Origin of the sequence: Xanthomonas sp. SI, assembly GCF_014236855.1 — a bacterium.
In the GTDB taxonomy this organism is placed as follows: domain Bacteria; phylum Pseudomonadota; class Gammaproteobacteria; order Xanthomonadales; family Xanthomonadaceae; genus Xanthomonas_A.
In genome coordinates this window covers 4288916-4346213 of record NZ_CP051261.1, presented here as the reverse complement: position 1 = coordinate 4346213, position 57298 = coordinate 4288916, and the positions used below count along the sequence as shown (strand labels likewise).

The following is a 57298-nucleotide window of genomic DNA, read 5'->3' as shown; positions in this document are numbered from 1 at the left end:
CTTCTACAAGGCGCCAAAGTTGTCGCTGAAAGTGCGCTATGAGAACGGCGATACCGCCGGCTTCCGGCTCGTTGCGGGCATGACCCAGACCGGCTTCCTGCTTTCGCCCACGGTGGCCGATGCCAGAGATTTCGTCGTGATCGGTTCACTTTATCGTCCCGAGCTGCTTGGCAAGCGCAAGGTGGTCGCATTCAACGTGATCGGTGACAGCGGCACGCGGTTTCTCTGGGATCTCGATTATCGCGTCAGCTTCGCGCGCCTGGATATCCCGTTGTCGGTCGAAGCGGATACGGTGTTGGCCGGATCGAGCACGCCAAGTTCGCCGCCGTCGTCGTATGCGACAGGCGGTGATTGCAACATCGACGACGTTGACCGTCGCAAAGTCACGGCCTCGGCCATGGATCTGTCCGGCAGCATAGTGGTCATCAGAGGGTGGGCCGCGCTGGACAGCGCTAAAGGCAGGCCGAACAAGGGGGTGGCCCTGCTTGTCACCGGACGCGATCTGGTGACGCATGTCGTGCCGGCGAGCCACGTATCCCGCCCTGATGTAGCTGATTATTTCAAGCAACCCGTACTCGAATATGCAGGCTATGAGGCTTATGTGGACGTTCGGCAGCTTCCCGCTGATGCCCAGATCCGCGTTGTCCAAGACAATGGCAGCCGGCAACTGCTCTGTAGTCCTGCGATGCTCACAATCCATCGGACAGATGATGTGCCGGCGCCATCCAGGTAACGTCGTCGTCAGCTGCCGCTCCGTCCCTGGCTAGCCTGGACAGTGACGAACAGGGCACAGTGTTGCCAGCGCGAGTTGACGCTCCTTCCGGTTGAGGGGTATTGGCCCCTCAGTGTGATGCGAACGCCTGGGAGCTGCCAGGCTGCGAGGCTGCTGGCACGTCGGTCCGCGCGCCGTCTCATTGTCGCGCCAGCAGCTTGCTGCCAGGATGGTCCAGAGCCGCCTACGTCTGCTGGGTTGCGGGCGGATTCCTGGACAGCGTCAGGCCTCGGTTGCTGAGCTCGCAGTCGAATAGTGTCGCGAGAGGACGGTGGTTCAGCGCGTCGCACTGAAACCTGGCCAGGTCCCAGCCGGGAGTCCTTTCCATCCAAAACTGCGGTTCAGCAGCGCATGGGGTAGGCCGTCGCCAGCGCATCTTCCAGCAAGCTAAGGGTAGGCATCGCGCTTCTGGACGATCGACATCGCGCTACAGCTTGCAGGGACGCTGTGCCCGAGCGCAACGATGTTCACTATGCGGCTGTAGGGCTACAAGTTGGTATATCCATGATCACTTCGGCCAGACACGCTGCATCGGCGGACTCTGACAGCTTGGTCAAGCCGAACGCAAGCAGGGGCCGGCTGAGTCGAATCATGTCCGGAATGAAAAGCGCTTGTGACCAAGGTAGCTTGTGACGACGGGAACAGCCACGCCGATGGCATGCGCGATTGTTTCGTTGTGGAAATCGACCCCCAAGCTTGGCAACAGCCAGCGCGCAAACAGCAGGCTGATCAGGATCGTCTGTACGACGGCAGCGAGGTTGATCGCTGTGAACCACAATACTTGATGGTGCAAACGATTGCCTGCCTCGTTGAACACGAACAGTTTGTTGAGGGTGAAGCCGGTGACCAAACCAAGGCAAAACGCGGCAATGATCGCGGGGACATAGTGCAGCCATTGGCTGAAGACGATACGCGAGCCGAAGTTGACCGCCGCGGCAAGGCCGCCGGCTGCCAAGAATCGCAAGAATTGCCGGGAAAGAGCGGGAGTCCTCATCGGCAGCCGGCTCTCTGCGGAACCATTCGGGCTATGCCTCGGCTGCTCATCGTTTCGCCTCAGTTGGCGTGGTTTCGACGGTAACGCCCCATCCCGGAGGATTGACCGGGACCGTATGAGGACCAGGCAGCTCAAGCTGTTTGGCATGGCTCCGCCACGCGTAATCTATGAACGCAGTTCGCCGCAGGTTTTGTAGATTGGTGATAGCAAACAAGCAGATCAGCGCGGCGGTCATCACAGTGGCATTCGATCGGCTGCGCCTGCCGGTTGCAGAGAGTGCCAGCCACACCGCCCACCACCAGATCACTTTGGCCAGATAGAAGTAGCGGTCCGCTGCCGCGAGTGTGTAAAGAGGGGAGAAATCCTTCATCCTGGCGACGGGCGCGAAGGCTTCGATCGCGGCAAACGCCATGAATCCCATTACGATCAGGCGGGCGCGCCCGTCAATCTTTTTGGAGAGCACCAGCGTGCCGATGATCAGCGCATACAGAAGAAGCCAGGCAGTTCCCGTCAGGAAGTCGCTGCCAAAGGTATGGATTGGCACGAGCTCGGTGAAGGTGCTCTTGAGTGTCGGAAGCAGGCCATGCTGGATTCCATTCTCCGCTGGGGGGTTGGTGATCAGCACGGCCGCCTGAACCACTGCGCCCAGTGACAGCGCCGAAAATATGTACCAATCGCGGCTGGCGACAAAGTCGCTCAGGGCGCCATCGAACGGATCCACGGCAAACCGCTTGGCTGCCCAGCTAGCAGCGAGCATTCCTGCGACGACGATCAGCAGCAAGATGGAAAAGGGGCCGGTCAGCGCAATGGCCAGAATGCCAATGGCGCGCAGCAAATAGGCGCGGGTCGTGCCGCTTCGCTCCGCCGGTGTAAGGCAGTAGGCTGCCAGTGCGAACTGCAGGAACCACTGCGCGTTGGTGATCGTGCCGAATATCTCGCCACTGGTCGGCACAGCAAGGAGGGACAGTGCAACGATCCAAGTGGGAATGTAGGTCTGCAGCCGCTTGCAGGTAAGCGCAAGCGCTGCTGCGCTCAAGATGACGGCGCAGGCGTTGTAGATCAGCGGCGCCTTCGCAGAAGGCAGCCAGGACGCGATCCATGCCACTAGTCTGGGGATGGTGTGCAGATAACCGGCATACGGGGTGAACAGCTGGGGTAGCGCGCTTCCGAACTGGTCCTTGAAAAAAACGGTGGCATCTTCCGCCCAGAACTGCGGGTTGCTGAGTGCGTCGTTGCTCTTATAGGCGATAGCGAAAAGGACGACGAGAAAGAACCCAATCCGGTCCTTGAGCGTCTGGAATTGCCGATCTCTCGGCGGATTGGAGTGCAGGATCATGTGCGGTGGTATCCGTTGTGCTTTTTCAACGATGCGTTTCTACGCGAACGACAAGCGCTTGTGGCCGAAGTAACTGGTGATGACTGGAAAGGCGACGCCAATTGCGTGCGCGATTGTTTCGCTGTGGAAGTCGATGCCTATGGCTGGCAGGAGCAAAAGCGCGAACAGCAGGCTGATCGCGATCGTCTGCGCGACGGCAGCGAGGTTGATTGCAGCAAACCACAGTACCTGTTGGTGGAAGCGGTTGCTGGTTTCGCCGAAGACGAACATCTTATTGAGCGTGAAAGCGGTGATCATGCCCAGGCAGTAGGCGACGACGATGGCAGGCACATAGTGCAGCCAGTGGCTGAGAACGATACGCGAGCCGACATTGATCGCCGCGGCAAGTCCACCGGCGATCAGGAACAGCACGAATTGGCGGGACGGAACGGAAGTCCTCATTCGTTGCTCGTGCCAGACGACGCAACGCGGGCCAAGGTCTGACCCACGGCAATGCTTTCGTTGATCGAACGGTCTTCCGGATAGTAATAGGCCGTGTCGGCCATGAAAAAGCCGTCGAGCGGCGATTTCATCGGCGGCAACATGTCCTGGAAGCCCGGGGGGCAGATGGTCTGTGCGTACTCATAGCGGTGGCAATGGGTCGCACGGATCCATTCGGGCTTGAACTCCGGGTTGATCATCGGCAGGTAGCTGATGACCTCATCGATGAGTTGCTGGTTGCTCCACTGCCACTTCGGATGCGTCTTGGGCATGTAGTAAGGTGCGTACACGATGTGTTCGCCCGGCCCCTTGCCCGGATTGAGGTTGCTGTATTCGATCAGGCCCGGGATCGCGATCCGATCGTCACTGATGTTCATCCAGAAATTCTCGCTCAGCGGCTGTGACAGTTTCAGGATCACGCACGCAACGGGAATGTTGTCGATGGCATCGACCTTGTCGGCATAGTCTTTTGGCAGACCAGGCACCAGTTTGGGGACGTACTGGATTGGTGCAGTGGAAATAACGCGATCGTAGGCATGCTTTCCGTCGCGGGTGCGGATACCGGTGACCTTGCCGGCATCGGAAGTGATTTCCTCGATAGGCTGCCCGAGCAGGATGTTGCCTCCCAGTCGACGGACTTCTTCGGCCATGCGGTCGAGCAGCACCGCCGAGCCACCTTCCAGGTAGCCCATGCTCTCGTTGAACAGATTGCGCCGGGACAGCGCCACGCGCTTGATGCGCGTGCCGATCCAGGATGCGGACAGGTCGTTCTGGTACTCGAAGAACTTCAGCGCGAATGCTTTTTCCCACATCACCTTGTAGGCCTTCGGGCCGATCCAGCGGGTAATCCAGTCGCGGGCATTCTGCTTGTCCAGCGCGGTCCAGTCCTTGATGCCCTTGGTGTGCATCACGTGCAGGGCATAGCGGACCTTGTCGATCAGGCCCAGGTGCGGGAAGCCGAGCAGCGCGAACGGCGTGCCCCACTTGTGCAGCTTGCCTTCGTAGTAATAGCCCATCTTGGTGTCTGTCCAATGCAGGCGATCAGACAGCTTCATCTCATCCAGGAGCTTGAACAGCGGGTAGTCGGTCTTGCAGATGAAGTGGTAGTAGCGCTCGATGCGCAGGCCATCGAAATCGAAGTCGGCCGACATGCCGCCGATCCGGTCGTCGCGCTCGTAGACGTCGACCGCGTGGCCCTGCTTGAGTAGCTCCAGCGCTGCCATTAGGCCCATCGGCCCGCTGCCGGTGATGGCGAATTTGCTCATTCCAATGTTGTTCCGTCTGTTTTGTCTGGTCAGCGCTTCAGCACGATATGGCTGTAGCGTGGGTCGGTATAGCTTTCGCGGATGGCGTCCTCGAACGGTGTCTGCCGCACGCCGAACACCGCTTCGGTGTCGATTCCCTTGAAATCGTCGCCGGCGCTGAGTGCTTTCAGTTGGTCGGCAGTAAAGGGAGGCTTGCTGCTGAACAACGAATACGTGCGCAGCAGGAACGCGAAGAAGCCGATCGGGATGTGCACGATAAGCGTATGCAGCTTCTTGACCCGCTTGATGGTGCGGATGATGTCCACATAGTCCACGCGAGTGTCGCCCACGATGTCGTACACCGTGCCATCCGGCTCCGTTTCGATGCACTTGGCGATGCAGCGGCAGAAATCGCGCTCGTACAGCGGCTGGCGCATGAACTTGCCGTCGCCGGGAATCGGGAAGACGGGGGTGCGCGCCATGAAACGCGACAACCAACCGAGATGCTTGGGATCGAACCAGCCGAACATCAGCGTGGGGCGCAGCACGCAATGGGGAATTCCATTGGCGCGCACCTGCGCCTCCTGCAGCTTCTTGGTCTCGGTGTAGTCATCGGTGGCAACCGAATTCACCACCGACGAGCTGATGTGCACCATGTAGGGAACCTGATGGTCCCTGCAGGCCTGCAGCACGCGCTCGGTCGCCTGCAGGTTGTTGCGGTCGAACAAAGTGCGGAACTTGCCGGTGATCTGTGCATGCAACTGCACTACCAACTGAGCGCCCGCAAACGCTTCGGTCCAAGCGCCAGGTTCGGCGAGGTCGGCCAATACCGTCTTCACGTCCGGGTGCAGTTTGCGCAGGATCTCGAGGTTGTGCTCGTGTTTGTCGATGGCGACCAGCTGCGTGTATCCCTGCTGTTTCATCTCGACGATGAGGTTTTGCCCCACCAGGCCTGCGGCACCGGTCAAGACGATCTTGTCACTTTTCTGTGCCATGGACGGACTCGAAAACAGTGGATGAAGGGTCAGGCGCGCTTGTACGCGACGACCAGCGCCTGCTTGCCAAGAATGTGCCAGGCCAGCGGGATGCGCAGATACAGCGACACCAGCCAAGGGGCCTGCGGCAGCCGGCTCTTGGTGGTATACGGCAGGAATTTCGGAATCACGACCTTCGGATCCAGCCCCGCCATCAATACGCCCTCGACCAGGCTGCGATCGCTCAGCGCCGTATGGTGGTCGAAGTAATCCCAGTACTCGTCGTACAGGAAGCGGATGTTGGGTTGCAGGATGATCACCCTGCCGCCCGGCTTGAGCATGCGTGCGCTTTCCCGCAGTGTCTGCAGGACCAGGTCCTTGGTCGGCAGATGCTCAAGGAAGTTGCTCATGAACACTGCATCGACGCTGGCGCTGGGGATGGAGCTGACCGCGACGCACGACTCGTTGATGATGCGGATGCCGTCGGCGGCGAACTTGCGCACGTCGGGGTTGAGGTCGACGGCGATCTTGTGGGCAGCTTGAATATTGTTGATGAACTCGCAGTAGCCAGCGCCAATGTCCACCACGGTTTCATTCGGCCCGACGAACCGGCTGAAATACTGTCTGCACAACACTTGCCAGATCCGGTTCTTGTTGGCGAGTTCTTCCTTGGGGAAACGATGTTGGTAGAGCACATCCAGATCTTGGTCGATATCAGGCATCTCAGCACTTCCTTGGTGGATGGGTCGGTTTATAGAGAAATGCGACGAAAAACGAACTCCGGGATGTTCTTGATCACCATCATTATTGCCCACCAGAACCCAGGCAGATATGCAACGGCACGCCGGCGATCGACGGCGCGCACGATGCCCTTTGCGATCTGGTCGGGCTTGGCCCACAGCGCGCCCTTCTTGAAGGCGGCGGTCATCGGCGTGTCGACGAAGCCCGGCTTGACCGTGAGCACGTTGATCCCGGCCGGACGCAGGCGCTGGCCGAGGCCGCTGAGGTAGGCGCTGACCGCGGCCTTGGCGCTGCCGTACAGGTAGTTGCTGGCGCGGCCGCGGTCGCCAGCGACCGACGAGATCACCGCCAGCGTCGCGCCAGACGTCAGGCGCGGCGCCAGCGCCGCGCACAGCGCGATCGCGGAGGTGCCGTTGGTGGCGAACTCGCGCAGCGACAGGTCGACCGAGGCGTCGCACGCGGCCTGGTCCGGCAGGGTGCCATGCGCGATCAGGACCACGTCCACGCCGCCGAGGGCCGACCATGCCGCGTCGAACGCTGCGCCGTGGTGCGCGCCGTCGTTGACGTCGAGCACGCCAGTGCTGCTCTTGGCGCCGCGCACCGACAGGTCTGCCGCGATCGCCTCCAGGCGCGCGGCTTGGCGGCCGAGCAGGTGGATCGCCGCGCCGCGTGCGGCGTAGCGTCGGGCAGTGGCTTTGGCGATGGCCGAGGTGGCACCGATGATGAGGACGCGTTGCATGTCTACTCCGTGACCCGGCGCCAGAAGCCGGAAGAAAAACGTGGATCGAGGTAATGGCTGAATTCCCGCCAGCGGCCGTAGGCGCGCTGGAACGACGCCGCGCTCATGCGCGCGTCCTTGGCAGGGTACAGAGCGCCGCCGGCCGCGTCGACGATGCGGTCCAGCCGTTCCAGCAGCCGAAACACCTCCGGGCCGCTATTGGGGAAATCCAGCGCCAGGGTGGTGCCCGGGCGCGGAAATGACAGCATGCCGAGCGAGCGCGCGGCGCCGAACTCCTTCAGTACCGCCAGGAACGAGCCGCTGCCGCTGCGCGCGATCTCCGCCAGCAACGCATCGATGCCGTCGCGCGAGGCCGCCGGCGGCAGCACGCACTGGTACTGCAGGAAACCGGCCGGGCCGTACATGCGATTCCAGTTGCGGATGCCGTCCAGCGGATAGAAGAACGGCAGCAAGTGGCTGACCGAGCGCTTGCGCGGCGCAGGCTGGCGCCAGAAGTACAGCGCGTTGAACGGCCGCAGCGACAGCTGGTTGACCAGCGAGAACGGCGGCGTCAGCGGCATCGGCAGGCCTGCGCCCGGGGGCTTGGGCCGTTCTTCCGGCAGGCCCGGGCAATGGTCGGCGCGGGTGAAGTGGCCGCGGCCGCGCGCGCGGCCGCTGGCCAGGCAGTCGATCCAGGCGACGCTGTATTCGTGGCTGTCGGCGGAGGCCGCGGACAAGGCGAAGAACTCGTCGAGCGAACCGAACCGGATGTTCTCCGTTTCCAGGGCGGCGCTCGCGACCCGGCGCAACTGGAGTTGCGCCCAGGTGATCAGGCCGGTCAATCCGAGGCCGCCGACGGTGGCCGCAAACCAGCCTTCGGCATCGTCGTCGGGCGTGCACACGCGGCGCGTGCCGTCGCTGCGCAGCAGCTCGAAGGCGTGCACATGGTGGCCGAAGCTGCCGGTGCGGTGGTGATTCTTGCCGTGTACGTCGTTGGCGATTGCGCCGGCCACGGTCACGTAGCGGGTGCCCGGGGTGACCGGCAGGAACCAGCCTTGCGGCAAGGCCAGGTCGATGATCTCGGCCAGGGTGACCCCGGCTTCGCAGCGCAGCAGGCCGGTCGCTGGATCGAATGCGATGAACCGGTCCAGGCCACGCGTGCACAGCAAGCTGCCGTCCGGGTCCAGGCAGCTGTCGCCATAGCTGCGGCCGTTGCCGCGCGGCAGCGCGTGGCCGTCGAATGCCGGCAGGTCCGCTGCCCGGTCGGTGACCGGCAGCAACGCCTGCCTCGCCTTCGGATAGCGTCCCCAGGATTGCCCCGCGTCCGCCATCAGATGGCGCTCAGCGCGAACAGTCCGCACAGCACCACCACCACCTGGCTGACCCGGTCGGTGGCGGCGAACACGATCGGGTCGTCGTGCATGTCGCCGCGGTGCGCGATCACCCAGACCCGGCTCACCCAGTACAGCAACACCGGGCACACCAGCCACAGCACTTTCGGGTGGCTATACAGTTCCACGCTCTCCGGGCTGTTGATGTACAGCGCCATCACCATCACCGCGATGTAGCCGGCGGCGGCGCCCATCGACTGCAGCAGCGACAGGTCCTCCACCGAGTAGGCGCGTCCGCTGGCTTTGGTCTTGCCGCTGTTGAGCATCGCGTGCAACTCGGTATAGCGCTTGAGCAGGGCCAGCGACAGGAACATGAACATCGAGAACGCCAGCAGCCAGAACGACAGTTCGACGCCGATCGCCATCGCGCCGCCGATGATGCGCACCGTGTACAGCGCCGCCAGCAGCACCACATCGATCATCACGATCCGCTTCAGCCGCAGCGAGTACGCCAGCGTCATCACGTAGTAGGCCAGCAGCACCAGGGTGAATTCCAGGTTGCAGGCCAGCGACAGCGCGAGTCCGGCCACGGTCAGCGCCGGAGCGGCGAACAGGCCGTGCAGCAGGGGAAGGCGGCCGGCGGCGAAGGGACGCTTGCGCTTGCGCGGGTGCTGCCGGTCCGGAGTGAGGTCGAGTAAATCGTTCAGCACGTACACGCCGGAGGCGCACAAGCCGAATGCGATCAGTGCGATCGCCGCCTGCAGCACCGACTCCGGATCCAGGAAGCGATGCGCGGTCAGCAGCGGGACGAACACCAGCAGGTTCTTCAGCCACTGGTGCAGCCGCAGCGCCTTCAGCCAGGCACGGGCGCGCGGCGGCGCGGGCCAATGCGCATGCACCGTGGTGCGTTGCGCGGCGGCCTTGCTGAGCGCGGTGCCATTGTTGACGACCCAGGCGCCGCCGGCTTTCTCCCATACGTGCAGGTCCACGCTGCCGTTGCCGGCATAGTCGAAATTGCCGGCACCGAACGTTTCGACCAGGACATCGGCCTTGTTGCGCCCGGAGAGATTGCGTTTGCCGTCGCTGGCGATCACCTGCTCGAACAGGCCCAGATACTCCGCGATCGGCGTCACCAGCAAGGCATCGGATGCGGTGCACAGCACGCGCGGACGCTGCGTGGTGGTGCGCAGCAGTTCCAGGACTTTCTCGTTGTAGGGCAGGGTCTCGGCCGGCAAGGTGACGCGCGTGGCCAGTTCGCGCTTCAGCGCCGCCTTGCCGCGCAGCAACCACAGCGGCAGCAGGAACAGGTACAGCGGATTGCGTGCCAGCAGCGCCAGCACCGACTCGTAGAGGATGTCCGAGTTCAGCAGGGTGCCATCCAGATCCACGCACAGGGCTCGCCCCGAAACTGCCGGATGGTGGGGCGGGGAACTGGTAGGGGCGGACATTCGACGGCCTGGCGGTCCATTGCGGGGCCGCGATTATACCTAGCGGATCAGATGGCCCTGCCGCGGGGCCGGAACTCGGCTCTGATCATCGCCAGCGCGCCGACCAGAATGGCGTACCACAGCGTGACCAGGCGCGCCGCCACCGCCACGGCGATCGCGTCGGCGGTGGCGATGCCGAGGCGGTCGAGCATCAGCACGATCGCCAGTTCGGTGGTGCCGACGCCACCGGGCACGAAGGACAGCGCGCCGACCAGCATCGCCAGCGGGTAGATGCCGAACGCCACGATGGGGTCCAACTGCAGGCCCATCCCCAGGCACAGGCCCACGAACACCGAGGAGGTCAGGCCCCAGGCCATCAACCCGGCGACCATGCTTTGGCCGAACTGGCGCGCACCGAGGCAGCCGCGCAGCTCCAGCGCCGCGGCCAGCGCGAACTGGGCCAGGCGCTGCAGCCAGCGCCCGGGCATCCAGCGCACCAGGCCGGTCAGCCGGTCCAGCAGCGGCGGCCAGGCGGCCGCGCCGAACAACAGGCCGACGAAGGCCAGGACCACCGCCGCCAGCACGCCCAGCGTAGGGAATACGGGAGCGGCCAGCAGCGACAGCGCCAGAATGATCAGCAGGTCGGACGCGCGCTCGAACACGAACACGGCGATGGTGCGCCGCGCGGGCACGCCCATGCGGGCGAAATAGCGGATACGCAGCAATTCGCCGGCCTTGCCCGGCGTCGCGGTCAAGGCGAAGCCGGCCAGGTAGCCGGCCAGCCCGGCGACGAACGGGACCGGATGGCCGTAGCGCTGCAGCAGCCAGCGCCAGCGCCAGTACCGGAACAGGTAGCTGGCGCTGACCGGCAAGGTCGCCAGCGCCATCAGGTGGCCGACCTCGCTCAATCGCGAGAACGTCCCGTTGCCGCGGTCCACCCAGAACAGCGTGGCCACGTAGCCCGCGCACAACAGCAGCACGAACCCGGCCAGGTGATCGATGCGCCGCCGCCGCGGCATCGGCATGCCGTCGGCGCCGGAGGGCGGCAGCGAGGTCATCGGAACCGCATCGGCGTCAACCCAGCGCCGTTTCCAGTTCCGGGAGCAAGGTGAACAAGTCACCCACCAGCCCGATGTCGGCGATCTCGAAGATCGGCGATTCCGGATCCTTGTTGATCGCGACGATGGTGCCGGCGTCCTTGATCCCGGTCAGGTGCTGGATCGCGCCGGAGATGCCGACCGCCACGTACAGGTCCGGGGCGATGATCTTGCCGGTCTGGCCGACCTGCAGTTCGTTGGGCACGTAGCCGGCATCCACCGCCGCGCGCGAGGCGCCCACCGCGGCGCCGAGCTTGTCGGCCAGCTTGTAGATGATCTGGAAATTCTCCGCCGAACCCACGCCGCGGCCGCCGGAGACCACGCGCTTGGCGCTCTGCAGGTCGGGGCGGTCGGAGCTGCCGGCGGCCAGGCCGACGAAGCGGGTGTGGGTCGGCAGCGTGGCGCTCACGCTGGCCGCTTCGATCGCCGCGCTGCCGCTATCGCCTTCACGGGAGCGGGCCGCTTCCGGCCACGAGGCGCTGCGCACGGTGGCGACCACGGTCTGGTCGGCGGGCGCCTGCACGCTGATGATCGCGTTGCCGGCGTAGATCGGGCGCTTGAAGGCGTATTCGCCATCGACCGCCATCAGGTCGGAGATCTGGTTGACCCCGAGCAGCGCGGCGACCACCGGCATCAGGTCCTTGCCGAAGGTGGTGGAGGGGCCGAACACGTGGCTGTAACCCTGCGCCAGCTGCGCGATCTGCGGCCCCAGCACCTGCGCGATGGCGTGTTCGTTGGCCGGATCGGCGACGGTGAGCACGCGGCTCACGCCGGCGATCTGCGCGGCCTGCGCGGCGACCGCGGCCGGGTCGGCGGCCAGCACCACGATGTCGATGGTTTCCGGCGACAGCGCCTGCGCCGCGCTGACGGTCTTGGCGGTGGCCGCGTTGAGCTGGCCGTTCAGGTGTTCGGCGACGACGAGGATCTTGGCCATTACAACAACCCCTTCTGCTTGAGTGCGGCCACCAGTTCGGCGGCGTCCTTGACCATCACGCCGCGGCTGCGCTTGGGCGGCGGCGCGTAGTGGGTAGTGGCGAGGCTGTCGTTGGACTCCACGCCCAGGTCGGCGAAGGCCAGGGTCTGCAGCGGCTTGCTCTTGGCCTTCATGATGTCCGGCAGCTTGATGAAGCGCGGTTCGTTCAGGCGCAGGTCGGTGGTGACCACCGCCGGCAGGTCCACTTCCAGCGTTTCCAGGCCGGCGTCGACCTCGCGGGTCACCGTGGCTTTGCCGTCGGCGACCACCAGCTTGCCGGCGAAGGTCGCCTGTGGGCGGCCCCACAGCGTGGCCAGCATCTGTCCGGTCTGGTTGGCGTCGTCGTCGATCGCCTGCTTGCCCAGGATCACCAGGTCGGGCTGCTCCTGCTCGACCAGCTTGAGCAGGGTACGGGCCGCGGTCAGCGGCTGGATCGCGGCATCGGTGACCACGTGGATGGCGCGGTTGGCGCCCATCGCCAGGCCGTTGCGCAGGTGCGCGGCGGCATCGGCCGGGGCCAGAGTGACCACCACGACTTCGCTGGCGATGCCGGCGTCGCGCAGGCGCAGCGCCTCTTCCAGGGCGATTTCGTCGAACGGATTGGGGGAAAGCTTGACGCCCTCGGTCACGACGCCGGAGCCGTCCGGCTTGACCTGGATGCGGACGTTGTAGTCCACCACGCGCTTGTAGGCGACGAGGATTTTCATCTTGTAAGAGATCCTTCAGCAATACGGGAAGGCCCGGCCGCGGCGGCTGGCACGGGGCAGTCGGTGGATTCTAACCGGCAGCGGTGGACCATGCGAGGGCGTATGGTGGCCGTCGCAGGCGGCTGCCTGAGTCTGAACCCGGCACAGCGGGCGCAGGCGACCGTCCCCGGCAAAGCGTATATCCTGTGCGGTTTGAGCACCGGCGCGCCTCGCGGCGCCCGACCAGGAGACGTGACAGTGGCTACTTGGCTTGTAACCGGCGGCGCCGGGTTCATCGGCGGCAATTTCGTGCTGGAAGCGGTGTCGCGCGGCGTCCGCGTGATCAATCTCGATGCGCTGACCTACGCCGGCAATCTGAACACGTTGGCGACGCTGGAGGGCAATCCCGACCACGTCTTCGTGCAAGGCGATATCGGCGACCGCGACCTGGTCGCCCGGTTGCTGCGCGAGCACCAGCCCGACGCGGTGCTGAACTTCGCCGCCGAGAGCCATGTGGACCGCTCGATCGACGGCCCCGGCGCCTTCATCCAGACCAACGTGGTCGGCACCCTGGGCCTGCTGGAAGCGGTGCGCGACCACTGGAAGGCGTTGCCGGAAGGACCGCGCGCCGCGTTCCGCTTCCTGCACGTGTCCACCGACGAGGTCTACGGCACCCTGGGCGAGACCGGCAAGTTCTCCGAGACCACGCCGTACGCGCCCAATTCGCCGTACTCGGCCTCCAAGGCGGCCTCCGACCACCTGGTGCGCGCGTTCCACCACACCTACGGCCTGCCGGTGCTGACCACCAACTGCTCCAACAACTACGGCCCGTACCACTTCCCGGAAAAACTGGTCCCGCTGGTGATCGCCAAGGCGCTGGCCGGCGAGCCGCTGCCGGTCTACGGCGACGGCAAGCAGGTGCGTGACTGGCTGTTCGTCGGCGACCATTGCGAGGCGATCCGCACGGTGCTGGCCAAGGGCCGGGTCGGCGAGACCTACAACGTCGGCGGCAACTCCGAGAAGCAGAACATCGAGGTGGTGCAGGCGATCTGCGCGCTGCTCGATGCGCGCCGCCCGCGCGCCGACGGCCAGCCGCGCGCCAGCCAGATCACCCATGTCGCCGACCGCCCCGGCCACGACCGGCGCTACGCGATCGATGCGTCCAAGCTGAAGAACGAACTGGGCTGGGAGCCGAAGTACAGCTTCGAGCAGGGCATCGCCATCACCGTGGACTGGTACCTGGCCAACCAGGCCTGGGTGCAGGGCGTGCTCGACGGCAGCTACCGGCTGGAACGCATCGGCACGGCGGCATAACGCGAGTCCCTCGCAAGAGCCCGCACACCGATGTGCGGACTTCCTAGGAAGCACCTCATGACCCAACGCAAAGGCATCATCCTGGCCGGCGGCTCCGGCACCCGGCTGTATCCGATCACCAAGGGCGTCAGCAAGCAGCTGCTGCCGGTGTACGACAAGCCGATGATCTACTACCCGCTCAGCGTGCTGATGCTGGCCGGCATCCGCGAGGTGCTGATCATCAACACCCCGCACGAGCAGGCCTTGTTCCGTGCGCTGCTGGGCGACGGCTCGCAGTGGGGCATGCGCCTGGAGTACGCGGTGCAGCCGAGTCCGGACGGACTGGCGCAGGCTTACCTGATCGGCCGCGAGTTCATCGACGGCAAGCCGAGCTGCCTGGTGTTGGGCGACAACATCTTCCACGGCCATGGCCTGACCGAGACCCTGCGCCGCGCCGATGCGCGGCAGCACGGCGCCACCGTGTTCGGCTATTGGGTCAACGACCCTGAGCGCTATGGCGTGGCCGAGTTCGACCAGGCCGGCAAGGTCATCGACATCGCCGAAAAGCCGGCCCAGCCGCGCTCCAACTATGCGGTCACCGGCCTGTACTTCTACGACGGCCAGGCCAGCGAGCACGCAGCCGCGTTGAAGCCCTCGCCGCGCGGGGAGCTGGAAATCACCGATCTCAACCGCCGTTATCTGGACGCGGGCGAACTGCACCTGGAACCGCTGGGCCGCGGCTACGCCTGGCTGGATACGGGCACGCACCAGTCGCTGCACGAGGCTTCCAACTTCATCGAGACCATCCAGTCGCGGCAAGGGCTGCAGGTGTGCTGTCCCGAGGAGATCGCGTTCGGCCAGGGCTGGATCGATGCCGCGCAGCTGGAGAAACTCGCCGCGCCGCTGTTGAAGAACGACTACGGCAAATACCTGCATGAACTGGCTGTACGAGGAATCGTTCCGTGAAAGTGATTGAAACCAATCTGCCCGGCTGCGTGGTGATCGAGCCGGCGGTGTTCGGCGACGAACGCGGCTACTTCTTCGAGACCTGGAACGCCGAGCGTTTCGGCCAGCACGGGCTGCCGACCAATTTCGTGCAGAGCAACGTCTCGACCTCGGCCAAGGGCGTGCTGCGCGGCCTGCATTACCAATGGCCGCGCCCGCAGGGCAAGCTGGTCAGCGTGCTGGAAGGCGAGGTCTACGACGTCGCCGTGGACATCCGCCGCGGCTCGCCGCACTTCGGTCGCTGGGCGGCGGTGGTGCTGAGCGCGGAGAACAAGAAACAGTTCTGGATCCCGGAAGGCTTCGCGCATGGGTTCGCGGTGCTGTCCGAGCGTGCGGTGTTCAGCTATCTGTGCACCGATGTGTACGTGAAGGAAGCCGACGCCGGCGTGCGCTGGGACGACGCGGCGATCGGCGTGGACTGGCCGATCAGCCAGCCGCTGCTGTCGGCCAAGGATGCGGTGGCGCCGTTCCTGGCCGACATCGCCGCCGAACGTTTGCCGGTGTACGCGCCGTGACCACGCTGGTGTTCGGCGCCAACGGCCAGGTCGGCCAGGAGCTGCTGCGCGCGCTGGGCGCACGCGGGCCGTTGCTGGCGACCACGCGCAGCGGCCGCCTGCCTGACGGCAGCGCCTGCGAGAGCGCCGACTTCGACCAGCCGCAGACGCTGGGCGCCTTGCTGGACCGGCTGCAGCCGACGGCCGTAATCAATGCGGCGGCCTATACCGCCGTGGATCGCGCCGAGCAGGAGCGCGACGCCGCGTTGCGTGCCAACGCCGAAGCGCCCGCGGCGATCGCCGGCTGGTGTGCGGCGCATGGCGTGCCGATGGTGCATTACTCCACCGACTACGTGTTCGACGGCCAGGGCACCCGCCCGTACCCGGAGGACGCGCCGACGGCGCCGCTGGGCGTGTATGGCGCAACCAAGCTCGCCGGCGAAGACGCGATCCGCGCTTCCGGCGCGCAGCACCTGATCTTCCGTACCGCCTGGGTCTACGCCGCGCACGGCAGCAACTTCCTGCGCACGATGCTGCGCGTCGGCGCCGAGCGCGACGAACTGCGCGTGGTCGCCGACCAGGCCGGCACGCCGACACCGGCAGCGTTGATCGCCGACATCACCGCGCAAGTCCTCGAGCAACGCGCTGCCGCGCAATCTGGGACCTGGCACCTGACCGCCGCCGGCGAGACCACCTGGCACGGTTTCGCCGAGGCGATCTTCGAAGACGCGCTCGCCGCGGGTCTGCTGGCGCGTGCGCCGCGCGTGCTGCCGATCGCCACGGCCGAGTATCCGACGCCGGCCAAGCGCCCGGCGTATTCGCGGCTGGACATCGCTAAGCTGCAGCGCGATTTTTCGCTGGTGTTGCCGCAGTGGCGCGATGGCCTGCGCCAGGTGATCGGCGAACTGGCCGCACAAGCGCCACAATCCGCATAGCGCGGCACACGCCGGCCTGAAAGGCGGAAACGAAAAAAGCCGGGCATCGACCCGGCTTTTTTCTTTGCGCTGCAGCAGGACTCAAGTGCGCCCGTAGGTGTCCTCGAAGCGCACGATGTCGTCCTCGCCCAGATAGCTGCCGGACTGCACCTCGATCAGTTCCAGCGGCAGCTTGCCCGGGTTCTTCAGGCGATGGGTCACGCCCAGCGGGATGTAGGTGCTCTGGTTCTCGGTGAGCAGCAGCACTTCTTCGCCACGGGTGACCTCGGCGGTGCCGCTGACCACGATCCAGTGCTCGGCGCGGTGGTGGTGCATCTGCAGGCTCAGCGTGGCGCCGGGCTTGACGGTGATGCGCTTGACCTGGAAACGCTGGCCGTTGTCGATCGAATCGTAGGCGCCCCACGGGCGATACACCTTGCGGTGCCAGGTGGCCTCGGAGCGGCCGCTGGCCTTGATCCTGGCCACGATCTCCTTGACCTCCTGGATGCGCTCGCGGTGCCCGACCAGCACCGCGTCGTCGGTCTCCACCACCACCACGTCCTGCAGCCCGACCATCGCGATCAGCCGCGAACCGTAGGCGTAGGTGTTGCGGCAATCGATCTCGATCACGTCGCCGTGGTGCGCATTGCCCTGCGCGTCCTGCGGCGAGACTTCGAGCAAGGCCGACCAGGAACCGACGTCGTTCCAGCCGGCATCGAGCGGCACCACCACCGCATCGGCGGTCTTCTCCATCACTGCGTAGTCGATCGAGTCCGACGGGCTGGCGGCGAAGGCGTCCTTGTCCAGGCGGGTGAAATCGGCGTCGCGCTTGGACGCTTCCCAGGCCTTGCTGCAGGCGTCGGCGATCGCCGGCTGGAAGCGGCGCAGCTCTTCCAGGTAGCGCGAGGCGCGGAACAGGAACATGCCGCTGTTCCAGTAGTACTCGCCCGAAGCAAGATAGCCCTGCGCAGTAGCCAGGTCCGGCTTCTCGACGAAGCGCTCGACCGCGCTGACGCCGTTGCCGGCGCCGGCCTTGATGTAGCCGTAGCCGGTTTCCGGCGCGGTCGGCTTGATCCCGAAGGTGACCAGCTTGCCTTGCTCGGCGGCCGCGGCGGCCGCGCGTACCGCGGCCTGGAACGCCGCTTCGTCGCGGATCACGTGGTCGGAGGGCAGCACGAGCAGCAGCGGGTCGGCGCCGTTGCGGGTCGCCTCCAGCGCCGCCACGGCGATGGCCGGAGCGGTATTGCGGCCCTTGGGCTCGAGCAGGATCGACTGCGGCTTGACGCCGATCTGCTGCAATTGCTCGGCGGCAACGAAGCGGTGCTCTTCGTTGGCGACCACGATCGGCGCGTGCCCGGCGACGGGCGCCGCACGCAACCAGGTGGCTTGCAGCATGCTGTGTTCGCCGACCAGCGGCAGGAACTGCTTCGGATAGGACTCGCGCGACAGCGGCCAGAGCCGGGTGCCGGAGCCGCCGGACAGGATGATGGGTAGGACGTCGCTCATGGGCGGGGGAACTCCATAGTGCGTCTGGGGGGAGGGGAGATCAGTCGCGCAGCAGGTCGGAAATTTCCTGCGTGCGCGCTTCCAGCAATGCCGCATCGCCACGCGTTTCCACGTTCAGGCGCAACAGCGGTTCGGTATTGGAGCTGCGCAGGTTGAAGCGCCAGTCGGCGAATTCGGCGCTGACGCCGTCGGTATAGTCCAGCGCCGGCGCGTGCGTGGCGAAGTGCTCCATCACCCGCGCCACCGCGGCCTTGGCATCGGCGACCTTGAAGTTGATCTCGCCGCTGCACGGGAACTTCTGCATGCGCGCCTCGACCAGGTCGGCCAGCGAGCGACCCGACTGCGACACCAGTTCGGCGATCAGCAGCCACGGGATCATGCCCGAGTCGGCGTAGGCGAACTCGCGGAAATAATGGTGCGCGCTCATCTCGCCGCCGTACACGGCGTTCTCGCTGCGCATCTTCTCCTTGATGAAGGCATGCCCGCTCTTGCACAGCACTGGCACGCCACCGGCGTCCTCGACCATCTCGATCGTGTTCCAGGTCAGTCGCGGATCGTGCACGACCTTGCCGCCCGGCTGCTTGGCCAGGATCGCCTGCGCGAGCAGGCCAACCAGGTAATAGCCTTCGATGAAACGGCCGTTCTCGTCGAAGAAGAAGCAGCGGTCGAAATCGCCGTCCCAGGCGATGCCGAAGTCGGCGCCGTGTTGCTTGACCGCCTTGGCGGTGGCCTCGCGATTTTCCGGCAGCAGCGGGTTCGGGATGCCGTTGGGGAAGTGGCCGTCCGGCTCGTGGAACACGCGCACGAACTCGAACGGCAGGTGCGGCGCCAGCAGGTCGACGATGGCGCCGGCGCCGCCGTTGCCGGCGTTGACCACCAGCTTCAGCGGCTTGAGCGAGCCGATGTCGATGTAGCTCAGCAGGTGCGCGATATAGGCGGACTTGTCCGGGCGGCTGTGCTCGGCGGCGGTCGGCGTGCCGGCCGGCGCGGTGTCGGCGGCCACAGTGTCGCGGATCGCGAACAGGCCGGTATCGGAGCTGATCGGGCGCGCATTCTCGCGCACCAGCTTCATCCCGTTGTAGTCCATCGGGTTGTGGCTGGCGGTGACCATCACCCCGCCGGCAGCCTTGAGGTGATCGGTCTGGAAATACACTTCCTCGGTGCCGCACAGGCCGATGTCGATGACCTCGCGGCCACTGGCGCGCAAGCCGGCCGACAGCGCGTCCTGCAGCCCCTGGCTGGCCAGGCGCACGTCGTGGCCCACGACTACCGGCCCGCTCTCCAATTGCCCCGCCAAGGCCACGCCGATGCGGCGGGCCAGGTCATCGTTCAGTTCGTCGGGAACGCGACCGCGGATGTCGTAGGCCTTGAATGCGGGAAGCGACATAGGGGAGGGACCTTGGATGGGGGAACCTGGAGTGTAACGTTCCGGCCCTTAATCGGTCATTGCGGCAGTGCGCAGCAGGCCGCGCGCGGCGAGCGGCTAAACTACTTGTCTACTTCCGAATGCGGAGCTGGCGAATGGGCGACACCTCTACCCGGGCGACCGGACGGCGCGGCAAGCTTTTCCCCGACGCGGCCACGGCGCTGGCCGACGTGGTGGGCGATGGCCAGACCCTGGCGGTCGGCGGGTTCGGCCTGTGCGGCATCCCCGAGGCTTTGATCGCCGCGCTGCGCGACAGTGCGGTGACCGGCCTGACCGTGATCTCCAACAACGCCGGCGTTGATGGCTTCGGCCTGGGCCAACTGCTGGCGACCCGGCAGATCCGCAAGATGATCTCGTCCTACGTCGGCGAGAACAAGGAATTCGAGCGCCAGTACCTGGCCGGCGAGCTGGAGCTGGAGTTCAACCCGCAGGGCACGCTGGCCGAACGCCTGCGTGCCGGCGGCGCCGGCATTCCCGCGTTCTTCACCGCCACCGGCTACGGCACCATCGTCGCCGAGGGCAAGGAGACGCGCGAATTCGACGGCAAGCACTACGTGCTGGAAACCGCGCTGCAGGCCGACGTGGCGCTGGTCAAGGCGTGGAAGGCCGATGCGGCCGGCAACCTGGTGTTCCGCAAGACCGCGCGCAACTTCAACCCGGCCTGCGCGATGGCCGGCAAGGTCTGCATCGCCGAGGTCGAGCAACTCGTCGACACCGGCAGCATCGATCCGGACCAGGTGCACCTGCCTGGCATCTACGTCGACCGCATCGTGCACAACCCGCATCCCGAGAAACGCATCGAACAGCGCACCCTGCGCCAGAAGGACGCCTGACATGGCCTGGACCCGCGACGAAATGGCGCAGCGCGCCGCCCGCGAACTCACCGACGGCGCCTATGTGAACCTGGGCATCGGCCTGCCGACCCTGGTCGCCAACCACATCCCCGAGGGCGTGGACGTGTGGCTGCAGTCGGAGAACGGCCTGCTCGGCATCGGCCCGTTCCCGAGCGAGGACCAGGTCGACGCCGACCTGATCAACGCCGGTAAGCAGACCGTCACCGCGCGCGCCGGCGCCAGCTATTTCGGCAGCCACGATTCCTTCGCGATGATCCGCGGCGGGCATATCGACCTGGCGATCCTCGGCGCGATGCAGGTCAGCGCGCGCGGCGACCTGGCCAACTGGATGGTGCCGGGCAAGATGGTCAAGGGCATGGGCGGGGCGATGGACCTGGTCGCCGGGGTCAAGCGCGTGGTGGTGCTGATGGAGCACGTGGCCAAGGACGGCAGCCACAAGCTCCTGCCCGAGTGCGACCTGCCGCTGACCGGCGTGGGCGTGGTCGACCGCATCATCACCGACCTGGCGGTGTTCGACGTGAGTGCGGAGGGCCTGGTACTGGTCGAGGCGGCCGATGGCGTGGAGGATGCGGAACTCGTTGCCAAGACCGGGGTGCCGTTTCAGCGCATGGCTGTGCGTTCGTAGCGTTGCGCGCGAGGTTCCCGATCAGGCGCCGCGCCGCGCGTAAGCGTAGTGGCCGGACACTGCGCTCGGTGCCAGGCCGAGCAGTTCGGCGGCATCGACCACGCGATAACCGGCATGGGCGGCCAGCGGTGCCGCCAGCCGCTCCACTGCATGCGCCAGGGTGCCGTCGATCTGGCCCTGTTCGGTCTCGAACTCCGATGGGCACAGGCCACTGTCCAGCAGCGGCCGCAGCGCATCCAGCCGGACCCAGAACATGCTGCCGGAGATGAAGCGCGCGTCGTCGAGCGGTTGCTCGCAGCGACCTGCACGGCGCAACAGATAGTCGGCGGCCGCGCGGTTGCCGCCCCAGTATTCGTCGAGCGGCAGCAAGTGCCCTTCCGGGGCGACGAGGCCGAGCGAGGCGTCCGCCGCGAAGGCCTGCAGGATCCGCGCGGCACGGTCGGTCCCGGTCAGCCGTTGCAGCAGTTCGGTGCGCCAGGCATCGCCATTGTCCAGATGCGTGCTGCATTTGGTATGCAGTTTCAGCGCCACGTCCACGCCCTCGTCGAGCAGGCGCTCGGCGGCATGCAGGAACGGCAAGATGTCGCGGCCACGGTTTTCCAGCACCATCACTTCATAGGGCAGCGAATACGCGCGCAGCTGCGCCTGCACCGCATCCGCCTGTTCGGCCGATGTGGTCACCAGCAAACGCCACGGCAGCCGTGTAGCGGCGAGGCAGCACAGTATTTCCTCGAGGACGTCGGGATACCAGGCGTGCACGATCGCCCACGGCGGCTGCGCCGGATTGCGTACGCGCGCCGGCCACAGCGCCTTGCGGGTCGCATCCAGGTAGGCATGGCCCAGGCGCACATCGGGTTCCAGCACGGCGCCTTCGGCCCACTCGTTCCAGGCATTGATGAACACCAGGCGCTGCTCGACGCTGCGCTGCTGCAGCCGATCGTGGATGGTGGTGCGCAGCCAGTCTTCGTAGCCGCGCGGCGAAGCATGCAGATAGACGCGGCCGGCACCGGGGCGTCGCGGCTCGTTGTCCCAGCCCGGGTTGACGCCTGGATAGAGCAGGTACTCGGGCAATGCGCGGGTGCCGACTTCCGTCGCTAGCTCGCGCCAGTCCAGCACCGTCCCGCGGTACTCGGGATCCAGCAAGCATTGCGTCGCCGCCAGCGACGTGGGATTGCTCATGTTCGGCGGAAACTCGACCGCGGCGTCGAAACCGATGCTGCGCGGGTCCGGTCGTTCGAAACCCTGCACGTAGGCGAGGTGGATCTCGCCGATCCCGTGCTGCCGGCACCAGTCGCGCCAGCGCGTCGCGGTCGCTTTAGGTTCCGGCAGCAAGTGCGGCCGGTACACCAGCAGCATCGGCCGGCCGTCCACGCGCAGGCAGCGCGGGTCGCGCAGATAATCGGCGACATGCGCGATGAAGGCCAGATCGTCCTGTTCGCTATGCGCCTGTGCCATCAGCACATCGCCGTCGCGGCCGTCCCAGCGCCGCGACCATTGCTCGTTCGCCCAGCACAGGCAGAACGGCAGATCCAGCGAAGGGTCGCTCAGCCACTGGCGCAGCGGCGTCTCCAGCAAGGTCTTGCCGCCGAACCAGTAGAAGTAGAAGCAGAACGCGCCGATGCCGTATTCCTTCGCCAATGCCACTTGCTGCCGCATGCTCTCGGCATTGCGCAGGTCGTAGAACCCCAGGTCGGCGGGCAGGCGGGGCTGTACATGGCCTTCGAATTGCGGCAACGCGCGGGTGACGTTGCGCCATTCGGTAAAGCCTGCGCCCCACCATGCATCGTTTTCCGGGATCGGATGGAACTGGGGCAAGTAGAACGCCACCAGGGTGGCAGGCATCGGTTCGGGCAATGCGGCGGAACGGTGCGGGACATGGCCGATGGCGCGTTCGTCGGCCCGCACCCGCGGCCTGCGCTCCATCTGGCCTTGCGCCAGTTGGCCGCGTGGGGGTGGAGGCACGATGCTTGAAAAGCGCGCAAGGAAGCGCGCGCGTAATCGGTCGCGATAGCCTTGCGAAAGCGGCAGCGCACGGAACGCGGCGCGCAGCGCCAGATAGAGCGAGGTTTTGGTCCGCGGGAGCAGGGCAGGAGGGCTCACAGGTTCTGGTAGTTCGGCCCGGAGCCGCCTTCCGGGGTGACCCAGTTGATGATTTCGTAAGGGTCCTTGATGTCGCAGGTCTTGCAGTGCACGCAGTTGGCGGCGTTGATCTGCAGGCGCTTGCCGGCCGCGTCGTCGACGATCTCGTACACCGCGGCGGGGCAGAAGCGGGTGCAGGGGTTGCCGTATTCCTCGGTGCAGCGGGTCACGCAGATCTGCGGGTCCAGCACCTGCAGGTGCACGGGCTGGTCCTCGTCGTGTTCGGTGGCGGCGAAGTACACGCCCTGCAGGCGGTCGCGCGGCGCAAGTTCGCGCTGCACGTAGTCGCGCTTGGGCTGTTCGTGTTCGCCCAGCCGGTCCAGCGACGACCAGTCGGCGGTCACCTTCAACGTCCACGGCGAGGCGCCCTTGACCAGGGTCTCCCAGGCGCCGTTGAGCAGGCCGAACCACATGCCCTTCTTGAAACCGGGCTTGATGTTGCGCACCTGGCGCAGCTCGGCCATGACCTCCGAACCGCGCAGCTTGGCGTCGAACCCTGCCGGGTTCAGCGCCGTGCCGGCAGCCAGGTGTTCGGCGGCGAGCATGCCGCTGCGGATCGCCTGGTGGGTGCCCTTGATCTTGGGCACGTTGAGCAGGCCGGCGGTGTCGCCGATCAGCAGCGCGCCGGGCATCTCCACCTTCGGCAACGATTGCCAGCCGCCGCTGGCGATGGCGCGGGCGCCGGCCGACAGGATGGTGCCGCCTTCCAGCAGCGGCTTGATCAGCGGGTGGTTCTTCCACTGCTGGAACGCTTCCCACGGCCGGTATTCGGGATCGTGGTAATCCAGGCCGCTGACGTAGCCCAGCGCCACCTGGTTGTTCTCCAGGTGATACAGGAAGCTGCCGGCATAGGTGGCGTTGTCGGCCGGCCAGCCCAGGGTATGCACGATCTTGCCGGGCACCACGCGGCCTTCCGGCAACTGCCACAGTTCCTTGATGCCGATCGAATAGGCCTGCGGGTCGCTGTCGGCGTCCAGCGCGAAACGCTTGACCAGGCGCTTGGTCAGATGCCCGCGCGCGCCTTCGGCCAGCACCGTGACCTTGGCGCGGATATCGATGCCGGGGGTGTAGCCGGGCTTGTGCGAACCGTCCTTGGCCACGCCCATGTCGCCGATGCGCACGCCGAGCACGGTGCCGTCGTCGGCATGCAGGGTTTCGGCGGCGGCGAAGCCAGGATAGATTTCCACGCCCAACGCTTCGGCCTGCGGCGCCAGCCACGCGCACAGTGCGCCGAGGCTGACGATGAAGTTGCCGTGGTTGCGCATGCCCGGCGGCACGATCGGGAACTTGCGCCCGCCGTCCTTGCTCAGGTGCCAGAATTCGTCTTCGCCGGCGGGCACGCAGATCGGCGGCGGGGCGTCGCGCCAGCCGGGCAGCAGCGCGTCGAGCGGCGCCGGTTCGATCACCGCGCCGGACAGGATCTGCGCACCGACCGTGCTGGCCTTCTCGATCACGCAGACCGAGATGTCGGGGTTGAGCTGCTTGAGCCGGATCGCGAACGCCAGCCCGGCCGGGCCCGCGCCGACGGTGACCACGTCGTATTCCATGACGTCGCGTTCCACTGGCTCCGGCGCGCTGGCGCCGCCCTCCAATTCCGTCATCTGGTCCGCTCCCGTTGGCTCGATCTGGCTGTCTGCATTTTCAGGCTTTGTGCGTGACGGGGCAAATTCCGCACGCTGGCGTATGGTGAGGGCAGGCATGCTAGCGTGGCGCGATGCAACTCGATCTGTCCGGCGCCGACGTCCGCTGGCTGCCCGGCTGGCTCGCCCCGGCCGAGGCGGCGGCGCTGTTGGCGCACTTGCTGGCCGGGGTGGAGTGGGAGGTGCACCGCATCCGCCTGTTCGGGCGGATGGTCGATTCGCCGCGGCTGAGCTGCTGGATCGGCGACCCGGGGGCGAGCTACCGCTATTCCGGCACCCGCTTCGCGCCGCATCCATGGCCGCCAGCGTTGCAGCCGTTGCGCGAACGGCTGGCGGCGGAAACCGGAGTGGCGTTCAACAGCGTGCTGGCCAACCGCTACCGCGACGGCCGCGACGCGATGGGCTGGCACAGCGACGATGAGAGGGAACTGGGGCCGCGTCCGCTGATCGCCTCGCTGAGCCTGGGCGCCACGCGCCGCTTCGTGCTGCGCCATCGCCAGGAGCCGGCGCTGCGCCAGGCGCTGGAACTGAGCGCCGGTGGCTTGCTGTTGATGGGCGGGGAGACCCAGCGCCTGTACCGGCATGCCTTGCCGCGGACCGCGAAGCCGGTCGGCGAGCGGATCAATCTGACGTTTCGGAAGATCGCCGCAGCGTAAGCGGCCACGAATTCCCTTCTCCCATCGGGACCATGGCCCCCTTTTTGGGGGAAGGTGCCCCGCAGGGGCGGATGAGGGTACGGGCGAAGCCTCGCGCACCCAAACTCAGCGAGTCGCTTCGCGCCGTACCCTCACCCCAACCCCTCTCCCGGGGGGAGAGGGGCTTAAGCCAGCGTCTCAGGCCGCGCAGGTCGAGCTTCCTTCTCCCATCGGGAGAAGGTGCCCCGCAGGGGCGGATGAGGGTACGTGCGGAGCCTCGTGCACCCAAACTCAGCGAGATGCTACGCGCCGCACCCTCGCCCCAACCCCTCTCTCCCACGGGACTTCCTTCGGTCGCCGGTGGGAGAAGGGCTTTGGGTCAGCGGCGCGGTGCCGGTGCGACCTTCGGCACCGGCACCGGCGCCATGGCCGTGGCCGCATCGGCCTGGCCCTGCTGCAGGGTCCAGCCGACCACGTCGCCGGTCACCTGCGACAGCGCCTGGCTGAAGGCGTCGGCGACCTGCGCCTGTGCGGTGCTGGCCGCCGGTTGCGCGGCGAGGAAGGTGCGCGAGGCGACCACGCGCTGGTCGGGCGTGTACAGCAACTTGGCGTTGAGTTCGATCGTGGCCGAGGGCACGTCGTGGCCGGCGTAGTCGGATTCGAAGCGGCGTAGATCCAGCAACAGCTTGTAGTCGGCGCGGATGCCGGTGCCGAGCCGGGCCACGCCGGGGATGCGGCCGGAATCCTCGAACGCGCGGACCAGGGTGTCCTCCAGCATGTCGGTGGCCGGCTGCGCCCAGCTGACGCCGCTGTAGACCTGCAGTTCGCCCGGGGTGGGGCGCACCGCGATGCGCGGGCTGTCGACCACCCGCGCGGCACTGGGTTTGGCGATCGCCAGCTGCCAGGTCACCTGCGGCCATGACGGATCCGGCGCGACGCGCACGTTGGGCGCGTAGATCGTCACCGGATCCTTGCTGCCGCCGGTCAGCGCGGAGCAGCCGGCAGCGAGCAGCAGGGCCGGGACGGCGAGCAGCAGGAGGGCGCGCGTCGGCTTCATTTGGGTTTGAACTCCTTCGGGGCGTCGCGGCCGAGCAGGTAGCGCGCGGGGTTGTTGTCCAGGCGGTCGCTGACCCGGCGCAGGTCGCGGATCAGCCCGCGCAGTTCGGTCAGGGTCGGGCCGAGCTGGCCCAGGCCGTCGTTGGCGAAGCTGTTGATCGCCGCGCGGTTCTCGCCCAGGATCTTGTCGGCATTGCCGGAGGCCGAATCGAGCTTGCTCAGCGTGCTTTCCAGCTTGTCCAGGATCGGCGGCAGCTGCTGTACCAGGTTCTGGTCCAGGCGCTGGATAGTGCCGTTGGTGGTCTTCAGGGTCACGTCGAGATTGCGCGCGGCATCGCGCGCGCTGAGGATCAGCGATTGCATGCCTTCGTCGCGATCGGCCAGCGAGCCGCTGATCGTTTCCAGGTTGTGCAGGGTGGCGGTGATGCTGGCCACGTTGCGGTCGCTGAGCACTTCGTCCAGGCGCTCGACGATGCGGTTGGCGGTGTCGGTGATGTTCTGCAGCGCCGACGGCGTGGTCTGGATGATCGGCGCGTCGCTGGTGTCGATGGAGGTCAGCGACGGCGCCTCCGGGGTGCCGCCGGAGAGCTGGATGATCGACGGCCCGGTCAGGCTGGTGATGCCCAGCTTGGCGCGGGTGTCGCTCTTGATTGGCGTGGTCGAGTTCAGCCGCACCCGCGCCACCACTTGGCGCGGATCGTTCGGCGCCAGGGTCAGTTCGGTGATCGAGCCGACCGCGATGCCGTTGTATTGCACCGGGCTGCCCACCGACAGGCCGGTCACCGCCTCGCGGAACACCACCCGGTATTCCTGCCAGGTGCGGTCGGACGAATACTTGGCGGCCCACAGCCCGAACAGCAGCAGGGCCAGCCCGGCCACGATGGTGAAGGCGCCGATCAGGACGTAGTTGGCTTTGGTTTCCATGGCTCAGTGGGTCTCGGTCCAGGCGGTTTTGGCGTCGCGCGCCGCGCGCGCGCGCGGGCCGTGGAAATAGTCCTGGATCCAGGGGTGGTCGACCTGCTCGATCTCGGCCAGCGGCGCGGTGGCGATGACCTTGCGGTCGGCCAGCACCGCCACGCGATCGCAGATAGCGTACAAGGTGTCCAGGTCGTGGGTGATGAGGAACACGGTCAGCCCCAGCGCTTCCTGCAGGGTGCGGATCAGGCGGTCGAAGGCGGCCGCGCCGATCGGGTCCAGCCCGGCGGTGGGTTCGTCGAGGAACAGCAGCGGCGGGTCCAGCGCCAGCGCGCGCGCCAGCCCGGCGCGCTTGCGCATGCCGCCGGACAGCTGCGAGGGCAGCTTGTTGATCGCATCGGCCGGCAGTCCGGCCAGTTTCACCTTCAGCAGCGCCAGTTCGTAATGCCAACTGTCGGGCAGTTCGCCGAAGTGCTCCTTCAGCGGCACCTGCACGTTCTCGCCCACGCTCAGCGAGGAGAACAGCGCGCCGTCCTGGAACAGCACCCCGGTATTGCGCTCCACGTGCAGGCGGTCTTCGCGGCGCTTGGAGTCGGTGTCCACGCCGAGCACGCGGATGTGGCCGGCGTCGGGCTCGCGCAGGCCGAGGATGCTGCGCATCAACACCGACTTGCCGGTGCCCGAACCGCCGACCACGCCGAGGATCTCACCGCGGCGCACGTCCAGGTCCAGGTCTTCGTGCACGGTCTGGGTGCCGAAACGGTTGAGCAGGCCGCGGACCGAGATGGCTAATTCGGGATTCGGGATTGGGGAATCGGGATTGGTCAAAGCAACGGCTCCCGACGAGGCAGCGCACGGCGCCCGCTTTCTACGAATCCCCAATCCCCAATTTCGAATCCCGGCTCCATCACCACCCCACGTTCATGAACCACAGCGCGGCGATCGCGTCGATGATGATCACCAGCGAGATCGTCTGCACCACGCTGGTGGTGGTGCGCTCGCCGACCGATTGCGCGGTGCCTTCCACGCGCAGGCCTTCCAGGCAGCCGATCAGGCCGATCACGATCGCGAAGATCGGCGCCTTCGACATCCCTACCAGCATGTGCCGCAACTGGATGGTGTCGTGCATGCGCGCCAGGTACATCTGCGGTGGGATGCCCAGGTCGAAGGCGCCGACGGTGACGCCGCCGGCCAGGCCGGCGATCATCGCCACGAAGGTCAGCAGCGGCAGCATCACCAGCAGCGCCACCAGCCGCGGGATCACCAGCAGGTCCATCGGGTCCAGACCCAGGGTCTGGATCGCGTCGATCTCCTCGCGCGCCTTCATCGCGCCGATCTGCGCGGTGAACGCGCTGGCGGTGCGCCCGGCCAGCACGATCGCGGTCAGCAGCACCGCGAACTCGCGCAGGAAGGCGATGCTGACCAGTTCCACCACGTAGATCTCGGCGCCGAAGTCGCGCAGGATGGTCGAACCCAGGAACGCGATCACCGCGCCGACCAGGTAGGACAGCAGGGCGACCAGCGGCACCGCGTCCAGCCCGACCTGTTCCATGTGGTGCACGGTGGCGGTCAGGCGGAAACGCCGCGGCTCGTGCACCAGGCGCAGCACCTTGACCAGGGTCTCGCCGAGGAAGCCGACCAGGTTGACGATTTCCTTGCCGTTGTGGTGTACCGCATAGCCAAGCCGCTCCAGCGCCGCGGCGAAGCCGTAGTCGCGCTTGCGCTTGGGGCGGTCGTCGGCGACGTCCTCGATGGTGCTGACCAGCGCCTGGTGGTCGTGGCGGAAGTTCAGCGCCTCGTGGGCGATGCCGTTGCGGGTGGCGTAGCGCATCAGCTGCAGCACGCCGGCCGAATCCAGCTGGGCGATGCCGCTGGCGTCGATGCCGGTGGTGCCGGCCGGCAGCGTGCGCAGAACGTCCGACGACGCCAGCGCGGTGGCCAGCGTCCAACTGCCGGACAGCCGCACCCGCGAGGGGTCTCGGTCGTCCTGGCTGAGTGTTGGCGGTTGCGGTTCGATCATGGGGCGTCCGGGCGCGAGCATACCTGTTTCGCCTGCACCGCAATGTCGTCGTGCGCCACAGGGTGGCTGTGCGCGGGGTTCGCGCCATACTAGCCGACATGCAAGCCGCGCCCATCGCCAATCCCTCCGCCAGCGCCACCTATGCGCAACGGATCGCCTTCGTCTCCGAGATCGCCGGCCGTCTGCACACCTACGGCACCACCGCGCAACGCCTGGAGGCGGCGGTGGTGGCGCTGTCGCAGCAGTTGGACCTGGATTGCGAACCCTGGTCCAACCCGACCGGGCTGATCCTCAGCTTCAGCGATCCGACCAAGGCGATCGGCTCCAGCGACATCACCCGGGTGGTGCGGCTGGCGCCGGGCGACAACGATCTGCACAAGCTCAGCGTCGCCGACAGCATCGCCGACGACGTCGCCAGCGGGCGCATGAGCGTGGCCCAGGGCCATACCGCGCTGCGCCAGCTGGACCGCCCGCCGGGGCGGCGCTGGAAGGCGATGCAGGTGCTCGGCTTCGGCCTGGCCGCCCTGGGCGTGGCCGGGCTGTGGCGGCTGCCGTGGCTGGACATCGCCACCGCCGCCGCGATCGGCCTGCTGATCGGCGCGCTGACCCAGCTCACCGACAAGCGCCCGGCGGCCAAGGAAGCCAACGAGGCGTTGGCGGCGCTGCTGGCCGGCGTCGTCGCTGCGCTGGTGGCGACCTTCGTGGCGCCGCTGAACCTCAATTCGGTGATCATCGCCTCGCTGGTGGTGCTGTTGCCGGGGATGGCGCTGACCAATGCGGTCAACGAACTGACCAGCCAGCACTGGGTGTCCGGCACGGCGCGTTTCGCCGGCGCGGTCACCACCATTCTCAAGCTCACCGTGGGCGCGGTGATCGCGGTGACCCTGGCGCAGCTGCTGGGCCTGGAGCCGCTGGTGCACGCGTCGCGACCGCAGGCGGTGTGGGTGGAATGGGCGTCGCTGCTGGTCGCGGCGTACGCGTTCGCGTTGCTGTTCAAGGCCAACGGCCGCGACTATCCGTGGGTGATGGCCGCCTCGGTGGCCGGCTACGCGATCGCGCGCTTCGCCGGCGAGGCCTGGGGCAGCCCGGTCGGGATCTTCCTGTCGGCGATGTCGCTGACCGCCGCCGGCAATCTGTTCGGCCGGCTGGTGCAGCGCCCGGGCGCGTTGATCCGGTTGCCCGGCATCATCATGCTGGTGCCCGGCAGCGCCAGCCTGCGCGGATTGCTGACCCTGGTGCAGCAGCACGACGTGTCCGGCGGGCAGTCGGCGCTGCTGGCGGTGACCAATATCGTGATGGCGCTGGTCGCCGGCCTGCTGTTCGGCAATCTGCTGGTGCCGGCGCGGAAGAATCTCTAGCGGCATTGCCCTTGCGGCAGGCATGAAAAACGCCGGCTTGCGCCGGCGTTTCTTGAATAACCTGCCGATCCCCAATCCGTTGCCGGATCGGTTTCCCGATCAGTTTTTCGGGGCGGCGGACTTGCCGGCTTTCTTGGCGACCTTGGCGACTTTCTTGGTGGCCTTCTTCGCGGTCTTCTTGGCCGGCGCGGCGGACTTGGCCGGCGCGGCGATCAGGAAGTCGTCGACCTTCTTGCCCTTGGCCACCTGCTCGGCCAGCCAGCGCGGCTGCTTGCCGCGGCCGGTCCAGGTTTCCGCGGCATTGGCCGGATTGCGGTATTTCGGCGGCACCTTGCCCAGCTTGCGGCCCGGCTTCGGACCCGGCTTGCCGGAAGCCGGCTTGCGGCCGCGCTTGGCCGGAGCGGCGCCATCGAACACTTCGTCGATGCCGTAACCGTGCGATTTGGCCAGGCGTGCCAGCAGGGTGCGGACCTTGGCGATGGGCGTGCGCTTGGCGACGATGGTCTGTTGCTTCTTGGCCGTCTTGATAAGAGCGCCCAACTGCTTGGCCGACAGGCCACTGAGATCGATGGTCATTTGTACTCCGGAAAATGGGTGATGGACCTGCAGCCATTCCCTGGCTAGAGCGGAATCATAATATCGCTTTATCGGATTGACAAATATTCCGGGTATTTCGATAGGTGCGCCGATCGCTGGATCGGCGTGGGTGTCACTTATACGCACCGAATTCCGATTGTCAAATCAACGCCGGGTAACGCCGCTGATTCGACCGGCATATTGACCCGGCAAATGTCGAGGCCGTGTCGTGAAGATCGCGGAGCAAGAAAAAGGCCGGGATATATTCCCGGCCTTTCCGATTAACCCTGCAGGCGCGCCAGCAATGCGGCGTGGTCCAGGTTCTCGGCGTCGCCGCCGCTGCGCGCGCGATATTCGAAGGTGCCGGCGGCCAGCCCGCGCTCGGACACCACCACCCGGTGCGGGATGCCGATCAGTTCGATATCGGCGAACATCGCGCCGGCGCGCAGGCCGCGATCGTCGAGCGCGGCGTCCAAGCCAGCCTGCTGCAGTTCGGCCAGCAGCGCCTCGCCGGCCGCATCGATCGCCGGATCGCGCTTGGGATTGATCACGCACACCGCCACCGACCACGGCGCCATCGGCTGCGGCCAGCGGATGCCGGCCTCGTCGTGGTTCTGCTCGATCGCCGCGGCGACGATGCGCGAAATGCCGATGCCGTAGCAGCCCATCGCCATCGCCACGGTCTTGCCGTTCTCGTCCAGCACGGTGGCGTCCAGCGCCTGCGCGTACTGGCGTCCGAGCTGGAACACATGGCCGACCTCGATGCCGCGCGCCAGGCGGATCTCGCCGCCGTCGTGGGCGCGCTCGCCCTCGACCACGTTGCGCAGGTCGGCCACGGTGTCCGGCTCGGGCAGGTCGCGGCCCCAGTTGACCCCGGCCAGATGGAAGCCGGCTTCGTTGGCGCCGACCACGAAATCGGCCATCGCCGCCACGTCGCGATCGGCGACCACGCGGATCGGCTGGCTGGGCTTCAGCGGCCCGAGGAAGCCCGGCTCGCTGCCCAGGTGGGCGCGGATCTCGGCCTCGTTGGCCATGCGGTAGCCGGCCAGGCCGGCGACCTTGCCCAGCTTGATCTCGTTCACTGCGTGATCGCCGCGCACCAGCGCCAGCACGAAGGCGTCGCCGGCCATCACCGCGACCGACTTGACCGTGCGCTGCAGCGCGATGCCGAGCAATTCGGCCACGGCCTCGCAGGTCTTCTGGGTGGGTGTGGCGACCTTGCGCAGCGCTTCCTGCGCCGCCGCGCGCGGCGCCGGATCGGCGGCGACCGCGGTCTCGACATTGGCCGCGTAGTCCGAACCGGTGGAGAACGCCAGCGAATCCTCGCCGGACTCGGCCAGTACGTGGAATTCCTGCGAGGCGTCGCCGCCGATGTCGCCGGAATCGGCCTGCACCGCGCGGAACTGCAGGCCAAGGCGGGTGAAGATGCGGCTGTAGGCGGCCTTCATGTTCTCGTATTCGCGGGCCAGGTCCTCGTCGCTCACATGGAACGAATAGGCGTCCTTCATCAGGAACTCGCGCGCGCGCATCACCCCGAAGCGCGGCCGGATCTCGTCGCGGAACTTGGTCTGGATCTGGTAGAAATTGACCGGCAGCTGCTTGTAGCTGCTCAGCTCCTGGCGCGCGAAATCGGCCGCGGCCTCTTCGGCGGTGGGGCTGTAGCAGTATTCCTGTTCCTTGCGGTCCTTCATCCGCAGCATCAGGCCGCCGAACTTCTTCCAGCGCCCGGTGGCTTCCCACAGTTCGCGCGGCTGGATGGTCGGGAACAGCACTTCCACCGCGCCGGCGCGGTTCATTTCCTCGCGCACCACCGCTTCCACCTTGCGCAGCACGCGCAGACCCAGCGGCGACCAGGTGTACAGGCCGGAGGCGAGCTTGCGGATCATGCCGGCGCGCAGCATCAGCCGGTGGCTGACCAGTTCGGCGTCGGCCGGGGTTTCCTTGGTGGTGTGCAGGTGGAACTGGGAAAGGCGCATCGAGGGGCTTCGCTAACGGCGGGCGCCCATTTTGCCAGTCATTGCCGGCGCTGCGGGGACGGAAGGCGGCCTGCGCCGCGTCCGCGCCGGCCGCGCGCGCTCACTCCGCGGCGGCGGGCGGCGCGCAATAGGCCTTGATCGCGGCCTCGGCCAGGCCCTTCTGCGCGTCGCGCTGGGCCTCGTCCAGTTCCCCGTCCGGCTTGCCGTCGCCGTCGCGGTCGGTCATCACCTTGCCCGGCTTGCCGAGGATGTCCAGGTTCTTGCGCGCGCTCAGGCAGTTGGCGTTCTCCGCCGGGGCGGCGGCCTCGGTGGCCTCGGCCGGGGCGCCGCCGTGGCTGTCGACCCGCCGCGCCTGGTACTTGCCGCCCGGCGGCGGGCTCTGCGAATAGTGGGTGACGCCCTGCGCATCCTTCCATTGGTACAGGGTGGCGGCGCCGGCCACGCCGCTGGCGGCGAGCAGGCACAGGCAGCAAAGCCGGGTCAGGGCGCGCATCACGTTCTCCAGGGGTACGGGCGAAGGCCGATTGCAGCACCCGCCGTCGGGCCTGGCAAGTCGATTAAACTGCCGGGCATGGAACCATCCCGACCGCCTCCCCGTTCGCGCACCATCTATCTGCTGCCGAACCTGTTCACCACCGCCGGCCTGTTCTCCGGTTTCTACGCCATCATCGCCGCCGCCAACGGCCAGTTCGTGCACGCCAGCGTGGCGGTGTTCGTCGCCGCGGTGATGGACGGGCTGGACGGGCGCGTGGCGCGGCTGACCGGCACCAGCAGCGAATTCGGTGTGCAGTACGACTCGCTGGCCGACCTGGTCAGCTTCGGCATGGCCCCGGCGCTGGTGATGTACCACTGGTCGCTGTCGGCGCTGAAGTTCGACGGCAGCGTGATGGGCCGGGTCGGCTGGTCGGTGGCGTTCCTGTACGCGGCCTGCGCCGCGCTGCGCCTTGCCCGCTTCAACACCCAGGTCGGCACCGTGGACAAGCGCTGGTTCGTCGGCCTGGCCAGTCCGGCCGCGGCGGGGCTGATGATGGCCTTCGTGTGGGCCTTCGCCGACGGCAACCTCGGCTGGGACGGCGAGCAACTGCGCTACGTGGCGCTGGGCGTGACCGTGGTCGCGGCGCTGCTGATGGTCAGCCGCATCCGTTTCTGGAGCTTCAAGGGCGGCGCCGCCAAAGGCCCACGCGCCGACCGCGTGCCGTTCCTGATGCTTGTGCTGGCGCCGGTGGTGATCGCGGTACTGGTCATCGACCTGTCGCGCGCGCTGCTGGCGATCGGCGTGCTGTATGCGTTGTCCGGCCCCTGTTACTGGCTATGGCGGCGCTGGCGCAAGCTGCCGGACGCGACGTGAGCGAGGCAATAACCAGCGCGGCGCCGCTGTGGTCGGCCGAGCAGCACGGCTGGCTGCAGGCGTTGGGCCATACGCTCTATGTCGGGGCCGACGCCGAGGTCGGCGCGGTGGTCGCGCAGCCGGCGCTGGCCGAGGAGCGCGATGCTCCTGCCGCCGCCGCCGCCGCCGCCGCCGCCGCGGCTGCGCCTGCAGCGGTGTCCGCACACGCCCCACCGGCGTACGCGCCGCGTGCTACGGCACCCACTCCTACGGAGTCGCCGCGCGGACGCGCGCCGGCCGCGCCTGCGGATTATCCCGAGCCGCAACGCGCCGCGCCGGCGCCGGCTACGCGCCGCGCCGGCCTGCGTCTGCCCGATCGGCTGCAGATCGCGTTGTTGCGCGCCTCCGGGCGCAATCCGAACGATCCGGCCACGCAGGCGTTGATGGCGACCTGGCCGCTGACCGAGCTGCGCGGCAATGCCGCCGCCAAGCGCGCGCTGTGGCCGCAGCTGCGCGCGCTGCGCAAGCAGGCGCCGCGGTGAGCGCGCTGGGCTCGGCGCCCTCGCCGGCAGCGGCGACGCTGCGCACGTTGCGCGAGACCGACCTGGACACGGTGATGGAGATCGAGCGCCGCGCCTATCCGTTCCCGTGGACGCGCGGCATCTTCCGCGACTGCCTGCAGGCCGGCTATCCGGGCTGGGTGCTGCTGGAACAGGGCCAGATCGTCGGCTACGGCGTGATCAGCGTCGCCGCCGACGAGGCGCACATCCTCAACGTCTGCGTCGCGCCGGAACGGCAATCGCGCGGCTACGGCCGCCTGCTGCTGCGCGCATTGATCAAGTACGGCGCCGACCTGGGCGCGCGCCGCGTGTTCCTGGAAGTGCGCCCGTCCAATCCCAGCGCGATCACGCTGTACCACAGCGAAGGCTTCAACGAGATCGGCCGCCGCCCGCGCTACTACCCGGCGGCGAACGGCCGCGAGGACGCGTTGGTGATGGCGATCGAGCTGTTCTTCGAAGGCATGTCGTAGCGCCCGACGGCGTGCCGTCGACGCCGCGCCGGCGAGGGTTTCTGCATGCCTCGCCTTTTTTGTGGCGAGCCGTTTTCCTTCCCTATAAATAATGGTTGCAGGGTGCAGCGTTGCGCCCGCTGTCGGCTGCCCAGCGTTGGGCGCATGCGCTGTCAGGTCCGCGTCCGTTCGAGTATCCGACGCCGCCGCCTCGCGGTGCATCCACTACACGCGATCGCGCGTCCGGCAGTGTTGGGGCTGCATTTTTCCAGGGTTTTCCGAAGAGTGCGGCGCGTCTGCGCAATGTCGCGACTTGTCGTCGGGACAGCGTTGTTGTCCTGCAGCGGTAGCCGGCGTATCGGGCGCATCGCGAACGCAGTTTGTTAGATGCCGTCCCCATATCGCAGCGCTGGATCCGCGCGCAGCGCATTTGTCTCTTCCCAAGCCGAACGCGCTCCCTACAGTGCGCGCCTCTTCGGCGCTGCCCTGTGCGATGGCATCTAGCGCAGTTGTCCGAGGGGACAGCGAATGCGCTCGCGCTGCCGTGTTTTCCGCCTGCGGAAAACGCCGCGCCTGCGACGACTCCACCCATGCTTACGAGGTTCCAGGATGAAGACACAGTCACTCATCGCATCCCCGCGCACGCTCACCCATGCGATTGCGCTTGCAGTCTGTCTGGCGGGCGCGACCGGCAGCGCCTACGCCGATGCCAGCCTGGAGGTCGCCAGCACCGGGTGGGCGACGCAGAACGGCGGCACCAAGGGCGGTTCCAAGGCCGCAGCGGCCAACGTCTACAGCGTCAGCACCGCCGCGCAGCTGAAGACCGCGCTGAAGGCCAGCGTCGGCAGCAACGGCCGCATCATCAAGATCAGCGGCATCATCGACGTCAGCGAAGGCACGCCGTACAGCACCACCGCGGACATGAAGAGCCGCGCGCGCCTGGACGTCCCCACCAAGACCACGCTGATCGGCGTCGGTTCCAATGCGCAGATCCGCGAGGGCTATCTGTACGTCAAGGCCAACGACGTGATCATCCGCAACCTCACCATCGAGAATCCGTGGGATCCGCAGCCGGTGTGGGATCCGGACGATGGCAGCGCCGGCAACTGGAATTCCGAGTACGACGGCCTGACCATCGAGGGCGCCAGCAACGTGTGGGTGGACCATGTCACCTTCACCGACGGCCGCCGCACCGACGACCAGAACGGCACCGCCAACGGCCGCCCCAAGCAGCATCACGACGGCGCGCTGGACGTCAAGAAAGGCGCCAACTACGTGACCATCTCGTACTCGGCGTTCAAGTCGCACGAGAAGAACAACCTGATCGGCTCCAGCGACAGCGCCTCCAGCACCGACAGCGGCAAGCTCAAGGTGACCATCCACAACACGCTGTTCGAGAACATTTCCGCGCGCGCGCCGCGGGTGCGTTTCGGCCAGGTGCACCTGTACAACAACTACCACGTCGGCAGCACCAGCAATGCGGTGTATCCGTTCTCGCATGCGCACGGCGTCGGCAAGGAGTCGAAGATCTTCTCCGAGAACAACGCCTTCGACATCGCAGGGGTCAGCAGCTGCGACAAGATCGCCGCCAACTACGGCGGCAGCGTGTATCGCGATTTCGGCTCGCTGCTCAACGGCAAGGCGCTGACCTGCTCGTGGAACAACAGCATCGGCTGGACCCCGCCGTACACCTATTCGCTGCTGCCGGCGAACCAGGTGGCGAACGACGTCAAGTCCAAGGCGGGCGCTGGTAAGCTCTGAGTGTTGCAGGCCGCCGCCCGCGATGCCGGGCGGCGGTCGATTGTCGTGTCGCGGAATTCCCGCTACAGCCAGCGGCGCACGCGCCGGCAATAATCCGCGTAATCGGTGCTGAAGCGTTCGCTTAATGCCGCTTCTTCGCGCGGAATCTGTACGCGATCGATGTACAGCAGATAGAACACCAGAGAAAGACCTGCGGCCGGATGGCCGAGGCACAGCATCCAGCTCAGCAGGATCAGCGCATGTCCCAGGTACATGGGGTTGCGCGAATAGCGATGCAGTCCGGATTGCACCAAGGCGCTGGCCCGCTGCGGATGCAGCGGATTGACCGTGGTCTCGGCGCGGCGAAAATGCAGCTTGGGCGCCACGTTGGCGACCGCTCCGGCGACGATCACCGCCGCGCCCAGCGAGCGTTGACCTGGCAGGAGCAACGTCGCCGCCGGCCAGATATGTGCGGCACCCCATGCGCACAGCGTGCCGGCGACCACGATCAGCGGCGGCGGCACGCGCAGCTTCATGCGCTGGGGTCTGTCCGCGACTTACAGTTTGGCGCGCTGCTCGCGCAGGCCGGCCAGCTGCTTAGTCCAGTCGGCCAGGCGTACGCGTTCCTGCTCGACCACCGCCGCCGGCACCTTGTCGGTGAACTTCTCCAGCTTGGCCGTGCTCTTTTCCTGTTCGGCGCCGACCCGGGCGATCTCCTTGTCCAGGCGGGTGCGCTCGGCGTCCAGGTCCACCAGGCCTTCCAGCGGCACCAGCAGCCGCAGCTCGCCGACGATCGCGGCGGCGGCCGGCGGTGCGTCCTGCGCCGCGTCCAGCCACTGGATCGCCTCCAGCCGCAGCAGGAACTTCAACTGCGAGGCGAAGCGTTCCACCCGCGCGCGGTCCTCGGCGTGGCCGCCCTGCAGCAGTAGCGGCACCAGCTTGGACGGCGGCACGTTGAGTTCGCTGCGCACCCGGCGCAGCGCCGAGACCATCGCCTTGAGCCACTCGATGTCGGCTTCGGCACCGGCGTAGGCGCTCACGTCCAGGTCGCCGGCGCGCGGATACGGCTGCAGCGAGATGGTCGGCGCGGCGATGCCCAGGCGCGGCGCCACCTGCTGCCACAGTTCCTCGGTGACGAACGGGGTCAGCGGATGCAGCAGGCGCAGCAGCGTCTCCAGCACCTGCAGCAGGGTGTGGCGAGTGCTGTCGGCGGCCGCGGCGTCGTCGCCGTTCAAGGCCGGCTTGGTCAGCTCCAGGAACCAGTCGCAGAACTCGTTCCAGGCGAACTCGTACAGCGACTGGGCAAGCAGGTCGAAGCGGTAGGCGGCGTAATGCGCCTGCGCCTCGGCGGCGACCTTGTCCAGCCGCACCAGGATCCACTTCTCGGCATCGGTCACCGGCACGTGCTTGCCCGTGGCCTGATGCAAAGCGGTGTCCGCATGGTTCGCCATCTGGGCGCGTGGCGACGCGTTTGTCGCTGTCGCCGCCGCGGGATCCTCGGGGCGCGTGTTCATCAGCACGAATCGGCTGGCATTCCACAACTTGTTGCAGAAATTCTTGTAGCCCTCGGCGCGACCGAGGTCGAACTTGATGTCGCGGCCGTGGCCGGCCAACGCGGCGATGGTGAAGCGCAGCGCGTCGGCGCCGTGGGCGATGATGCCCTCGGGGAATTCCTTGCGCGTGGCCTTCTCGATCTTCTCGGCCATGCGCGGCTGCATCAGCCCGGTGGTGCGCTTGGCGACCAGGTCCTCGATGCTGATGCCGTCGATGATGTCCAGCGGATCGAGCACGTTGCCCTTGGACTTGGACATCTTCTGCCCGTCCTTGTCGCGGATCAAGCCGGTGATGTACACGTCGCGGAACGGCACCTGGCCGGTGAAGCTGTCGGTGGCCATGATCATCCGCGCCACCCAGAAGAAGATGATGTCGAAGCCGGTGACCAGCACGCTCGACGGCAGGTAGCGCTCGAAGCCGCGCTCGGCCATCGCCTGCGGATCGGGCCAGCCCATCGTCGAGAACGGCCACAGCTGCGCGGAGAACCAGGTCTCCAGCACGTCGCTGTCCTGGTGCAGGGCGACATCGGTGCCGAGGCCATTCTTCGCACGCGCCTCGGCCTCGTCGCGGCCTACGTAGCAGTTGCCGGCGTCGTCGAACCACGCCGGAATGCGATGGCCCCACCACAGCTGGCGGCTGATGCACCAGTCCTGGATGTTGTCCATCCAGTGGCGATAGGTGTTGATCCAGTTCGGCGGCACGAACGTGACCTGGCCCGACTCGACCAATTCCAGGCCGCGTTTGGCCAGCGCGTCCATCTTCACGAACCACTGGTCGGTGAGGTAGGGCTCGATCACCTGGCCGGTGCGGTCGCCGCGCGGCACCTGCAGCTTGTGCGGCTTGGTCTCGACCAGGATGCCGAGTTCCTCCAGGTCGGCCAGCACCGCCTTGCGCGCGTCGTAGCGGTCCAGGCCACGGTACTTCTGCGGCGCGTTGTCGTTGATCGCCGCGGTCGGGGTGAACAGATTGATCATCGGCAGGCTGTGGCGCACGCCGACCTGGTAATCGTTGAAATCGTGCGCCGGGGTCACCTTGACCACGCCGGTGCCGAACGCGCGGTCCACGTAGTCGTCGCCGATCACCGGCACCTGGCGGCCGGTCAGCGGCAGCGTCACCGTCTTGCCGATCAGGTGCGCGTAGCGCGCGTCCTGCGGATGCACCATCACCGCGGTGTCGCCGAGCAGGGTTTCCGGACGCGTGGTGGCCACCACCAGATAGTCGCGGGTCTCGCGCAGGGTCTCGTTGCCGTCGGCATCGTGCTCGACGTGCTCGTAGCTGGCGCCGTCCTCGAGTGTGTAGGCGATCGACCACAGGAAGCCGTCTTCCTCGACGTTCTCCACTTCCAGGTCGGAGATCGCGGTCTTCAGCACCGGATCCCAGTTGACCAGGCGCTGGCCGCGGTAGATCAGGCCCTGTTCGTGCCAGCGCACGAACGCCTCGACCACCGCCGCCGACGGCTGCGGGTCCATGGTGAAGGTGCTGCGCGACCAGTCGCTGGAGGTGCCCAGGCGGCGCATCTGCCGCTCGATGGTGTCGCCCGACTGCGCCTTCCATTCCCACACCTTGGCGATGAAGCCCTCGCGCCCCAGCGAGTCGCGGGTCTCGCCCTTGCCTGCCAGCGTCAGGTTGCGCGACACCACCATCTCGGTGGCGATGCCGGCGTGGTCGCTGCCGACCTGCCACAACGTGTCGAAGCCGCGCATGCGGTGGTAGCGCACCAGCGCGTCCATCAGCGTCTGCTGGAAGGCGTGGCCCATGTGCAGGGTGCCGGTCACGTTCGGCGGCGGCAGCAGCACCGTGTACGGCTCGCCCTGCCCGGACGGCTTGAAATAGCCGGCCGCTTCCCACTGGGCGTACAGGCGCGATTCGAAGGAGGTGGGGTCGTAGCTGGGGGCGAGGGTGGTCATTGGGGAGCCGGGATTGGGGATTCGTGATTCGGGATTCGTTGCGGTGCCATGCCGATGAAGGGGGACAGGGCAGGGATCCATCCCGAATCTCCAATGCCCAATCCCGGCTCCATCACATGTCGTACTTGCTGACCTCGAAGCCCAGCGCCTTGTACTGTTTCCAGCGTTCGCGCAGCGGCTCGCGCGCGGCGGGGTCGGCCGGCACCACTTCCAGCACGCGCTCGCAGGTGCCGAGGTAGGCGTCGTCGCGCAGGTTGATCACCAGCGCGCGCGACGGCGCTTCCACGCCGGGCGGGACGATCAGCACCTGCGCCTCTTCCTCGTCGACATCGGCGCCGGCGATCTGGTGCGGGATGTAGGCATCCGGGTCGAACGCCCACAACAGCTCGTCCAGCTCCTCGGCCTGCGCCTCGTCGCGCGCCAGCACCAACGTCCACAGGTTGGCGTCGTTGGCCTTGCGCGCCAGCTCGCAGACCAGCCGCAGCGGCTCGGTGAGGAAGCGCGGCTTGGCGATCAGGTAGAAATCGGCGCGCATCAGAGCGGGGATTCGCTGTTCGGGATTGGGGATTGGCTAACGCAGGTCACGATCGTCGGCGGATGGTGCGGGACGGGGGAAAAGGGGAGGTGCTTTTCACGAATCCCCAATCCCGAATCCCCAATCACGCCGCGCCGCCTGCGGCGCGGTCCAGCAACCACTGCGACAACAACCCCACTGGCCGGCCGGTGGCCATGCCGCGCTTGCCTTCGTCGCTGGCCACGCCGGCGATGTCCAGGTGCGCCCAGCGCTGGCCTTCGGTGAAGCGCGACAGGAAGCAGCCGGCGGTGATGGCGCCGGCCCAGCGGCCGCCGATGTTGTAGACGTCGGCGAAGCTGGAATCGAGCAGGCCCTGGTATTCGTCCCACAGCGGCAGGCGCCAGGCGCGGTCGAACACGTGTTCGCCGGCGGCCAGCAGTTCGTTGGCCAGGTCGTCGTGCTTGCTCATCAGGCCGGCGGTCTGGTGGCCGAGCGCGACCATGCAGGCGCCGGTCAGGGTGGCCACGTCGATCAGCGCCTCGGGGTTGAAGCGTTCGGCGTAGGTCAGCGCGTCGCACAGGATCAGGCGGCCTTCGGCGTCGGTGTTGCCGACCTCGATGGTCTTGCCGGACATGCTGGTGATCACGTCGGAGGGGCGGTAGGCGTCGCCGTCGATCGCGTTCTCAACCGCCGGCACCACCACCACCAGGTTCAGCGGCAGGCGCGCGGTGGCGGTGGCGACGAAGGTGCCGATGACGTTGGCGCCGCCGCACATGTCGTACTTCATCTCCTCGATGCCGCCCTGGGTCTTCAGGTTGACGCCGCCGGTATCGAAGGTGATGCCCTTGCCGACCAGCACGTAGGGCTTGGCGTCGCCGCCGCCGTTCCACTTCAGCACCAGCAGCCGCGGGCGGTTGGCCGAGCCGCGCGCCACCGCCAGCAGCGAGCCCATGCCCAGTTCCTTCATCTGCGTCTCGTCGAGGATCTCGGCCTCGGCGCCGTCGATGCCGTGGGCGAACGCCGCGGCGGTTTCGGCCAGATAGGCCGGGGTGCACAGGTTCGGCGGCAGGTTGCCGAGCTCGCGGGCGAATTTCACGCCGGCGGCGATGGCCTGGCCCTGGGCCAGCGCGGTGGCGTCCTCGCCGAGCACGGCCAGGCTGGCCAGGCCGCTGTCGTCGGGCTTCTTCTTGCCCAGGGTGGCGGTGTAGCGGTAGCAGGCGTGGTCGCTGGCGATCACCGCCTGGCGGATCGCCCAGGCCTGGTCGCGGCCCTTGATCTCCAGTTCGGACAGGGTGAACAGCGCCTTGGCCGCCGGCCCGCTCTTCAGCGCGCGCGCCGCGTCGCCGACCGCTTTCAGGTACTGCGGCACGCCGAACTTGGCGGCCTCGCCCAGGCCGACCACCAGCACGCGCGGCGCGGTCACCCCGGGCAGGTCGTGCAGCAGCGCGCTGGCGCCGGTCTTGCCGCTGAGGTCGCCGCGGCCGGCCAGGGCCGTCAGGCGTCCGCCGCTGGCCGCATCCAGGGCCTGGGCGGCGGGCGACAGGCGCTTGTCGGCGAACACGCCGACGACGATGCAATCGAACGCCGCAGTAGCCGGGGCGTCGTGGTTCAGGGTGAATTCCAGGGCCATTGATCAGATTCCGTTGGCAAATCCGTACAATCGCGGGCTGTTTACGTCCAGCCGGGTTAGGCTGGCTCCGCCGCGAACGAATCCGAGAGTTTAAATCAACCCACCCCCATGCCGAAGCTCGATCGATACCTGCTGCGCGATTTCATCCAGAGCTTCTTGGCCACCCTCATCGTCCTGCTGGTGGTCAGCGTCGGCGGCGTGCTGGTCGACATCCTGGGCAACATCGCCGATGGCCGCATCCCGGCCAAGTTGCTGTTTTCCCAGTTGGGCCTGCAGTTCGTGGTGTATCTGCCGCTGATCCTGCCGCTGGCGCTGATGCTGGGCCTGCTGCTGGCGCTGGCGCGGCTGTACCGCGACTCGGAAATGGCGGTGATCACCGCCATCGGCGTCGGCCCGCGGCGCCTGCTGCGGCCGATCCTGATGCTGGTGGTGCCGGTGGTGGTCCTGGTCGGGCTGTGCTCGCTGTGGCTGGGTCCCTGGGCCGACCGCACCTCCGACCGGCTGATCGACGAAGCCAACCGCAGCCTGCTGATGGCGGGCCTGGAGGCCGGGCGCTTCACCCCGCTGTCCGACGGCGGCATCGTCTACATCAGTACCCTGTCCGGCGACGGCACCAAGCTGGGCAAGGTGTTCATGCAGCGGCAGAAGGACGGCCGCCTGGACGTGGTCACCGCGCAGCGCGGCGCGATGTTCTTCGAAGGCAAGGCCGACCGCTACCTGCGCCTGGAGGACGGCTACCGCGTGGAAGGGCCGCTGGCCGGCGACGACATGGACTACCGGCTGATGCGCTACGTCAGCAACGACGTGGCCCTGCCGGACCGCAGCGAGGCGCGCAAGGACGACGATCCGGAGCTGCTGCCCACCGCCAAGCTGATCGGCGACCCGCGGCCGCAGGCCAATGCGCAGCTGCACGCGCGCATCGCCCCGCCGCTGCTGGCGCTGGCCTTCGCCCTGCTGACCCTGCCACTGTCGCGCAGTTCGCCGCGGCAGCAGCGCTACGGCCGGATCATGCTGGCGTTCCTGGCCTACCTGGTCGGCACCAACCTGATGTTCATCGGCACCCAGTGGCTGAGCACCGACAAGCTGCCGCGCGCGCTGGGCCTGTGGTGGCTGACCGTGCCGCTGCTGGTGCTGGCGGTGTGGACCTATCTGCGCGACGGCCAGCTGTCGCGGCCGCGGAGGCAGGCGGCATGAGGCTGCGCCCGAACCTGCACGACGTCTACGTCGGCCGTGCCGTGCTCGGCACCGTCCTGCTGACCTGGGCGGTCCTGCTCGGGCTCGACGTGATCATGGCCTTGTCCAACGAATTCAAGGACATCGGCAAGGGCAGCTACAGCCTCGGCCACGCCGTGGCGTTCGTCGCCTACACCGTGCCGCGGCGCGCCTACACCCTGTTCCCGACCGGCGCGGTGATCGGCGTGCTGATGGGCCTGGGGCAGCTGGCGGCCACCTCCGAACTGACCGCGCTGCGCGCACTGGGCCTGTCGCGGCCGCGGCTGAGCGTGGCCGCGGCGGCGACGATGTTGCTGCTGACCGTGGCGATGGTGGTCAGCGGCGAGACCCTGGCGCCGTGGGCGCAGAACCAGGCCGACACGATCAAGGCCAACGCCAAGTACAACGGCAACATGAGCATGGCCCGCTATTCCGGGGTGTGGGCGCGCGAGGGCGACACCTTCCTCAACGCGCAGGCCGGCGAGGAACACCTGGAAGGCAACGGCGGTACCTGGCTGGAGTTGCGCGACGTGCGCCTGTACACGCTGGACCAGGCCGGGCGCCTGGCCTCGCTGACCCACGCCACCACCGCAGAGCACCGCAGCAGCGGCTGGACCCTGAAGCAGGCCTACCGCGACACCTTCGCCGAGCGCTCGGTGCAGCGCGAGAAGTTCGACAGCCTGCCGTGGGCCTCGCGGCTGGATGCCGCCGCGCTAGCCTCGGGCCTGGCCAAGCCGCGCAACCTGTCCGCGCACGACCTGCACACCAGCATCGAGTACCGCCGCCGCAACGGCCTGGACGCGCGCGACTACGAGGACCAGTACTGGAGCCGCTGGTTCTACCCGGTCAACGTGCTGGCGCTGTGCTTCGCCGCCATTCCGTTCGCGTTCGGCGCGCTGCGCAGCGGCGGCATGGGCAAGCGCCTGTTCCTGGGCATCCTGTTCGCGCTGGTGTTCTGGCTGCTGCAGCTGTTCTTCGGGCGCATGGCCGGCGCGCTCAAGTTCGACTACCGCATCGCCTACGCGTTGCCGCCACTGGTGATGCTGACCGTGTCGTGGCTGTTGTTCCGCAAACGCAGCAGTTGAGTCGCGGCGCCTGCGAGCCCGAGCCGCGCTCACGCCTGTCGCGTCGGCTGCCGGTCGGGTTTCCTTCGCTCCAGACCGGCCGGCTGTCGCTGCGGCAGGTGCGCGTCGCCGATCTGGACAGCCTTCGCACGATCTATGGCGATCCGCAGGTGATGCGCCATGCCGCCGATCCCGTGTTCACGCGTGCCGAGCACTACGTGCAGACGATCGATAGCATGGCCCGGGGATTCAGCGCGGACCAGGCGATCGAGTGGGGCATCGCCCGCAGGTCCGACGATGCGTTGATCGGCACCGTGGGACTGCACAACTTCCGCGACACCATGGCGGAAGTGGGCTGCCTGCTGGCAGCGGCGCACTGGCGGCAGGGTGTCATGCGCGAAGCGGTTGGCGCGGTGCAGGCGTTCGCGAAGGAGCGGCTTTGCTTGGTCCGGCTGGAGGCCGACATCGATGCCGGCAATGCGGCATCGTTGGCTTTGTTCGCCGCATTGGGCTACGTCGGGGCGCAGCGCACAGCGGAGCAGGCAGCGCTTCTGACGAAGTGGCTTTAGCGCCGGAAGTTCCAACTGCTGCGGCGCGCCAGCCGAGCCGGCTTAGGCGTCATCGCAGCAGCAATGGCTCACCAACGTAGCTCGCCGCGCCGCCGCGCGCCCATGCGTTGCGGTCAGGGCTTTTTTTGCTTCGGAAGCCGAACCAGCCGCGTGCCGCTGGCACGGTCGTGCCACGTCAACCGTTCGCGATCGAACAGCGCCCACCAGAACCCCAGCCCGCCCAGCAGCAGCGACAGCGTGCCGACCAGATAGCGCCGCCACAGAGCGCCCCAGCTCGGCGTGCCGCCATCGGCGCCGTGCAGGCGCAGCCGCCACGGGCGCATGCCCAGGGTCTGGCCGCCGCGGCGCCAGCTCAGCGTCGCGTACAGCCCCGCCGCCAGCCAGCAACACAGCCACAATAGCCACTGCAAGGTGCTGAACGGAGGGATGTTTTCGCGCGGCGCGTGGCCTTCGAGGGTGTAGCCCAGGGTGAACAGCGCCGAGATCGCGAACCACAGCGCCAGCACCGGCCAGGCATCGTAGAACAGCGCCAGGAGCCGCCACGGCAGCAGCGCGCGCGGACGGGAAGCGGTGGCGGTGGCAGTGGACGCGGCGGTCATCGCCACAGCTTAGCGGCAGCGCCACCGGCGCGTCACCGGCTGGCACCGCGATCGGCGCAGCCCCCGCCTTGCGCCGCGCGAAGTCGGCGCTAGGCTTTCCCAAGTCCCAAGTCCCAAGTCCCGTAAGCTCCCCCGATGCCCGAACTCCGCACCCCCGCCGAACGCCGCCAGCAGGCGCAACGGCTCGCCCCGCTGCGCGATGCCGATGCCGTCGCGATCCAGCAGTTCCTGGACACCGCCTGGGCCGAGCAGGGCCTGGCACGGCAGAGCCTGGACAGCTACCGGCGCGACCTGGAAGGCTTCGCGCGCTGGCGCGACGGCGCCGGCGGCGGCCTGCCCGGGGCCGATCGCCAGGCCCTGTTCGATTACCTGGCCTGGCGCACCCGGCTGGGCTATTCGCAGCGCAGCAACGCGCGCTGGCTGTCGTCGCTGCGCGCATTCTTCGGCTTGCGCCTGCGCCGCGGCGAGCGCAGCGACGATCCGACCGCGCTGCTGGACCCGCCCAAGCTGCCGCGCTCCCTGCCCAAGGCGCTGGCCGAGAGCCAGATCGACGCGTTGCTGGCGACGCCGGACGACACCGACCCGGCCGGCCTGCGCGACCGCGCCATGCTCGAACTGATGTACGCGGCCGGGCTGCGCGTCAGCGAGCTGGTCAACCTGCCGGCGAATGCGGTGAACCTGCGCCAGGGCGTGCTGCGGGTCACCGGCAAGGGCAGCAAGGAGCGCCTGGTGCCGCTGGGCGAGGAATCGCAGCACTGGCTGCAGCGCTATCTGGACACCGCGCGGCCGGCGCTGGCGGCGGGGCAGGCGGTGCCGGCCAGCGACGGCACCGTGCCGATGTTCATCGACGCGGCGCGGCGTCCGCTGAGCCGGCAACAGTTCTGGGGCCTGGTCAAGCGCTATGCGGCGCTGGCCGGCATCGACCCCACCTCGGTCAGCCCGCACGGCCTGCGCCACAGCTTCGCCACCCACCTGCTCAACCGCGGCGCCGACCTGCGCGCGCTGCAGATGCTGCTCGGCCACAGCTCGCTGTCCACCACCCAGATCTACACCCTGGTGGCGCGCGAACACCTGCAGAAACTGCACAGCAAGCACCATCCGCGCGGCTGAGGCCCCCGGCGGCGCCCCTGTCAGCCTGCGCGGACCGCGCCGTGGCCGCTCAGCCTGTCTACATGGAGCGGACCAATCGGTATGCGACAATCCAGCCGATTCGCAGCCCTACATGGATAGCCAATGCTCCGTTTTGCTCTTTTTGCGCTGCTGGGCGCCACGTCCCTTTCCGCCTGCGCGCAGCCGGCTTCTCCCACCGCCGGCGCCGCTGCCAAGCCGGCCGCTGCCGCTGCCGGTACCCCGGGCGACCAGCGCGTGCGTGCGGCGCTGCTGCAGCTGGATCCGAACTTCAAGCCCGACTTCATCGGCGCCGCGCCGTTCCCGGGCTTCCGCGAAGTGGTGGTCGGCGGGCAGGTGCTGTACGTGTCCGACGACGGCCGCTACCTGTTCCAGGCGCAGCCGTTCGACATCCAGGAAAAGCAGTTCGCCTCCAGCGAGGGCCTGCTGAACTACCGCCGCAAGCTGCTGGAATCGGCGCCGCGCACCGAGCGCATCGTGTTCGCCCCGGCCAACCCGAAGTACACCATCAGCGTGTTCACCGACATCGAGTGCGGCTACTGCCGCAAGCTGCACAGCGAGATCGCCGAGCTCAACAAGCAGGGCATCGCGGTGGAGTACCTGGCGTTCCCGCGCATGGGCCTGGGCAGCCAGGACTACAAGGACATGGTCGCGGTGTGGTGCGCGGCCGACAAGAAGAAGGCGCTGACCGAGGCCAAGGCCAACGGCAAGGTGCCGAGCGCGGCCAGCTGCAAGAACCCGGTGACCATGCAGTACAACCTGGGCCAGCGTCTGGGCGTCAACGGCACCCCGGCGATCTTCGCCCCGGACGGCACCCAGCTCGGCGGCTATCTGCCGCCGGCGCAGCTGCGCGAGGCGCTGGACAAGCGTGCGGCCGAGGCGGGTCGGGCGGGCGGTAGTCGCTAAGCGGCCGGGATTTGGGATTGGGGATTGGGGATTCGCAAACGCGCGTCCCCGGCATGTGAGCGTTGACTCGGGCGTTCGCGGCGTGTGTGTTAGTCATTGATTTTCTGGGAATTTCCCCGCTCCCTTAAAACGGCTTTTGCGAGTCCCGAGTCCCAGGTCCCGAGTCCCGGCTACACTACGCAGCCCGTTTACCTCACACGGTTCCCCGGACATGATCGTCCTCGAGGGCGCTTCCGCCCTTTCGCCGTTCCGTCGCGCTCGGCTCGAAACCCGCCTGCAATCCGTCGTTCCCGGTCTGCGCATCGCAGGCGCCTGGCACGTCTACTTCATCGACAGCGACGCCGACGGCGCGGTGGACACCGCCGCCGCGCAGCGCATCCTGCAGGCGCAGGACGCGCCGGCCGTGGCCGAGGCGGGCACCCGCTCGCGCTACGTGGTGCCGCGGCTGGGCACGCGCTCGCCGTGGTCGAGCAAGGCCACCGAACTGGTGCGCGGCGCCGGCCTGGCGATCCGCCGCGTGGAGCGCGGCACCCGCCTGGACCTGGCCGGCTGGCCCGAAGACGCCATCCAGCAGGCCGCGCTGGCCAAGCTGCTGCACGACCCGATGACCCAGTCGCTGCTGGACGGCGCCGCGCAGGCGCAGGCGCTGTTCCAGGCGCCGGCGCGCGGCGACGTCGAGCGCATCGCGCTGGACCAGCTGGAAGCGGCCAACGCGCGGCTGGGCCTGGCCCTGGCCCAGGACGAGATCGACTACCTGCGCCAGCGCTTCGGCGAACTCGGCCGCGACCCGGCCGACGTCGAGCTGATGATGTTCGCGCAGGCCAATTCCGAGCACTGCCGGCACAAGATCTTCAACGCCAGCTGGAGCATCGACGGCAAGGAGCAGGAACGCTCGCTGTTCCGGATGATCAAGCACACCCACCAGCAGACCCCGCAGCACACGCTCAGCGCGTACAGCGACAATGCGGCGGTGGTGGAAGGGCATCCGGCCGCGCGCTACCGCCCGGATCCGGCCAGCGGCGAATACCGCAGCGAGCCGGTGACGCCGTCGGCGTTCTGCATCAAGGTCGAGACCCACAACCACCCGACCGCGATCGCGCCGTTCCCGGGCGCCTCCACCGGCGCCGGCGGCGAGATCCGCGACGAGGGCGCCACCGGTCGCGGCGGCAAGCCCAAGGCCGGCCTGACCGGCTTCAGCGTCTCGCACCTGCGCATCCCGACCCTGCCGCAGCCGTGGGAAGCCGAGCGCCCGTTGAACCCGCGCATGGCCCCGGCGCTGGAGATCATGCTCGAGGCCCCGCTCGGCGGCGCCGCGTTCAACAACGAATTCGGCCGGCCCAACCTGCTCGGCTATTTCCGCAGCTTCGAACTGCCGGAGACGCAGGACCTGACCCGCGCCTACGACAAGCCGATCATGCTCGCCGGCGGCCTCGGCGCGATCGATCGCATCCAGGTCGAGAAGATCCGCCTGCAGCCGGGCGACGCGGTGATCGTGCTCGGCGGCCCGGCGATGCTGATCGGCCTGGGCGGCGGCGCGGCCAGTTCGGTGGCCTCCGGCGACAGCGCCGAGGATCTGGATTTCGCCAGCGTGCAGCGCGACAACCCGGAGATGGAGCGGCGCGTGCAGGAGGTCATCGACCGCTGCGTGGCGCTGGGCGCCGACAACCCGATCCGCTGGTTCCACGACGTCGGCGCCGGCGGCCTGTCCAACGCGATTCCCGAACTGCTGCACGACTCCGGGGTGGGCGGCCTGATCGACCTGGACCGCGTGCCCAGCGACGACCCGTCGCTGTCGCCGATGCAGCTGTGGTGCAACGAATCGCAGGAGCGCTACGTGCTCGGCGTGCCGCAGGCACGCCTGGCCGAATTCGCCGCGCTCTGCGAACGCGAACGCTGCCCGTTCGCCGCGGTCGGCGTGGCCACCGCCGAGGAACGGCTCATCGTGGGCTATGGCGTCTTCGGCGGCGGGAATGGGGAATCGGGAATCGGGAATGGTGAACAGCCAGCCGCACCCGCTTCTCACGAATCCCCAATTCCCAATCCCCAATCCCGGCACCCCATCGACCTGCCGATGGACGTGCTGTTCGGCAAGCCGCCGAAGATGCACCGCGATGCGCGGCGGCCGCCGGCACCGCGTTGGCCCGAGTTGGACACCGACACGCTGGACCTGCGCGAGGCCGGGTTGCGCGTGCTGGCGCATCCGGCGGTGGCGGCGAAGAGTTTCCTGGTCACGATCGGCGACCGCAGCGTCGGCGGGTTGACCGCGCGCGAGCAGATGATCGGTCCGTGGCAGCTGCCGCTGGCCGATTGCGCGATCACCCTGGCCGGGTTCGATACCTGCGCCGGCGAAGCGATGGCGATCGGCGAGCGCACGCCGCTGGCGCTGCTCGATGCCGCCGCGGCGGCGCGCATGGCGGTCGGCGAGGCGATCACCAACCTGTGCGCGGCGCCGGTCGAGGCGCTGGCGCAGGTCAAGCTGTCGGCGAACTGGATGGCCGCGGCCAACCACGCCGGCGAGGACGCGCGGCTGTACGCTGCGGTCAAGGCGGTGGGCATGGAACTGTGCCCGCAGCTGGACCTGAGCATTCCGGTCGGCAAGGATTCGTTGTCGATGCAGGCGCAGTGGGCGGTGACCGCCGTGAATCGGGAATCGGGAATCGGGAATGGGGAAACGCGCGACGTTTCCGCGACCGACGACTCCGCTTCTTCGATTCCCGATTCCCCATTCTCCGGTCCCGGCGCAACGCACAAGAGCGTTTCACCCGTGTCGCTGATCGTCACCGCGTTCGCCCCGGTGGCCGACGCGCGCGCGCAGCTGACGCCGTTGCTGGCGCGCGAGGCGGAGAGCGAGTTGTGGCTGATCGGGCTGGGCGGCGGCAAGCAGCGCCTGGGCGGGTCGGTGCTGGCGCAGGTGCATGCCGAGGGCGGCTTGCCGGCCTTCGGCGGCGCGGTGCCGGACCTGGACGATGCGCAGCGCCTGCGCGCGTTCTTCGAACTGATCCGCGATGCGCGCGAGGCCGGGCTGCTGCTGGCCTACCACGACCGCAGCGACGGCGGCGCCTTCGCCACCCTGTGCGAGATGGCGTTCGCCTCGCGCCAGGGCCTGGAGATCAACCTCGATGCCTGGGGCGACGATCCGTTCCGCAGCCTGTTCAACGAGGAACTGGGCGCTGTGGTGCAGGTCGCCAACGAGGACCGCGCCGCGTTCGCCGATCTGATCGAGCGGCACGCGCTGACCGAGTGCGCGCAGCGCATCGCCCGCCCCAGCACCGCCGCGGTGGTGCGCGTGGGGCTGGCCGGCAAGACCCTGGTCGAATGGCGCTGGGAGGAACTGTTCGATGCGTGGTGGTCGGTGAGCCACGCCATGCAGAAGCTGCGCGACAACCCCGACAGCGCCGACGAGGAGCGCGCGGTGGCGCGCGATTTCGCCGCGCCGGGGCTGAAGCCGAAGCTGGCGTTCGACCCGGCCGAGGACGTGGCAGCGCCGTTCGTCGCCAGCGGGCAGCGGCCCAAGGTGGCGATCCTGCGCGAGCAGGGCGTCAACGGCCAGATCGAGATGGCCAACGCGTTCGAGCAAGCCGGTTTCCGCGCCTTCGACGTCCACATGAGCGACCTGATCGCCGGCCGCGTGGACCTGGCCGATTTCGTCGGCCTGGCCGCCTGCGGCGGCTTCAGCTACGGCGACGTGCTCGGCGCCGGCCGCGGCTGGGCCACCTCGATCCTGGAGCGGCCCGCGCTGCGCGATGCGTTCGCGGCGTTCTTCGCGCGCCCGGACACGTTCGCGCTGGGCGTGTGCAACGGCTGCCAGATGCTCAGCCAGCTCAAGGACATCATCCCAGGCGCCGAACACTGGCCGCGCTTCCTGCGCAACCGCAGCGAGCAGTTCGAGGCGCGCACCAGCCTGCTGGAAGTGGTGGAGTCGCCATCGATCTTCCTGCGCGGCATGGCCGGCTCGCGGATCCCGGTGGCGGTGGCGCACGGCGAAGGCCGCGCCGAGTTCGACAACGCCGTGGACCAGGCCGCCGCGCGCGTGGCGTTGCGCTTCGTCGACGGCAACGGCGAGGTCGCCGCGCGCTATCCGCTGAACCCGAACGGCTCGCCCGACGGCATCACCGGCCTGACCAGCGACGACGGCCGGGTGACGATCCTGATGCCGCATCCCGAGCGCACCCCGCGCGCGCTCAACCTTAGTTGGCACCCCGAAAGCTGGGCGGACGCTTCGCCGTGGCTGCGCATGTTCCGCAACGCGCGGGTGTGGGTGGGCTGAGCGCCTACCTGCCGCGCCCGCCATCGGCGGGCGCGGCGGCGTGATACGGGCTCACCCTGCGCCTCCGGCGCAAAGAGGCTACGAACGCTCGGCTGTTTCCTTCTCCCCTCGGGACCATGGCCCCCTTTTCGGGGGAAGGTGCCCCGAAGGGGCGGATGAGGGTGCGGGCGAAGCCTCGCACCCCAAACTCCACGAGCCGCTTTCGCGCCGCACCCTCACCCCAACCCCTCTCCCGGTGGGAGAGGGGCTTTGCACGCTCGGCTGTTCCTTCTCCCCTCGGGAGAAGGTGCCCCGCAGGGGCGGATGAGGGTGCGGGCGAAGCCTGGTGCACCCAAACTCCACGAGCCGCTTTCGCGCCGTACCCTCACCCCAACCCCTCTCCCGGTGGGAGAGGGGCTTTGCGCGCTCGGCTGTTCCCTTCTCCCCTCGGGAGAAGGTGGCCCGCAGGGCCGGATGAGGGTCCGGGCGCAGCCTCGGCGAACTGCCGGAGCCGTCCCGAATCGCCGAGTGGCCGCCAGCCGCCGCAGCCTGCAACCGGCTGAAGAAAACCCCCGATTCGCATCCCTGGGCGACTGCCCGGCCATCGCCTTCTACCGCCGGCCAACGACCGCGTTCTGCGCAGTTGCGCTTGTGCACGGCGGAACGCGGCCCCTCCCTCAGACCAGCGGCAACCGCTTTCCGCCATCACCCCCGATCTGCGTCAAACCCTTGGCGCAGCAGCGAATGTCGCTCCCTCCCGATGTCAACGCATGGCAAGTGCCGTGCCGAGAATTTGGCGGAATGTCTTGTTTTGATTGAAATTTATCGAAATATTAACAATTAAGTTGTAAATCCGAGATTTCCATCCCTGTTCGTGCCGTTTTTAGTCAAAAACTTGACGTACTCAAGATACGGGGTTAACACTCCAGACAGTTCCGCATTTCGTCTTGGTTCATCAAGGCAGACGCGCAGCGACAGGCACCCGCCTCTCGCGCTCCGGGTCAGGGATGCGGCGCAAATACCGACAGGGGGTCGGCCGGCTGGAATGCCGGGCGAGGGTGGCTTTTTGACCAAAAACCAGCCTATTGAGGAGCAGTACTCGATGAATCGGATTTATCGCAAGGTCTGGAACAAGGCGTTGGGGATGTGGACCGTGGCCTCGGAACTGGCCAGCGGCGATTCCCGCGGCCAGCTCGTTCGCGAAGGCAGGGCTGGGCGCGCGCAGGGCCTGGCCTTGTCGGCCGCGATCGCCATGGCGCTGGGCGCCGGCGGATCCGTACTGCCCTCGGCCGTACAGGCGCAGGCGCTGCAGATCGGCGACGGCGCCAGCGCCAGCGGCGACTACGCCACCGCGGTCGGCGCCGAAAGCAACGCCAGCGGCGAACAGAGCACCGCCACCGGCGCAGCCAGCAACGCCAGCGGTGACGGCAGCGTGGCCAGCGGCGCGCTCAGCGAAGCGAACGGCCTGGAATCCACTGCACTCGGCTACTACAGCACCGCCAGCGGCATCGGCGCGACCGCGCTCGGCGCCGAAAGCGTCGCCAACGGCACCGCCACCGCGGCGGTCGGCCTGGGCGCCACCGCCGATGCCGACTTCGCGACCGCCGTCGGCGGCTTCGCCAGCGCGTCCGGCTACAACAGCACCGCGCTGGGCAATGCCGCCGTGGCGCAGGGCGAGAACAGCGTGGCGCTGGGCGCCGATGCGCTCGCCGATCGCGACAACAGCGTATCGGTCGGCAAGGCCGGCGCCGAACGCCAGATCACCAACGTCGCCGCCGGCAGCGAAGCCACCGACGCGGTCAACGTGGCCCAGCTCGACGCGGTGAAGCAGACCGCCGACACCACCGCCAAGTATTTCCAGTCCAGCGGCAGCGCCGACAGCGACGCCGGGGCCTATGTCGAAGGCGACAACGCGCTGGCCGCCGGCGAAGCCGCCAACGCGATCGGCAACGGCAGCAGCGCGCTCGGCAGCGGCGCCACCAGCATCGGCGGCAATGCCACCTCGGTGGGCAGCAACGCGACCGCGACGGGCGCCTCGGCGACCGCGGTTGGCGGTGCGCTGTCGATCGTCGACGAGAACGGCGAGGTGCTGCTGGAAGGCACCACCAGCGCCGCGGCGCAGGGCGCCAGCGCGTTCGGCGCCGGGGCGCAGGGCAACGGCGCGTTCTCCACCGCACTCGGTACCGCCGCGCGCGCCGACGGCGTGCAGAGCACGGCGACCGGTTTCTCCGCCGCAGCTGGCGGTCTGGCGAGCACCGCGAACGGCGGCTTCAGCCAGGCCGGCGGCGAGTTCGCCTCCGCGTTCGGCTACGGCGCCAATGCCAGCGGCGGCAGTGCCGTGGCAGTGGGCGAGTCGAGCCTGGCCAGCGGCGAATCCAGCACCGCGGTCGGCGGCAGCGTGCTGGGCTTTTTGACGACCGAAGCGCAGGGCGAAGGCGGTTCGGCGTTCGGCGCCGGCGCCTGGGCCAACGGCGCGTTCTCCACCTCGATCGGCTGGCTCAGTTCGGCCGACGGCGACTCCAGCACCGCACTCGGCGGCGCCTCATGGGCGCAGGCCGAGGACTCCACCGCGCTGGGCTACGGCGCCAAGGCGTCGGCCGCCGGCAGCGTCGCGCTGGGCCAGGGTTCCACTGCCGACCGCGCCGACACGGTGTCGGTCGGCAGCGCCGGCAACGAACGCCAGATCGCCAACGTCGCCGCCGGCACCGAGGGCACCGATGCGGTGAACCTGGACCAGCTCGATGCGGTCGCCAACGTCGCCGACACCACCGCGCGCCTGTTCTCCGCCAACGGCGAAGGCAGCGCGCTGGCGCAGGGCGAAGACGCCACCGCCTCCGGTTCCAACGCCTTGGCCGATGGCGACTACGCCACCGCCCTCGGCTCCAGCAGCTTCGCCGGCGGCACCGCCGCCTCGGCGATCGGCAGCGGCGCGGTGGCCAATGGCCAGAACGCCAGCGCGCTCGGCGCCAATGCCACTGCCAATGGCGAGTCGGCGACCGCGATCGGCGGCGTCGCCACCGTCTACGAATACGACGACGACGGTTTCATCGTCGGCAGTCGCGAGCAGACCACGCAGGCGCTGGGCACTGCGGCCACCGCGGTCGGCGGCGGCGCGCAGGCGCTGGATGCGCTGAGCACCGCGGTCGGCACCGGCAGTTCCGCCAGCGGCGTGCAGAGCACCGCGCTGGGCTACCACGCGCAGACCTTCCAGGACGGCGCCACCGCGGTCGGCGGCCTGTCCGAAGTGTCCGGCGCGCTGGGCACGGCGGTGGGCTACGGCTCGCGCGCTGCGGGCGACTACGCCACCGCGACCGGTATCGGCGCGCGGGCGACCGCGACCAGCACCGTGGCGATGGGCATGAATGCCCTGGCCAGCGGCACCGACAGCGTCGCCATCGGCGGCGTCAGCACCGCCGCCGAAAGTGCCGGCAACAGCGTCGGCATCGCCGCGGCGACCGGCGTCGGCGGCGTCGCCCTGGGCGCGGGCGCGCAGAGCCAGGGCAACTACGCGATCGCGCTGGGCTACAACGCCAACGTGTTCCCGAGCTTTGATAACGATGCCGTCGACTCGGTGGCGATCGGCCACAGCGCCGGTTCGTTCGCGCCGCACACCGTCTCGCTCGGCGCCCATGCGCTGTCCGCGGGCGAGGGCGGAGTGGCGATCGGCCAGGCGTCCACCGCGTGGACCGCCAACAGCGTGGCTCTCGGCGCCGATGCGGTGACCTCGATGTTCCACGACAGCAGCACCGCGATCGGTGCCAACAGCGCGGCCAACGGCACCGACGCGACCGCGATCGGCTACGGCGCGCGGGTCAGCAGCTGGCTCGCGGATGCACAGGAACGTTCCGCATCCAGCGCGGTCGCGCTCGGCGCGTATTCCTACGCGGACCGCGACAACAGCGTCTCTGTCGGCGACGTGGCCAGCGGCCTGACCCGGCAGATCACCAGTGTCGCCGCCGGCACCGAGGCCACCGATGCGGTCAACGTCGCGCAGCTGCAGGAAGCGGGCAAGTATCTGCAGGCCAGCGCCGGCAACAGCGACGCCGGCGCCTATGTCGAAGGCGACGATGCGCTGGCCGCGGGCGAGGCGGCCAATGCCATCGGCAACGGCAGCACCGCGCTCGGCGCTGGCGCCGATGCGTTGAGCAGCGGGGCGACCGCGGTGGGCAGCGGCGCGGTCGCGGCGGGGCAGAACAGCGCCGCGTTCGGCACCAACGCGCAGGCCACCGGCCCGGCGGCGGTGGCCGTGGGTGGGGTAGCGGTCGACGAGAACGGCGACCCGCTGATCACCAATGGCGGGGTGGCGGTGGATACCGGTGCGACCAGCGCCGGCGTCGGCGGCACCGCGCTGGGCGCCAGCGCCGATGCCGGCGGCTTTGCCGCCTCGGCGGTGGGCGTGGGCGCCTATGCCAGCGGCGCGCAGGCCTCGGCGTTCGGCGCGGTGTCCAATGCCAGCGGCGATTACGCCACCGCGATCGGCACGCAGAGCGCGGCGACCGGCGCCAGCAGCGTCGCCGTCGGCGGCCCGGCCGACCTGATCCCGGGCCTGGGCCTGTTCGTGCAGACCCAGGCCAGCGGCGAGAGCTCGGCGGCGTTCGGCGCCGGCGCGATCGCGTCGGGCGATTACAGCCTGGCCAGCGGCAGCCTCAGCGAGGCCTCCGGCCTGGAAAGCACCGCGCTGGGCTACT

General features: G+C 68.0%; 48 protein-coding genes (2 of these 48 cut by a window edge). 20 read left to right on the top strand and 28 right to left on the bottom strand.

Going from position 1 to position 57298, the window contains the following annotated elements; all coding sequences use genetic code 11:
- Positions 1–733, top strand: partial view of a hypothetical protein gene (locus HEP75_RS18365; RefSeq protein ID WP_185824471.1) — the end only. 1607 nt of this gene lie to the left of the window's left edge; the window shows 733 of its 2340 coding nt (coding positions 1608–2340); the start codon falls outside the window, past its left edge; the stop codon is at positions 731–733.
- 628 nt (positions 734–1361) lie between these two features.
- On the opposite strand, the gene HEP75_RS18360 is transcribed toward HEP75_RS18365, so the two are convergent.
- The 12 genes from HEP75_RS18360 to HEP75_RS18305 form a co-directional block, all read right to left on the bottom strand.
- Positions 1362–1766, bottom strand: a complete 405-nt coding sequence (locus tag HEP75_RS18360; RefSeq protein WP_185824470.1) for a GtrA family protein — start codon at positions 1764–1766, stop codon at positions 1362–1364.
- Positions 1767–1812: 46 nt separating this feature from the next.
- A complete protein-coding gene (locus tag HEP75_RS18355; protein ID WP_185824469.1) occupies positions 1813–3102 on the bottom strand; it encodes a hypothetical protein in 1290 nt (429 codons plus the stop codon).
- 39 nt (positions 3103–3141) lie between these two features.
- Positions 3142–3543, bottom strand: a complete 402-nt coding sequence (locus HEP75_RS18350; RefSeq protein WP_185824468.1) for a GtrA family protein — start codon at positions 3541–3543, stop codon at positions 3142–3144.
- The gene (locus HEP75_RS18345) at positions 3540–4847 is read right to left on the bottom strand and encodes an NAD(P)/FAD-dependent oxidoreductase (protein ID WP_185824467.1); all 1308 of its coding nucleotides are present in this window, start codon (positions 4845–4847) and stop codon (positions 3540–3542) included. The genes HEP75_RS18350 and HEP75_RS18345 overlap by 4 nt, the downstream gene beginning before the upstream one ends.
- A 29-nt stretch (positions 4848–4876) precedes the next feature.
- Positions 4877–5821, bottom strand: a complete 945-nt coding sequence (locus tag HEP75_RS18340; protein ID WP_185824466.1) for an NAD-dependent epimerase/dehydratase family protein — start codon at positions 5819–5821, stop codon at positions 4877–4879.
- A gap of 29 nt (positions 5822–5850) precedes the next feature.
- Positions 5851–6522 (bottom strand): class I SAM-dependent methyltransferase, encoded by a 672-nt coding sequence (locus HEP75_RS18335; RefSeq protein WP_185824465.1) that lies wholly within the window; start codon positions 6520–6522, stop codon positions 5851–5853.
- 29 nt (positions 6523–6551) lie between these two features.
- Positions 6552–7280, bottom strand: a complete 729-nt coding sequence (locus tag HEP75_RS18330; protein ID WP_185824464.1) for an SDR family oxidoreductase — start codon at positions 7278–7280, stop codon at positions 6552–6554.
- A gap of 2 nt (positions 7281–7282) precedes the next feature.
- The gene (locus tag HEP75_RS18325) at positions 7283–8590 is read right to left on the bottom strand and encodes an FAD-binding oxidoreductase (RefSeq protein ID WP_185824463.1); all 1308 of its coding nucleotides are present in this window, start codon (positions 8588–8590) and stop codon (positions 7283–7285) included.
- Positions 8590–9978, bottom strand: a complete 1389-nt coding sequence (locus tag HEP75_RS18320; protein WP_185824462.1) for a UbiA family prenyltransferase — start codon at positions 9976–9978, stop codon at positions 8590–8592. The genes HEP75_RS18325 and HEP75_RS18320 overlap by 1 nt, the downstream gene beginning before the upstream one ends.
- A gap of 107 nt (positions 9979–10085) precedes the next feature.
- Complete coding sequence (locus tag HEP75_RS18315; RefSeq protein WP_185814004.1) at positions 10086–11075, bottom strand: lysylphosphatidylglycerol synthase transmembrane domain-containing protein; 990 nt, start codon at positions 11073–11075, stop codon at positions 10086–10088.
- Between the two features lie 16 nt (positions 11076–11091).
- Entirely contained in the window at positions 11092–12048 is a 957-nt protein-coding gene (locus HEP75_RS18310; protein WP_185824461.1) for an electron transfer flavoprotein subunit alpha/FixB family protein, read from the bottom strand.
- On the bottom strand, positions 12048–12794 hold the full coding sequence (locus HEP75_RS18305; RefSeq protein ID WP_179568594.1) for an electron transfer flavoprotein subunit beta/FixA family protein: 747 nt from the start codon (positions 12792–12794) through the stop codon (positions 12048–12050). Before HEP75_RS18305 ends, HEP75_RS18310 begins: the two co-directional genes overlap by 1 nt.
- A gap of 237 nt (positions 12795–13031) precedes the next feature.
- Between HEP75_RS18305 and rfbB the strand changes: the two genes are divergently transcribed.
- The 4 genes from rfbB to rfbD are packed head-to-tail and all read left to right on the top strand — an operon-like array spanning position 13032 to position 16500.
- On the top strand, positions 13032–14087 hold the full coding sequence (gene rfbB, locus HEP75_RS18300; protein WP_185814001.1) for a dTDP-glucose 4,6-dehydratase: 1056 nt from the start codon (positions 13032–13034) through the stop codon (positions 14085–14087).
- A gap of 57 nt (positions 14088–14144) precedes the next feature.
- Positions 14145–15032, top strand: a complete 888-nt coding sequence (gene rfbA / locus HEP75_RS18295; RefSeq protein WP_185821058.1) for a glucose-1-phosphate thymidylyltransferase RfbA — start codon at positions 14145–14147, stop codon at positions 15030–15032.
- Entirely contained in the window at positions 15029–15586 is a 558-nt protein-coding gene (rfbC, locus tag HEP75_RS18290) for a dTDP-4-dehydrorhamnose 3,5-epimerase (protein WP_185813999.1), read from the top strand. Before rfbA ends, rfbC begins: the two co-directional genes overlap by 4 nt.
- The gene (gene rfbD, locus HEP75_RS18285; protein WP_185824460.1) at positions 15583–16500 is read left to right on the top strand and encodes a dTDP-4-dehydrorhamnose reductase; all 918 of its coding nucleotides are present in this window, start codon (positions 15583–15585) and stop codon (positions 16498–16500) included. The genes rfbC and rfbD overlap by 4 nt, the downstream gene beginning before the upstream one ends.
- Positions 16501–16581: 81 nt before the next feature.
- On the opposite strand, the gene HEP75_RS18280 is transcribed toward rfbD, so the two are convergent.
- On the bottom strand, positions 16582–17985 hold the full coding sequence (locus HEP75_RS18280; protein ID WP_179568585.1) for a mannose-1-phosphate guanylyltransferase/mannose-6-phosphate isomerase: 1404 nt from the start codon (positions 17983–17985) through the stop codon (positions 16582–16584).
- A 40-nt stretch (positions 17986–18025) separates the two neighbouring features.
- A complete protein-coding gene (locus HEP75_RS18275; protein WP_185824459.1) occupies positions 18026–19372 on the bottom strand; it encodes a phosphomannomutase in 1347 nt (448 codons plus the stop codon).
- A gap of 134 nt (positions 19373–19506) precedes the next feature.
- On the opposite strand from HEP75_RS18275, the gene HEP75_RS18270 reads away from it, so the two are divergent.
- Positions 19507–20244: a CoA transferase subunit A gene (locus tag HEP75_RS18270; RefSeq protein WP_185824458.1), complete on the top strand. Its 738-nt coding sequence runs from the start codon at positions 19507–19509 to the stop codon at positions 20242–20244.
- A 1-nt stretch (position 20245) separates the two neighbouring features.
- The gene (locus tag HEP75_RS18265; protein ID WP_185824457.1) at positions 20246–20890 is read left to right on the top strand and encodes a CoA transferase subunit B; all 645 of its coding nucleotides are present in this window, start codon (positions 20246–20248) and stop codon (positions 20888–20890) included.
- A 21-nt stretch (positions 20891–20911) separates the two neighbouring features.
- On the opposite strand, the gene HEP75_RS18260 is transcribed toward HEP75_RS18265, so the two are convergent.
- Entirely contained in the window at positions 20912–22990 is a 2079-nt protein-coding gene (locus HEP75_RS18260) for a glycoside hydrolase family 99-like domain-containing protein (protein WP_185824456.1), read from the bottom strand.
- Entirely contained in the window at positions 22987–24630 is a 1644-nt protein-coding gene (locus tag HEP75_RS18255; protein WP_185813992.1) for an electron transfer flavoprotein-ubiquinone oxidoreductase, read from the bottom strand. Before HEP75_RS18255 ends, HEP75_RS18260 begins: the two co-directional genes overlap by 4 nt.
- A gap of 113 nt (positions 24631–24743) precedes the next feature.
- Between HEP75_RS18255 and HEP75_RS18250 the strand changes: the two genes are divergently transcribed.
- Positions 24744–25325, top strand: a complete 582-nt coding sequence (locus HEP75_RS18250; RefSeq protein WP_185824455.1) for an alpha-ketoglutarate-dependent dioxygenase AlkB — start codon at positions 24744–24746, stop codon at positions 25323–25325.
- Positions 25326–25683: 358 nt separating this feature from the next.
- Here HEP75_RS18250 and HEP75_RS18245 read toward each other — a convergent pair whose 3' ends face one another.
- From HEP75_RS18245 to HEP75_RS18230, 4 genes are all read right to left on the bottom strand, one after another.
- A complete protein-coding gene (locus tag HEP75_RS18245; protein WP_185824454.1) occupies positions 25684–26361 on the bottom strand; it encodes an ABC-type transport auxiliary lipoprotein family protein in 678 nt (225 codons plus the stop codon).
- On the bottom strand, positions 26358–27284 hold the full coding sequence (locus HEP75_RS18240; protein ID WP_179568569.1) for an MlaD family protein: 927 nt from the start codon (positions 27282–27284) through the stop codon (positions 26358–26360). Before HEP75_RS18240 ends, HEP75_RS18245 begins: the two co-directional genes overlap by 4 nt.
- Before the next feature lie 3 nt (positions 27285–27287).
- The gene (locus tag HEP75_RS18235; RefSeq protein ID WP_184413420.1) at positions 27288–28103 is read right to left on the bottom strand and encodes an ABC transporter ATP-binding protein; all 816 of its coding nucleotides are present in this window, start codon (positions 28101–28103) and stop codon (positions 27288–27290) included.
- Positions 28104–28182: 79 nt separating this feature from the next.
- The gene (locus tag HEP75_RS18230) at positions 28183–29295 is read right to left on the bottom strand and encodes an ABC transporter permease (protein WP_185813988.1); all 1113 of its coding nucleotides are present in this window, start codon (positions 29293–29295) and stop codon (positions 28183–28185) included.
- A gap of 98 nt (positions 29296–29393) precedes the next feature.
- On the opposite strand from HEP75_RS18230, the gene HEP75_RS18225 reads away from it, so the two are divergent.
- Positions 29394–30653, top strand: a complete 1260-nt coding sequence (locus HEP75_RS18225; protein ID WP_185813987.1) for a threonine/serine exporter family protein — start codon at positions 29394–29396, stop codon at positions 30651–30653.
- A 99-nt stretch (positions 30654–30752) separates the two neighbouring features.
- Here the strand turns inward: HEP75_RS18225 and HEP75_RS18220 are convergent, their stop codons facing one another.
- The 3 genes from HEP75_RS18220 to HEP75_RS18210 all read right to left on the bottom strand — a co-directional run bounded on the left by HEP75_RS18220 (position 30753) and on the right by HEP75_RS18210 (position 33698).
- Entirely contained in the window at positions 30753–31229 is a 477-nt protein-coding gene (locus HEP75_RS18220) for an H-NS histone family protein (protein WP_185824453.1), read from the bottom strand.
- Between the two features lie 281 nt (positions 31230–31510).
- Positions 31511–33205: a proline--tRNA ligase gene (locus HEP75_RS18215; RefSeq protein ID WP_185824452.1), complete on the bottom strand. Its 1695-nt coding sequence runs from the start codon at positions 33203–33205 to the stop codon at positions 31511–31513.
- A 100-nt stretch (positions 33206–33305) separates the two neighbouring features.
- Positions 33306–33698, bottom strand: coding sequence for a DUF4124 domain-containing protein (locus HEP75_RS18210; protein ID WP_185824451.1), 393 nt, complete (start codon positions 33696–33698; stop codon positions 33306–33308).
- A gap of 78 nt (positions 33699–33776) precedes the next feature.
- On the opposite strand from HEP75_RS18210, the gene pssA reads away from it, so the two are divergent.
- From pssA to HEP75_RS18190, 4 genes are all read left to right on the top strand, one after another.
- Positions 33777–34553: a CDP-diacylglycerol--serine O-phosphatidyltransferase gene (pssA, locus tag HEP75_RS18205; RefSeq protein ID WP_185824450.1), complete on the top strand. Its 777-nt coding sequence runs from the start codon at positions 33777–33779 to the stop codon at positions 34551–34553.
- A complete protein-coding gene (locus HEP75_RS18200; RefSeq protein WP_255423898.1) occupies positions 34550–35074 on the top strand; it encodes an alanine acetyltransferase in 525 nt (174 codons plus the stop codon). Before pssA ends, HEP75_RS18200 begins: the two co-directional genes overlap by 4 nt.
- The gene (gene rimI / locus HEP75_RS18195) at positions 35071–35562 is read left to right on the top strand and encodes a ribosomal protein S18-alanine N-acetyltransferase (RefSeq protein ID WP_185824448.1); all 492 of its coding nucleotides are present in this window, start codon (positions 35071–35073) and stop codon (positions 35560–35562) included. The genes HEP75_RS18200 and rimI overlap by 4 nt, the downstream gene beginning before the upstream one ends.
- A 588-nt stretch (positions 35563–36150) precedes the next feature.
- Complete coding sequence (locus HEP75_RS18190; RefSeq protein WP_255423897.1) at positions 36151–37302, top strand: pectate lyase; 1152 nt, start codon at positions 36151–36153, stop codon at positions 37300–37302.
- A gap of 62 nt (positions 37303–37364) precedes the next feature.
- Here HEP75_RS18190 and HEP75_RS18185 read toward each other — a convergent pair whose 3' ends face one another.
- The 4 genes from HEP75_RS18185 to HEP75_RS18170 all read right to left on the bottom strand — a co-directional run bounded on the left by HEP75_RS18185 (position 37365) and on the right by HEP75_RS18170 (position 42886).
- Positions 37365–37817 (bottom strand): isoprenylcysteine carboxylmethyltransferase family protein, encoded by a 453-nt coding sequence (locus tag HEP75_RS18185; protein WP_185824447.1) that lies wholly within the window; start codon positions 37815–37817, stop codon positions 37365–37367.
- A gap of 21 nt (positions 37818–37838) precedes the next feature.
- Complete coding sequence (locus HEP75_RS18180) at positions 37839–40742, bottom strand: valine--tRNA ligase (RefSeq protein ID WP_185824446.1); 2904 nt, start codon at positions 40740–40742, stop codon at positions 37839–37841.
- A 112-nt stretch (positions 40743–40854) separates the two neighbouring features.
- The gene (locus HEP75_RS18175; RefSeq protein WP_185823483.1) at positions 40855–41280 is read right to left on the bottom strand and encodes a DNA polymerase III subunit chi; all 426 of its coding nucleotides are present in this window, start codon (positions 41278–41280) and stop codon (positions 40855–40857) included.
- 121 nt (positions 41281–41401) lie between these two features.
- Positions 41402–42886 (bottom strand): leucyl aminopeptidase, encoded by a 1485-nt coding sequence (locus HEP75_RS18170; RefSeq protein WP_185824445.1) that lies wholly within the window; start codon positions 42884–42886, stop codon positions 41402–41404.
- A gap of 108 nt (positions 42887–42994) precedes the next feature.
- Between HEP75_RS18170 and lptF the strand changes: the two genes are divergently transcribed.
- Genes lptF through HEP75_RS18155 form a run of 3 tightly spaced genes read left to right on the top strand, consistent with a single transcriptional unit; the run spans position 42995 to position 45731 of the window.
- Positions 42995–44080 carry an LPS export ABC transporter permease LptF gene (gene lptF / locus HEP75_RS18165; protein WP_185824444.1) on the top strand — a complete coding sequence of 362 codons (1086 nt, stop codon included), beginning with the start codon at positions 42995–42997 and terminating at the stop codon, positions 44078–44080.
- Positions 44077–45183 (top strand): LPS export ABC transporter permease LptG, encoded by a 1107-nt coding sequence (gene lptG, locus HEP75_RS18160; protein WP_185824443.1) that lies wholly within the window; start codon positions 44077–44079, stop codon positions 45181–45183. The genes lptF and lptG overlap by 4 nt, the downstream gene beginning before the upstream one ends.
- A complete protein-coding gene (locus HEP75_RS18155; protein WP_185824442.1) occupies positions 45153–45731 on the top strand; it encodes a GNAT family N-acetyltransferase in 579 nt (192 codons plus the stop codon). The genes lptG and HEP75_RS18155 overlap by 31 nt, the downstream gene beginning before the upstream one ends.
- A 113-nt stretch (positions 45732–45844) precedes the next feature.
- On the opposite strand, the gene HEP75_RS18150 is transcribed toward HEP75_RS18155, so the two are convergent.
- On the bottom strand, positions 45845–46330 hold the full coding sequence (locus HEP75_RS18150) for an RDD family protein (RefSeq protein ID WP_185824441.1): 486 nt from the start codon (positions 46328–46330) through the stop codon (positions 45845–45847).
- 135 nt (positions 46331–46465) lie between these two features.
- Here HEP75_RS18150 and xerD point away from each other — a divergent pair, with 135 nt between their 5' ends.
- From xerD to HEP75_RS18120, 4 genes are all read left to right on the top strand, one after another.
- Positions 46466–47440: a site-specific tyrosine recombinase XerD gene (gene xerD / locus HEP75_RS18145; protein ID WP_185824440.1), complete on the top strand. Its 975-nt coding sequence runs from the start codon at positions 46466–46468 to the stop codon at positions 47438–47440.
- A 123-nt stretch (positions 47441–47563) separates the two neighbouring features.
- Entirely contained in the window at positions 47564–48364 is an 801-nt protein-coding gene (locus HEP75_RS18140; protein WP_185824439.1) for a DsbC family protein, read from the top strand.
- Between the two features lie 211 nt (positions 48365–48575).
- Complete coding sequence (gene purL / locus HEP75_RS18135) at positions 48576–52631, top strand: phosphoribosylformylglycinamidine synthase (protein ID WP_185824438.1); 4056 nt, start codon at positions 48576–48578, stop codon at positions 52629–52631.
- Between the two features lie 1081 nt (positions 52632–53712).
- Positions 53713–57298, top strand: the 5' end (the start) of a protein-coding gene (locus HEP75_RS18120; RefSeq protein ID WP_221899277.1) for an ESPR-type extended signal peptide-containing protein. The gene runs 4634 nt beyond the window's last position; only the first 3586 of its 8220 coding nucleotides appear in the window; its start codon is at positions 53713–53715; its stop codon lies beyond the right edge, outside the window.

What these genes read in the sequence shown, in the direction of transcription:
- HEP75_RS18360 (WP_185824470.1), bottom strand. Translation starts at nt 1,766, where the DNA reads ATGAGGACTCCCGCTCTTTCCCGGCAATTCTTGCGATTCTTGGCAGCC.
- HEP75_RS18355 (WP_185824469.1), bottom strand. Translation starts at nt 3,102, where the DNA reads ATGATCCTGCACTCCAATCCGCCGAGAGATCGGCAATTCCAGACGCTC.
- HEP75_RS18350 (WP_185824468.1), bottom strand. Translation starts at nt 3,543, where the DNA reads ATGAGGACTTCCGTTCCGTCCCGCCAATTCGTGCTGTTCCTGATCGCC.
- HEP75_RS18345 (WP_185824467.1), bottom strand. Translation starts at nt 4,847, where the DNA reads ATGAGCAAATTCGCCATCACCGGCAGCGGGCCGATGGGCCTAATGGCA.
- HEP75_RS18340 (WP_185824466.1), bottom strand. Translation starts at nt 5,821, where the DNA reads ATGGCACAGAAAAGTGACAAGATCGTCTTGACCGGTGCCGCAGGCCTG.
- HEP75_RS18335 (WP_185824465.1), bottom strand. Translation starts at nt 6,522, where the DNA reads ATGCCTGATATCGACCAAGATCTGGATGTGCTCTACCAACATCGTTTC.
- HEP75_RS18330 (WP_185824464.1), bottom strand. Translation starts at nt 7,280, where the DNA reads ATGCAACGCGTCCTCATCATCGGTGCCACCTCGGCCATCGCCAAAGCC.
- HEP75_RS18325 (WP_185824463.1), bottom strand. Translation starts at nt 8,590, where the DNA reads ATGGCGGACGCGGGGCAATCCTGGGGACGCTATCCGAAGGCGAGGCAG.
- HEP75_RS18315 (WP_185814004.1), bottom strand. Translation starts at nt 11,075, where the DNA reads ATGACCTCGCTGCCGCCCTCCGGCGCCGACGGCATGCCGATGCCGCGG.
- HEP75_RS18310 (WP_185824461.1), bottom strand. Translation starts at nt 12,048, where the DNA reads ATGGCCAAGATCCTCGTCGTCGCCGAACACCTGAACGGCCAGCTCAAC.
- HEP75_RS18305 (WP_179568594.1), bottom strand. Translation starts at nt 12,794, where the DNA reads ATGAAAATCCTCGTCGCCTACAAGCGCGTGGTGGACTACAACGTCCGC.
- rfbA (WP_185821058.1), top strand. Translation starts at nt 14,145, where the DNA reads ATGACCCAACGCAAAGGCATCATCCTGGCCGGCGGCTCCGGCACCCGG.
- HEP75_RS18280 (WP_179568585.1), bottom strand. Translation starts at nt 17,985, where the DNA reads ATGAGCGACGTCCTACCCATCATCCTGTCCGGCGGCTCCGGCACCCGG.
- HEP75_RS18275 (WP_185824459.1), bottom strand. Translation starts at nt 19,372, where the DNA reads ATGTCGCTTCCCGCATTCAAGGCCTACGACATCCGCGGTCGCGTTCCC.
- HEP75_RS18270 (WP_185824458.1), top strand. Translation starts at nt 19,507, where the DNA reads ATGGGCGACACCTCTACCCGGGCGACCGGACGGCGCGGCAAGCTTTTC.
- HEP75_RS18265 (WP_185824457.1), top strand. Translation starts at nt 20,246, where the DNA reads ATGGCCTGGACCCGCGACGAAATGGCGCAGCGCGCCGCCCGCGAACTC.
- HEP75_RS18255 (WP_185813992.1), bottom strand. Translation starts at nt 24,630, where the DNA reads ATGACGGAATTGGAGGGCGGCGCCAGCGCGCCGGAGCCAGTGGAACGC.
- HEP75_RS18250 (WP_185824455.1), top strand. Translation starts at nt 24,744, where the DNA reads ATGCAACTCGATCTGTCCGGCGCCGACGTCCGCTGGCTGCCCGGCTGG.
- HEP75_RS18245 (WP_185824454.1), bottom strand. Translation starts at nt 26,361, where the DNA reads ATGAAGCCGACGCGCGCCCTCCTGCTGCTCGCCGTCCCGGCCCTGCTG.
- HEP75_RS18240 (WP_179568569.1), bottom strand. Translation starts at nt 27,284, where the DNA reads ATGGAAACCAAAGCCAACTACGTCCTGATCGGCGCCTTCACCATCGTG.
- HEP75_RS18230 (WP_185813988.1), bottom strand. Translation starts at nt 29,295, where the DNA reads ATGATCGAACCGCAACCGCCAACACTCAGCCAGGACGACCGAGACCCC.
- HEP75_RS18225 (WP_185813987.1), top strand. Translation starts at nt 29,394, where the DNA reads ATGCAAGCCGCGCCCATCGCCAATCCCTCCGCCAGCGCCACCTATGCG.
- HEP75_RS18220 (WP_185824453.1), bottom strand. Translation starts at nt 31,229, where the DNA reads ATGACCATCGATCTCAGTGGCCTGTCGGCCAAGCAGTTGGGCGCTCTT.
- HEP75_RS18215 (WP_185824452.1), bottom strand. Translation starts at nt 33,205, where the DNA reads ATGCGCCTTTCCCAGTTCCACCTGCACACCACCAAGGAAACCCCGGCC.
- HEP75_RS18210 (WP_185824451.1), bottom strand. Translation starts at nt 33,698, where the DNA reads ATGCGCGCCCTGACCCGGCTTTGCTGCCTGTGCCTGCTCGCCGCCAGC.
- pssA (WP_185824450.1), top strand. Translation starts at nt 33,777, where the DNA reads ATGGAACCATCCCGACCGCCTCCCCGTTCGCGCACCATCTATCTGCTG.
- HEP75_RS18190 (WP_255423897.1), top strand. Translation starts at nt 36,151, where the DNA reads ATGAAGACACAGTCACTCATCGCATCCCCGCGCACGCTCACCCATGCG.
- HEP75_RS18185 (WP_185824447.1), bottom strand. Translation starts at nt 37,817, where the DNA reads ATGAAGCTGCGCGTGCCGCCGCCGCTGATCGTGGTCGCCGGCACGCTG.
- HEP75_RS18180 (WP_185824446.1), bottom strand. Translation starts at nt 40,742, where the DNA reads ATGACCACCCTCGCCCCCAGCTACGACCCCACCTCCTTCGAATCGCGC.
- HEP75_RS18170 (WP_185824445.1), bottom strand. Translation starts at nt 42,886, where the DNA reads ATGGCCCTGGAATTCACCCTGAACCACGACGCCCCGGCTACTGCGGCG.
- lptF (WP_185824444.1), top strand. Translation starts at nt 42,995, where the DNA reads ATGCCGAAGCTCGATCGATACCTGCTGCGCGATTTCATCCAGAGCTTC.
- lptG (WP_185824443.1), top strand. Translation starts at nt 44,077, where the DNA reads ATGAGGCTGCGCCCGAACCTGCACGACGTCTACGTCGGCCGTGCCGTG.
- HEP75_RS18150 (WP_185824441.1), bottom strand. Translation starts at nt 46,330, where the DNA reads ATGACCGCCGCGTCCACTGCCACCGCCACCGCTTCCCGTCCGCGCGCG.
- xerD (WP_185824440.1), top strand. Translation starts at nt 46,466, where the DNA reads ATGCCCGAACTCCGCACCCCCGCCGAACGCCGCCAGCAGGCGCAACGG.
- HEP75_RS18140 (WP_185824439.1), top strand. Translation starts at nt 47,564, where the DNA reads ATGCTCCGTTTTGCTCTTTTTGCGCTGCTGGGCGCCACGTCCCTTTCC.
- purL (WP_185824438.1), top strand. Translation starts at nt 48,576, where the DNA reads ATGATCGTCCTCGAGGGCGCTTCCGCCCTTTCGCCGTTCCGTCGCGCT.